Here is a 57,671-nt window from a genome sequence, read left to right as displayed (position 1 = left end):
TTCCTCGTCAACCGCTTGTAGCAATAGTCGTAACGGAGAGTTTTCACCGGCGACGATATTCAACACTTCCACCATTTGGGTCTGGCTGGAAAACGGTTTAAGCTGGATGTCGGCCAGTAAATCGTCCCATTGTTTTATATAATCATTCAGGTATTGTTTCAGGACGTTTTCGCGCAAGGCTTTTATTTCTGCATCGTTCAGCTTCACGGACTCTGTCGTTCCCAACACCCAGTTGTCGGCGACTTGTTGGTCTATCAATTGCGTATTATTTTTCAGGAAAACATCCTTGTAACCTAGGCAGGTAAAAAACCCTGGAACACCTCGGGTAAGGGGTTCACCGCTTTTATTCGCCAATACTAACGGGGCATCACGTCCGGCTTTTTCGCTGACAGCGAAATCTTTGATTCCGCTATTGGCCAGTTCTAATTTCATCCGCGCATAAACCCGCTTCGCAATTGGGGTATTTTCCAATATTTCTCGGGTTTGGCTGATCAATGTCTGGTTTAAAGGACGAGGCAAAGGTACTGGGCGTGTAGCCAGCAAGGTATTTAAGTGGCTGACTAGGGATTGGCGTTGTTCGTTGGGGACATCAAGGGGCAAATTGTGCGTCCAATCAAGGGTAAGCCATGAGGTGACCGCATCCTTGTTATAGTTCTTTTCATCGTTGAACATCAAATAAACTTTGAGTGTCTCCAAGAGGTAATCGCTGTTATTGCTGTTATTTTGGAGTTGTTGCTCCAGTCGTGAGAGCAAACGTGGCAGAAAGACGTCTTTAAGCAGCTTTTGATAAAGGCTTATAGAAGCGTTCCCCAGTTTATCGCCTTGATACAGGCCAAAGCTAAGTCCCCAAGGTGTGCCTTCTTGCTGGTCGGTATAGCCCCCTGGCAAATTCCTCACTTTATCCAACAATGGCAATAAAGGTAAGGGATCGGTTTCATCCGGATCAAGCCGATTGACATCTTGTTGCAGCCCCTTGACTTGCCCGGCCACTTCCTGGATATAGGCCTTATTGCCCGCATAACTGAATAACCATATTGACGCCATGATTGCGCTAAATACAGCGATAGAAACGAATGCACCACGTTGCAGCCAAGCCCGTTTCTTTTCCAATTTTAAGTTTGTGCCAGCCAAGCCATGTTCAGCAAAAATGACATGGGACAACAAGCGGTTGATGAAAAAGCTTTTGCCCTGATTGCCGGTATTTGGAAGATTTTGGCGGTCTAGTCCAAAGCTATTTGCCAGCGAACCCATAATCCGATCTATGGGTGAACCTTCCTGAGTCGCACTCGTGAAGTAAACCCCACGCAATAAAGTGGCGTGTTCATATCGAGTGGTTTGAAAAATTTCATTTAAAAATGATTGCGCCAGTTCGCCCAACGAGTTGAATTGTTGTGGAAAGGTATAGATAAGGTTACGCCGATTGCCGCCCTGTTCTCGCTGTAATTTATCGATCAATTGATTTTGTAATTGTTTTCCCAAAATATTGAATTCTTCGGTAAACTGTTCGACCGCATTGGCTTGGGTGTCTTCCTCTAGTTTGAAGGTGGTTCCCCAAATCTGTCCACGTTTATCATTATCTAAGTCATCGAAATATTCTATAAAGCCAGCCAGCAAATCGCATTTGGTAAATAACAGGTAGACGGGGAAACGAATATTAAACCGGTCATGTAATTCCTGGATCCGATTACGGATTGAAACAGCATGGGCATGTTGCTCTGCCTTGCTTTGCTCCAGTAATTCGGTAATGCTAATCGCTATAATGACCCCATTTATAGGTCGTCTCCTGCGATATTTTTTCAGCAGGTCAAGAAAACCTAACCAAGCGAGTTGGTCAGCCTTTTCATGGCTGTCCTGCGTTGTATAACGTCCCGCAGTATCCAAAAGCACGGCTTCGTCGGTAAACCACCAGTCACAATTCCGGGTGCCGCCTACCCCACGGATAGCATCCTTTCCGAAGCGGTCGGATAAGGGAAATTTCAGGTCGGAATTCTTCAATAAGGTCGATTTGCCTGAACCTGGCGGGCCAATAATAATGTACCAGGGCAGTTGATAGAGGAATTGCCGTCCAAAATGGCTGCCTAACTGGCTTTTCTTGAGAATATTAAGCGCATCTTCCATGCGTTCTTTGAGGGACTGCAATTCGTCGCGGGAAGTCAGTTCGTCCGCACTCAGTGCCGGTTCATTGCTGACTGACATGGCGCTCAACACTTGGTCATTTCGATTTTTTGCCTTGAGGTACGACCCTATATGTGCCACCAACCAATAAGCGATGACGAGCCCTATCAAGACCCAGCGGTTTGTTTCAGGGGCTAGCGGTTCGTAGTCTGCAAATGCTATGAAAGGCCCTAAAAACCAGATCAACAACGCAATAGCGATAACGCCAAATAACGAGATGAGCCAGCGTTGCTTGAAAAAATTAAGTAGCTTCATCAATGTATGTATCCTAGTTCAGTCGCTAAGAAATTGTTTGAGTGCATGTGCGATACCTGCCTTATTTTAACAAGGTGATTTCAACACGTCGGTTCTTCGCTCGACCTTCTTTGGTCGTATTAGAATCAACAGGTTCTAGGTCGGATTTGCCTTCTATCAGGACTCTTCCGGGGTTGCTAAGGATCTCCTTGAGTACGGCTGAGACAGAAGTTGCCCTAGCTTTTGACAAATGCCAGTTAGAAGGGTAACGGGCGCTACGAATGGGTTGGTTGTCGGAGTGTCCAGTGACCATTACTTGTCCTGGTAATTGGTTCAACGATTCGGCTATCCGTTGTAACAAAGGAAATACTGCGGAATTGACAGTGGTACTGCCGGAGTCAAACAAATTGTCACCCTGGATCGTGACTGTACTGCGTTGTGTTAATTCCATAACTTTCAATTGTTTATTCTCTATTTCAGTGGCTAGAAGCTTGGACAAGGTAAGTTGCGGCTTGGGAATGGGTACGATTTTTACCGGTTCGGGTTCTACAACATCGATAGTCGGAGGCGTGATCGTCAATATTTCCTTGAACACGGGGTCTGAATTATTATTTAGTTGGAATAACAAGACAGTGAAAATGGTTGTCAAAAGACCGGCTGCCACCGCTCCGAAAACCCAAACAGGTACCATCTGCATTAAAGGGTTGCGCCGATCGATTACACCTTGCCAATGCGGCGACAACACGGGGTCGGCAATTCCCCGTTCTTTTTGCAATATCTGATATAGCCAGTCTTTGATGCTGGCTAATTTATTTTTTCCGCCTTCAATGAGCCGGTATTCGCCTTCAAATCCCAGTGCTAAGCAGACGTATATAAGCTCCAGCAAGTTTCTGTTTTTTGCCGGGTTTTGGGATAATGATTTCAATAAATGGAAAGAACGTTCCCCGCCCTTTGTCTCTTTGTGGAAGATACTTAATAAGCTATGGTCTGACCAGCCGCTCTCGTTACCCCAAGGGGTGTTTAAAACCGCTTCGTCCAAGACAGTGCAAAGCACATAACGTGCACTTGAAATAGTTTGCGGGTCTATGCCTTGTGTTTGGGCAGTGATTTGAAACTGTTCGATTTCCTTGATGATCCGGTTTTTCAAGCCCATAGGATCAGATTGTGAATAAGAAGAATTCAGTTTCGTCAGTAAGGCAAGCAGTCCAGATGCGGCTTTCTCCAGGGGATTTAGGCTGCCGAGTTTAGGGGCTGCCCCTGAGGGAACGGACTGCTGGCTGTTAGGATAAACGGCGGAAGGGATATCAGGGCGCTTGCCCCCCGGGTTAGGACGGATTATTGTCCTGTCGTCGGCTTGTGGCGTGAAAAATGGGTCGTCTTTATCATTGTTCATTTGATTAATCCCTAATTGCCCAGAGTTCCAACTCTAAACCTGGGTATTCGCCCGAAAAATGCATACCCAAAGAACCGCTTTTTTCAAGTTCTTGCCAAAGTGTGTGATTTTTGTCTAGGCTAAAATAAGTCATGCCTTTGTGGAAAGGTATTTGTCTAGGCGAAGTGGCGAGCCCGACCAATTGAATGCCAGGTATTTGGGACATGACATAATCACGAAGTTTTTCTCGGGTAGTAATGGTGGCTTGGCGAGGAAATTGGCTACGGATTCGATCGGCTGGCAGTTGGGCGTTTACACCCAAAACAAATTCGGCAGATTGCAGCAACTGCCGGTCATGAATAATTGCCGAGCGGATTTGATTGGGATGTTCTTCCAGGGGTATGGATATGGCCCTGGATTCGGATACCCAGCTTAATGATTCCCTAAGGGCAATGATGATTGGGTCAAAACTACTGAATAAATCTTCATGAATATACTGTGGAAAAGTTTTTGGCCGATGACTCGCCTGCGTTATGGTTGCCAGTTCACCCGCCATCTCCAGCAAGACGCTAAACAGGCGTTCAGGATGAAATTGCTGCATTAAAGAAAAATGGGTGAAAAGCGGTTCATAGCGATTGATTATCTGCAACAGCAAAAAATCGGTAATCTCAGCGACACCGCTCGTCCCCGGCGATCCCAGGCGTTTTGCAAGGGCATCTCCCCGCTGATTTAAAATTCCCTGTATTTCGTCGACATAGCTGCGTAGTTGTGTTGAAGCGCCCACGTGTAAGCAGGATGGGATAAATTGGCTGTCCAACACGACTTGCTTATCAGCTTTACGTTCTATTATCCTTGCGATTGGGATGTTAATGTAAGCATCCTGGTTCTGATGGGATAAACGGAATCTCGTCCAAAGCTCGCCGCTTTGCATAGTCGAACTGTCCTGTTCATATTGCGAATGAATATCCTTTACCTCAATTTCTCTCATCCGGTAGCGGATGAATTCGTCAGTTTTATCGTCCCAAGCCAGTTCTTTACCGAAACTGCCACGGGCAGGTAAGGATAAGTATAAGGTTTCATTTTTTGATTCAGCCGGGATATCCAGTGAAATTGGGGCGGGGTGGTTGTCCGGCATACTGAATGGCGTACCGTCAGGAAAAACACCTTGGCAGGCTGTTATTGAGAACTTTCCTAATGCAAGGAGTTGCTGGTCAATTTCGAGTTTAGTTACCCCCCAACTGTAACAGTGTAATCCAGCACAGCGAGATTCTATCCACGATTGAAAGTAGCGGTCCAACTGTTGGAAATGGGAGGGCCGGAGAAACATACCTTCGGTCCAAATAACTTTATTGTTCGATGACATAGGTGTCCTTCAACGTTCGTTTAGTTTGTTTGCTTTTTCTTAATACTCACGTTCAAGCTCTCCAATACGACGACTAGTTCAGATGTCTTGTTCGCTTCGATGGCTATGGAGTCCCGCCAAACTGACTGGTTGAAATTCCGGAATGAAGCCGTTACCGCCATATATTTGGTGTCTGGAGAGACTGTATGATTCAAGGTTTTAGTATCGCCAGGTTTAAAATGAAATTTTTCGGATGCTACAAGATCAGAACCTAGGGCCCCTTCATGGTCTTCAAATAACTTATAAAAATCGGCTTCTTCAAATTTGCCTATATTTTTAAGTTCATATAACCGCAGCACTATCGGAGAGGGGCGGCCATTAATATCAGGGTTCACTAAACTAGAAACTGAAATGCTGACATTCACTTTAGTTTCCGGTGGTGGTTTAGGTTCTTCTTTCTCGGGGTCTGAGCTGCAGCCACTGAGGAATAAGTGCATCAATAAAATAGCCAGTGTGAATTTGTACATAACAATCGGTAACTTAATGTCCATAAATTAATTTGAATGGTCTTTCTTCAGGTTATTTATGACTTGGTTATAGGTGTCTGCGAAAGCTTGACCAAATAAATGATAAAAATTATCTTTGGTCTCTTGTTCAAGTGTTTCGTAAAGATCTTCAAACTGTTTCCATAATTTTGCCTGCTTATGAATGGGGATGTTGGCGGATATGGGGCTTTGTTTTTGCAGGCGTTCTTCTAGTATTTTTGGGTCAAAGCGTTTCAATATGGCAAACAACGCTGATTTCATACCGGCAATGACCGAGTATTGATGGGTCCGAATATCATCAAACGCTTCATTCATCGCTTTTTCGGGAGTCAAATAAGCCTTGTCTTCGGGTGCTAATAGTTTAGCCAAGGCTTCGTCGGTACTAACAGAAAACTTGATCGGATTGTTCTCTTTAGGCCTAATCAAGGTCACATCCAAATGCATTTCATTTTTAATCCGCGCCCTTCCGTCCAGGACATCCCGAGTTCCTTGAACGGATGCCCTAAGCATAGCGCCAATAGTGTAAAAAGTCTGTGGCGTAATAGCATCAGCAAATTTACTGTGGTCGAGTTTTGCGCCGTTAAGGAAGTTTTGGATTAATTCGTTATGATAATCCGTTGAGGGAGAAATGATTGGCGGTTCTGGAATGGTTACAGGAGGCGGTTGGATGGGTTCATCGATGGGTGGAAATTCCTTGTTAATGACAACGCTTTCATGATTGTCTTTTTTTTCGGTAAACCAGTCTTCTGGAAAAATGTCAGTTGGATTTGAGATGGGCGGTGACCCAACGGGGAACTCGGCTGTTTTTTTTAGGGGGGGCTGAAACGCCTCTTTATAAACAGGGAGGTGATCAAACGCGGTGTTGTCATGTTGGTTTTCCGTGCTTAAATTCGATGGTTCAATATTAAGGCCAGGAATCCCAAACGGGTCTTCGGGCAAGTCTATTTTTCCTTTCCAGGTAGACGGAATCAGTTCATTGCTATTGATCATATCTTGGATGGGATCAGAATCGAACTCGGCAAAGGGATCGACAAAACTTTCAACCTGTTGGGTTGGCAGGGGGTCACTGGGAAAATGTGTGGGGTAACTGTCCTCCGCCAACAACTTCACGTAAAGGCTGTAGTCACCAATAGTGAATTGATCCCCATCTTTAAGCTTTAGCTTATTACCCCTGCCTAACGACCTTGGTGACTGATTGACAAAGACGCCGTTGGCGCTAATATCGGTAATAAAGTAATCGGGTGGCTTATATTCAATTAGGGCATGATGGTTGGATATAAATTTTTTGGGGTCAAACAAAACTAAGGTATTGTCTTCGTGTCGCCCTATCGACGCGCTCTCTTGATTGAGCGTAATTCGAGAGGAACGTTCCAGATTTGCGTTCGACGATATGACGCTTAACAAAAGTTTCATATAAACAAGCATCCACCTTTTTGATTATGGCAATTAGTGACCCTGGAAATAAATCCTTTACAACTCCCTCGTTACCCTATTGATGTTTCAATTTTTTAGTAGCCTTATTTATTCACAAAAAAAAGGGTTTATCTGTGAATTTTTTAACAGCCATTGATGCAATTATTTTGCAAAATCGCTAAAAATTATTTTTTTGAATTCCTTCAAATTCACTATAGCTTATATCCGAAGTCTAAATCAAGCGACGAATGTCAGCCCTTTTTTAGGGCTATAAGACTTAGCCTCCAGTAAAACTTAGGCCGCTCAGGAAAAAAGAACACGTGTGTGAAAAATTCACTTTTAGGGGAGATAGTTTAGTGTTAGCATCATTCTGCGTTCTAGACTGAAAATGAAAAATAACCTAAGAGTTTTGTTTTTATTGATTTCAGGATAAGCCTTAAAAAAATAAGCAAAACCATTGGATGATTAGTGCTTAATATTTATTAGCGGAATATAAGGTGAGAAATGGGTAATTTTAAATTAGATCATTTACTTATTGAGATTAGCCCTGATTCTCCTTGTGGAGAAAATCTGGAGGAGGATTTTGTTTTTGCCCAGTTGGAAAATGAGGCAAAAACTATACCCGAGCGTCAAATGGGCGATGTCATTATTCCAGAAAAGTCACCTAACTGGAGAAAAGTCTGTGAGACAGCCTTAACATTATTGGAACGTAGCCGGGATATACAAGTTGCCATGTATTTGACTTGCGGGCTTATACAAACGGAAGGTTTTACTGGCTTGGACAATGGCTTAACGCTTATAAATGGACTGCTAAATGCCTATTGGGATGATGTGTACCCACAAACGGATTCCGATGATGATTATCCCGTGTTGCGGATGAATACGTTGGCCACTCTGAATGATGACAAAAAAATTATCGAACCCCTCCTAAATCTCCCGCTCACAAAATCGAAACTCGGTGAATTTTCCTGGAATCAAATTGAATCCGCAAAGAGTAAGTTTGAAGCGTTAAGCCATATGTCGCAAGAAAGCTACGCGGAATCTTTGAAAAAGAGCAATGACAAAGATGCCCCCAGGACATTGGAAGAAGCAAAAATAAAGGCGACTACCTATTTGGACACTGTTGAGGCGGCATTTAATGAAACAGGCCTTAATGACCTGAAAGACCGGAGCGCCACAATTAAACATGCGTTCGAACAGGCAAATGCAATTCTGACCATTTCATCCGATAAGGCTGGTGCGAGTAACGCGCCAGATATTTCCCGTTTGATAAATTTATTTAAGGGCATTCAAAAACTATTGGATGAAAAAATTAAACTTAAAGAAGCAATGGCGCTTGATCAGGGTGTTTCCGATTCAGAAAATTTAGATGAACTGGCGTCGTCCGGCGGTTCAACTAAAACGGGAGTTAAGGCGGTTAAAGGTAATGGAATACAGTCACGCGAAGAAGTTATTTTCGCAATTGATGGTATTTGTATATATTTCGAAAAATACGAACCATCCAGCCCTGTTCCTTTTCTTTTGCAACGGGCAAAAAAGCTTCTTTCCATGAATTTTATGGAGATATTAAAGGATCTTACGCCTGACGCTGTCAGTCAGGCGGAGAATATTTGTGGCGTAAAAAAAACTGAATAAATCAAGGTAAAAAATTCTAAAAAATTTTAACGAGTTATTTCCGTAACCTAATTGAGCAGAGGTAAAAAAATGGCACAAGCGAGCAGTCAAAAATTTATAGCCCGTAACCGCGCCCCCAGAGTGCAAATTGAGTATGACGTTGAACTTTATGGGGCCGAGAAAAAAATTCAGTTACCCTTTGTGATGGGGGTGATGGCGGATTTATCGGGAAAGCCGGCAGATCCATTGGCACCGGTTGCCGACCGAGACTTCTTGGAAATTGATGTTGACAATTTCAATGACCGGTTAAAAGCCATGAAACCCAGGGTGGCTTTCCAGGTACCCAATGTCCTCACTGGAGAAGGCAATTTAAGCATTGATATCACATTTGAAAGTATGGATGATTTTTCTCCCGGTGCAGTTGCAAGTAAGGTTGATGGCCTTAATCAATTACTGAAGTCCCGTACCCAATTATCGAACTTACTGACTTATATGGATGGCAAGGGTGGTGCAGAAGAACTGATTGCGAAGGCTTTAAAAGATTCTGCATTATTGCAGTCGTTGGCGGCGGCCCCTAAACCCGTGGTCGAATCCGTTGAACCCGCCACCGCCGCAGACAAAACCGATGAAACCGGAGAGCCCGGTAAAACAGAGGAGGACAAATAATGGCCGATACCGCAACTCAGGCAGCCAGTTCAGAAGCTGCTACACAAGCAATGGAAGCCGGCGATTCATTCGCTGCCTTACTACAAAAAGAATTTAAACCGAAATCTGAACGAGCCAAGGAAGCCGTAGAAGATGCCGTTAAAACCCTGGCCGAACAGGCGTTAGCGAAAACCAACCTGATTTCTGAAGATGCCGTCAAGTCGATTGAAGCCATCATCGCAGAAATTGACAAACGCTTAAGCGACCAAGTGAACAAGATTATGCACCATCTTGACTTCCAGAAACTGGAAGGTAGTTGGCGCGGCATGCACCACCTTATAAACAATACCGAAACGGACGAAATGCTGAAAATCAAAGTATTCAATGTTTCCAAAAACGATATGTATAAAACGTTGACGAAATTCAAGGGAACTGCGTGGGATCAAAGTCCTATTTTTAAAAAGATTTATGAACATGAATACGGGCAATTTGGCGGTGAACCTTTCGGTTGTTTGGTGGGTGATTACGAGTTCGACCATAGTCCGACCGATGTCGGTTTTCTGGAAGAAATGAAACAGATTTGTGCGGCCGCCCATGTCCCGTTTATTGCAGCCGCAGCGCCATCCCTTTTGAATATGGGCTCCTGGCAGGAGCTGGCTAATCCCCGTGACCTGACCAAGATTTTTCAAACTCCCGATTACGCCTCCTGGCGTTCATTGCGCGAATCGGAAGATTCGCGTTACATCGGGTTGACGATGCCGCGTGTTTTATCTCGGTTGCCTTATGGGTCAAAAACTATTCCGATTGAAGAATTTGCCTTCGAAGAAGATGTCGAACATGCCGACCATCACAAATATACATGGTCTAATTCGGCCTATGCAATGGGGGTAAATATTAATCGGGCATTCAAATTGTATGGCTGGTGTTCACGTATCCGAGGCATAGAATCCGGCGGGTCGGTGGAAGGTTTGCCAACGCACACATTCCCAACCGATGATGGTGGCGTGGATATGAAATGCCCAACCGAAATTGCGATTAGCGACCGGCGCGAGGCAGAACTTGCTAAAAATGGCTTTATGCCGTTGTTGCATAAAAAGAACTCGGATTTTGCCGCTTTTATTGGAGCGCAATCCCTTCAAAAACCTTTCGAATACGACGACCCTGATGCGACAGCCAATGCCAATCTTTCCGCACGACTGCCTTATCTATTTGCCGTTTGCCGTTTTGCGCATTATTTGAAATGTATCGTTCGAGACAAAATCGGCTCTTTCAAAGAACGCGATGATATGGAGAAATGGCTAAACAAATGGATTAGTAACTATGTCGAGTCAAATCCGGCTACTGCTTCCGAAGAGGACAAGGCGAGAAAACCATTGGCAGCGGCAGAAGTCGTGGTTGAAGAAGTTAAAGGGAACCCTGGGTATTACACATCGAAATTCTTTTTACGGCCGCATTATCAGCTTGAAGGATTGACCGTGTCATTACGCTTGGTTTCAAAGCTACCTTCACAAAAGGGAGCGTGAGGGTATTGCTAATTGGAGGCTTCAAAAGTGCGTTAAAGATTGTGTGGAAGTTAACTTCAGGTATTTCAGTAGGTTAGTTCAATTGATCGACAGGGTTTTGATTGGTGGAAACTTAACTATACTTCCGTCCTTTGTTATATCTTTTCTGGAGATTCGGAGTATTAGGGATACCTAAGATGAGCTTACCCACGAAGCAGTTAGGCTGTGTTTATGTTTTAATTCAACAATATAGGGGTAATTAGTAATGGCCACAAATACGTATTTGCAAATAGAGCCCGTCAAAGGTGAATCCACCGATAAAGGGCACGAAGATTGGATCGAAGTTCAAAGTTACAGTCATGGTTTATCGCAACCTTCATCGGGTCCGAGCGGAACTGGCGGCCGTGCATCGGCGCGTGCAGATTTTCAACCCCTAACGATAATGAAGCTAGTCGATAAAGCCAGCCCTGATTTGAATCTTTTTTGCGCAACAGGGAAACATATAGCAAAACTTAAGCTTGAAGCTTGGCAGGATACGGGCGAAAAATTCTGTTTTTGGAAATACGAGATGGAAAACGCCATGATTTCAAACATATCCATTTCGGGCGGTGGGTCAGATAGACCTATGGAATCGGTCAGTTTTGTCTATGATAAAATCAGCTGGACCTATACCCCGGCCAAAGATGACGGTAGTAAGGGTACTGACGTGGGGCCGAAAAGTTTTGATTTGAAAACCAATCAAGGAACCTAAAATAGAGCTTTAGGAAAGACAAGTCCGAGGCAGATTGAGGTGGTTATCTGCCTCATTGGTTAAGCGAATATGACCGGTATCCCAAATGACAGCAGAAGAGTTTGTTAAGCAAGGCGATTTAAATGCCGCCTTACTGCAGCTACAAAACCAAGTGAAGTCACAGCCTGCTAAGGCCGAATTGCGGGTTTTTCTGTTTCAACTTTTATCGGTTTTGGGTCAATGGGATCGCGCATTGACCCAATTGAATGTTGCTGGCGAATTGGATGCGGCTACGCTGGCGATGGTTGCCATGTATCGGCAAGTGATTGCTTGTGAGCGTTTCAGGGAAGAAGTTTTTCTTGGCAATAAGGAACCTGTGGTCTTTGGAAAGCCGGAAGAATGGATCGCCTTGTTACTGCAGGCACTAAAATTGACTGCCCAAGGGCAATTCCATAAATCACAAGAATTGCGTGACTGCGCCTTCGAACAGGCCCCCATCGTTTCCGGAAGCATTGACGGGATAAGGTTCGAGTGGTTTGCCGACAGCGATTCCCGCTTAGGCCCTATCGTAGAAGCCATGGTTGATGGCCGCTATTTATGGGTGCCGTTGCAACGTATTGCCAATATCAGCATTGAAAAACCCGTCGATCTTAGGGATGTCGTATGGTTGCCAGCACATTTCACCTGGGTTAATGGTGGGGAAAGTTACGGGATAATCCCTGCTCGCTATCCATCGTCCTATAACGCTGATGATCCTCTGCTTGCCTTATCCAGGAAAACCGTTTGGGAGGATTGTGGCGATAATCTTTTTTTAGGCCTGGGCCAAAAAATAGTGACCACAGAATCATCGGATTACCCTTTGTTGGATGTGCGTACAATTTGTTTTGACAATATAGCGGAAACAACAGGAACGGCATCGGGGCTGTTAAGTGGCTAAGGCGTTGCCGACAGGGCGATTTTTACCATCACTGCTGGATCGTCTAACGGATGACGACCCAATCAATACTTCTGTCCGTAACCAAAAAGAAAAAATTTCCGGCATCGAGCGGTCATTGGCCCAGTTACTGCGTGGAAAAGCGGAAGGCGAGACTGAAGAGGTCAAGAAGCGGCACTCAGAGTTGCAACAGCAACTGGATGAGTTGCGGGCGCAACTAAAAATTTTAACGGCTTCGGTAAGTTCGGTGCAGGAGATACGGGCATGTGTCAAACGGGATTTAGATTGGTTGCTCAACGCCAGCCAATATTCGCCGCAGGGCGACTTAGATGGTTTTCCAGATGTTGCGAGCTCTGTTTTAAATTTTGGAATACCTGACCTGACCGGAAAAACGGTGACGGGTTTTGATCCGGCTTATATAGAGCGCTTACTGAAACAAGTGATCATTAACTACGAACCGCGGATCATAAAGCGTACTTTGTCGGTGCATGTGATAGCGGACAAGACCATGTTTGACCATAATGCCTTGGCCTTTGATATTGAAGGCGAATTGTGGGCGGAACCGCAACCGCTGCACTTGCATCTACGAACAGAGTTTGAGTTGGAAGACGGTAGCGTCTCAGTCTTCGATTATCGGCCATAGGAAAATCGGGCATGAATCTCCAGATGATCGAGTACTATCAGAAGGAACTGCAATTCATTCGCGAAATGGGTATGGAGTTTTCCAAACAGCATCCAAAAATAGCCGCCGGACTCGACTTAGGCCGTACGGAATGCGCCGATCCCTACGTAGAGCGCCTATTAGAAGGGTTTGCTTTTTTGACCGCACGTATCCAATTAAAAATGGATGCAGAATTCCCCCGGTTTACGCAACATTTGTTAGAAATGGTTTACCCTCACTACTTGGCGCCATTGCCTTCGATGACGATAGTGCGATTCACGCCTGATTTGAAAGGTGGCGTTACTGAAACCGGATTTGTCTTGCCTAAAGATACCCGCTTGCTGAGCGCCACTGAAATTAAAGGCCGTACAAAATGTGAGTTTCGGACAGCACATGAACTCAATTTGTGGCCCTTGCAATTGACCGATGCCGCTTATTTGCCCTTAGGCCCGGCTCTTCGGTATTGCGATTCCAAGACAACGGGCGTTAAGTCGGCGATCAGGCTAAAGCTGGAAACCGTTCTCGATATGCCGATTAACCAGTTGCTGATCGAAAAGCTGCCCATCTACTTGTATGGCATTGGTGCTTTACCTTCACAACTGTATGAATTAATCATTGGGCACTGTGTTTCAGTTGTGGTCCAGCCTGCCGTTCAAGAACCTCCATGGCGTGAGAAAATTAATAACCCCTTACAATCTTTAGGATTCGCGCAGGAAGAGGCTTTGCTTCCTTATTTAGCGCCGTCTTTCAATGGTTACCGATTATTGCAGGAATATTTTGCCTTACCAGAACGATTCTTGTTTTTCGAGTTGTTAAATTTACAACCTGCCCTAAAACGTTGTAACGGGACGGCGGTAGAAATTGTTATTTTGTTGGATATTGGGAAACCGGAACTGGAAGACCTGGTTAACAAAAGTAATTTTGTGCTTTATTGTACCCCAGCGATCAACCTTTTCCCGAAACGGGCAGACCGCGTTCATTTGAATAATCGCAGTACAGAACATCAGGTGATTGTAGACAGGGCCGCACAAAGTGATTTCGAAATCCATACAGTCACTGAAGTGGCCGGTTATGGTTCCGGCGCAACGATGGAACAAGTGTTTCTTCCTTTCTATACCAATCGGCAAGAAACTAATCCAGCCGAAAAAGTTGCGTATTACACCGCCCGTCGAGAACCCAGCCTTACTGGAATTAGTATTGCAGGAAAACTAAAAGCCCCTTACCAAGGCAGTGAAGTTTTGATTTCATTGGTGGACAGCAGTGCAACGCCTTTTCGCAGCGACCTGAAACAACTGGGTGTCAATACATTATGCACCAATCGCGATTTGCCAATGTTGTTGTTACTGGGTAATGGCGAGAGTGATTTTACCTTGGAAATCAGTGCGCCAGTCGATTCGGTGCGTTGTCTTATGAAACCGACCAACCCTGTCCCTTCTCATGCAGAAGGCCAGCATGCGTGGCGTTTACTGAGCCACTTGTCACTGAATTATCTTAGTTTGATTGATCATGATGAAAGCCAGGGTGCAGACGGGATACGCGATTTGTTGAGGCTCTACGCCGACTACGCAGAACCTGTATTCACGAAGCAAGTAGACGGTTTGCTTAATGTTGAAAGTCGGCCAGTGGTCTTACGTGTGCCAGTTTCTGGGCCAATGTGTTTTGGTCGTGGTTTGGAAATAACGATGACCTTTGAAGAATCGGCGTATTCTGGTATTGGGTGCTTTCTTTTGGCTGCCGTCCTGGAAAGGTTTATCAGTAAATATGTTTCAATAAACAGTTATACCCAAGTTGTGGTTAAGACGAGGGAACGTGGAGAGATAATGCGATGGCCGGTACGCACGGGAACCAGGACGCTGATTTAGGCTTGACTGCTAGGTTATCAAAAGAGCCTTATTCATTTGGGTTCTTTGCCGCATTGCGTGAGTTGGAATGCCTTTACAAAACAAAACCCCGTATTGGTTATTCATCACGCCCCGCTGATGACCCGATTCGTTTTGGGCAGGCACCCAGTCTCCAGTTTGCGCCGTCAACGCTCTCATCCTTTAAAAATACGGCAGGCACACAACAATTAAAAGTGTTGTTTTTTGGTGTATTCGGCCCTAATGGGCCTTTGCCGCTACACCTAACCGAATATACCCTCAACCGGATGCGCGACTCGAAGGATTCGACATTGGCAGATTTCGCCGATATGTTCCACCATCGGTTGCTTTGCCTATTTTATCGGGCTTGGGCGGATAAGGAGCCGACAGTTCATTTCGACAGGCCAGAAAAGGATCGTTTTTCCGATTATGTCGGATCATTGCTGGGTATTGGGGTACCCTCTTTACAAAACCGGGACAACATACCCGATTATACAAAATTACATTTCGCTGCCCATTTGGGTTGTCATACTAAACACAGTGAAGGCTTGGTATCTATATTAAGGGATTATTTTAGGGTGCCGGTTAAAATTCAGGAATTTATCGGGGAATGGCTGGCAATACCTAAAAACAGTTACTGTTACCTCGACAAAGACCATACGACAGGCCAACTGGGTGTTTCGGCAGTCCTTGGTGTCAATTCCTGGCAATGCCAACATAAATTCCGCATTGAGATAGGGCCGTTGAATTTACACGATTACGAAGATTTTCTGCCCACGGGGAAAAGGTTAAAAAATGTCCTTTCTTTGGTCAATAACTACATGGGTTTCGAATTGAATTGGGATTTGAATCTTATGCTAAATAAAAAAGAAGTGCCCACGACTCAGCTCGGAAAATATGGCCAGCTTGGCTGGACAAGTTGGCTTCAAGCGAACGAAAGGGTATCCGATGCAAACGATTTGTATCTCGTTAGGGAGAAAATAGCATGACTGCAATCAGCCGGACGGCCCTATTCGGTAAGCTCAATAACCTGGCTTACAAAGGCATCGACAGCGCCACCGTTTTTTGTAAAATGCGAGGCAATCCCTATGTAGAGCTAATCCATTGGTTACATCAAATCTTACAGTTACAAGATTCCGATTTGCATCGAATCATCAAACGGTTCGAGATTAACCCTTCCCACCTTGCCCGAGATTTCATCGAATCCTTAGACCGGCTACCGGCAGGCTCGTCGTCTATTTCCGATCTGTCTTCCCATGTCCAAGAATCGGTAGAACAAGGCTGGTTGTATGCCAGCCTGATGTATAGCAGCAATCAAGTGCGTACGGGTCATTTAATCGTTGGGATTGTAAAAACTCCTGACTTACGCAACGCCTTAAACGCCATATCTGAGCAATTCAAAAGAATTAATGTCGATACTTTGTTAGATGAGTTTTCCGCTATCGTCACAGGCTCACCAGAAGAAGCCATGAAAGCGCAAGACGGTAGCAAGCTCGCAGGCGCAGCGTCCCCAGGCGAATATTCAGGGGCGATGCCATCCGCATCATTGGGTAAACAGGCCGCCTTAAAGCAGTTTTCGGTCGATTTGACTGAACTTGCCCGTAACGGCGAATTGGATCCCATTGTCGGTCGGGACGAAGAAATCAGGCAAGTCGTCGATATTCTGATGCGAAGACGGCAGAACAACCCGATCCTGGTTGGCGAAGCAGGCGTTGGCAAAACCGCCATAGCGGAAGGATTTGCCCTGAGAATTGCGGCAAAAGAAGTGCCGCCTCCGTTATTGGAAGTCAGTATCCGCACCTTGGACTTGGGGTTGTTGCAAGCGGGTGCCAGCATGAAAGGTGAGTTTGAAAATCGTTTAAAACAAGTGATTGAAGAAGTCCAGGCATCCGAAAAACCAATCATATTATTTATCGATGAAGCCCATACCCTGATAGGGGCAGGAGGAGCGGCAGGCACAGGCGATGCGGCCAACTTACTCAAACCCGCCCTGGCAAGAGGGACATTAAGGACCGTTGCCGCCACAACTTGGGCCGAATACAAAAAGCATTTCGAGAAAGATCCGGCGCTAACACGACGCTTTCAGATTGTTAAAGTTGATGAACCTACGGAAGAAAAAGCCTTGTTGATGATGCGTGGTGTCGCATCAGTAATGGAAAAGCATCACAAAATCCTTTTATTGGATGAAGCGTTGGAAGGGTCGGTAAAGCTTTCCCATCGTTATATTCCGGATCGGCAATTGCCGGATAAATCGGTCAGTGTATTGGATACTGCCTGTGCTCGAGTGGCTATCAGCCAAAACGCAGTCCCGGCAGAAGTCGATGATTGCCGCAGACGAATTGAAGCCCTTAATGTCGAATCAGGCATTATCGATAGGGAAACCGCCGTTGGTGTAGTAACAGCAGAGCGCAAAAAAATTGTCCTAGCAAAACTGGCAGAAGAGCAGCAACGTTTAACCGAACTGGAACGGCGTTGGCAGGACGAAAAAACTTTAGTAGGACAAATCCTAGAGTTAAGGGCAAAACTGCGCGGTGTCGTCAATAAAGTGGAAGGCACCCAAAGCGCACTGGAACAGGTTGCAGACAGCATCAGCGCAGATCAAGTGGTGCATAATGTTGAAACTATCGAAACCGAAAACCTGGACGAAAGCAAACGTGCTGAATTACTGGAACAACTTAAAGGGCTACAAAATCAGCTGACTCAGATTCAGGGTGAACGCCCGTTAATTTTTCCGACTGTCGATAGCCAAGCGATTGCTTCGGTGATTGCGGACTGGACAGGTATTCCGGTCGGACGTATGGTCAAAAATGAAATTGAAGCCATACTCAAATTGGGCGAAACCTTAAACCAAAGGGTAATAGGCCAACGCCATGCCCTGGATATGATTGCCCGGCGCGTCCAGACCTCACGGGCAAGTTTGGATAACCCAGGCAAACCCATAGGTGTTTTTATGTTGTGCGGGTCTTCCGGTGTCGGCAAAACCGAAACGGGCCTTGCCTTGGCTGAAGCGCTTTATGGCGGGGAAGAAAATATCATCACCATCAACATGAGCGAATATCAAGAAGCCCATGCCGTCTCCACCCTCAAAGGTTCGCCGCCGGGTTATGTCGGTTATGGTGAAGGCGGCATCCTGACTGAAGCGGTGCGTCGTAGGCCTTACAGTGTGATCCTACTGGATGAAGTGGAAAAAGCGCATCCCGATGTCCACGAAATATTCTTTCAGGTGTTTGATAAAGGATGGATGGAAGATGCGGAAGGGCGTTATATAGACTTCAAAAACACGATTATCCTCCTGACCTCCAACGCAGGCACAGATTTAATCATGAACCTGTGCAAAGACCCTGAATTGATGCCAGAACCTGAAGGTATCGCTAAAGCCTTACGTGAGCCATTGCTTAAAATTTTTCCTGCGGCATTACTAGGGCGACTAGTGACAATACCTTATTACCCGTTAAGCGATGAGATGTTAAAGGCCATCATCAAACTGCAATTAGGGCGTATCGAAAAAAGGATCAACGCCAATCATGGCATACCCTTCTCGTATGATGAGGGAGTGATTCAACTCATTGGCAATCGATGTTCCGAACTTGAAAGCGGCGCCAGAGTGGTGGATGCAATTTTAACCAATACCCTATTGCCCAAGATTAGCCAGGAATTTTTGACAAAAATGATGTCTGGAGAAACAATTTCAAAAATAAATGTTTCAGTGCAAGATGAAGAATTTATTTATCAATTTGAATAGTAAGGCCACAGGTGTTTTAATTCTAACTGCTGTTATATGATTGTGGAATGCACAGTCCTTAGTAATGACAAGATCAGGCTAACTTTATGGCGGTAACACAGAAAAATCGTGAAATAGCAATTAGTACTCCACTTGGGGAAGATGCGCTATTTGTTCGCGATATGACCATGTCCGAAGAATTGGGTCGTCTGTTTGTCATCGATTTAGAATTGCTGAGTACTGAAAATATCAAATTTGAAGAACTGTTAGGCCAGAAAGTGACTATTCGGCTCAATATGGCTGGAGAAAAAAAACGTTTCTTTAACGGTCATGTCAGTAGCATTGCCCAAGCCGTCGATGAAGGGCGTTACACGCGATACTTTGCGACCGTTCATCCCTGGTTATGGTTGTTGACACGCACTTCCGATTGCCGGATCTTTCAAAATAAAACCGTCCCTGAAATCATTAAAGAAGTGTTCAAAGATTTTGGTGATGCGGTATTTGAGGACAATACCAGTGCAACTTACCGAAAATGGGATTATTGCGTCCAATACCGCGAAACCGACTTTAATTTTATAAGCCGTTTGATGGAACAGGAAGGGATTTATTACTACTATAAGCACGAAGATGGAAAGCATACGCTGCTATTAGTTGATGACCCACATATCCATAAAAGCATACCTGATTATGAAGAGATCAATTATTACCCGCCGGATAAAACCGCGTTGCGGAACGAAGATTGTATAAACGGTTGGCACCTCAAAAAACAACTGCAACCCTGTGCGTATGCGCTGAATGAATACGACTTTATCAAACCAGGTGCCGACCTAAAGGCCGATTCGAAAGTTTCAAAAGAACATATAGAAGCGGAACATGAAATATACGATTACCCAGGCACATACGTAGAAGGCGGTGATGGTCGCACTTATGCCCGAACCCGTATCCAGGAATTACATGCCAAATACGAACAAGCACAGGGGCAAAGTATCGCCAGGGGTCTCATAACTGGAGGACTTTTCAAACTCGCAGGCTATCCACGGGACGATCAAAACCGTGAGTATTTGGTGGTTTCCGTCAACCATAGGATTCGTTGCGATAGCTTCGAAGCCAGTGGCGACAGTGGGACGACTTACTCAAATCATTTTACCGCCATCGAAAGCAAGACACAGTTTCGGACAGCACGTATTACACCTAAACCCATCGTCCAAGGCCCACAAACTGCTGTCGTCGTCGGCCCATCGGGTGAAGAAATCTATACGGATGAACATGGCAGGGTTAAGCTGCAATTTTTCTGGGATCGTTACGGCAAAAAGAATGAAAACTCATCTTGCTGGGTTCGGGTCTCCCAGCTTTGGGCGGGAAAAACCTGGGGCGGCATACACATCCCTCGTATGGGGCAAGAAGTCATCGTCGAGTTCCTTGAAGGCGACCCAGACCGACCTATTGTTACCGGAGCCGTTTACAACGGCGACCAAACCCCGCCTTATGCCTTACCCGCCAATAAAACCCAAAGCGGTATCAAAAGCCGCAGCACCCTAGGCGGCAGTGGGGCAAATTTCAACGAAATCCGGTTTGAGGACAAAAAAGGCTCAGAACAGGTTTACATCCATGCCGAAAAGAATCAGGACAATATTGTCGAAAATGACGAAACTACAGAAGTCGGTCATGACCGCACCGAACATGTCGGGCATGATGAAAAAATTACAATCGACAATAACCGTACCGAAAAAGTGGGGGTCAATGAAACTATAGGCATCGGCAACAATCGCACAGAGACGGTCGGTGTTAATGAAAGCATCACCATCGGATCAAATAGAACCAAATCGGTTGGTGCCAGTGAAACTTGCTCAGTCGCTTTACAACGCACTCACACGGTAGGCATCAATGAGACCATCGGTGTCGGTGCGGCACAGGAAATCGGCATTGGGGCATTCCAGGCTGTTGCTATTGGTGCCTATCAAACCGTCAATGTGGGTGCGTACCAAAGCATTAACGTGGGCGCAAACCAGAGTACGGATGTGGGTGCAAACCAGTCCACCAATGTCGGAGCCAATCAATCGTTGACAGTCGGTGGAAATCAAAGCGAAGCAGTTTCAGGCAATGCCTCCAAGACTGTCACTGGCAATGATTCATTGGGTGTGGACGGCAACCGTAGTGCGGATGTAAAAGGCGATGACACCCTTAAAGTGGGAAAAAACCTAGTGATTGATGCAGGGGATTCGGTGACGATCAAAACGGGAAGCGCCAGCATTACCATGAAGAAAGATGGCACAATACATATTAAAGGTAAGGATATTACAGTAGAAGGCTCAGGCAAAATACACGCGGAAGCTTCGAATAATATCTCGATGAAAGGGCAGAAAATTTTACAAAATTGATAACAAATACGTAGGGTGGGTTAGCCGCGCAGCATGCTGCCATTTTTATTGGCCATTCATGTAGCTGGGTGCGGCGTAACCTACCATTGAAGCTTGAATTGATGGAGAAAGGCAGATGACGACAAAACAACGACAAAAACCTGCGGAGGCCATTGAACAAAAAATCGACGGCGTGGTGATTGGCCTTTTTTTAAGCATCAATGATGACGGTGAACCGCTGGTTGCTTTTCCAGGGAACCCTCTTGAAACCGCCATCCCGGCACGGAGTACGACAAGCTTAACTAAAGGGGATGTCGGCAGGGAAATCGCCCTGTTATTTGAAGGCGGCAATCCGCTCCAGCCATTAATCATTGGCAAAATTCACCATGCGGATTCGGCAAAACTACCGCAAGACACCGAACAAAACTCAGCTGAACTCGACGGCGAACACATTGTGCTGTCGGCAAAACAAACCATCACTCTCAAGTGCGGTAAAGCCAGCATTACCTTAACCAAAGCCGGGAAAATCATCCTACGTGGTGCCTATTTACTTAGCCGTTCGTCGGGTGTAAACCGGATTAAGGGCGGTTCGGTACAGATTAACTAACAACGGGAATAACCAGCTTATGGATCTTATCAATTCCACTGGTATGTTAGCGGGTTACACCATGGGGATGAAACCTGATGGTCGTGAGCTGTTGGTGGTAGCCATCAAGGGAACATTCACCATCCCTAAACCCGACGAAAAACCGCAACTGGCAGAAGAACAAATCCCCTTGATAATGGCGGATACCTTTACCGGAGAACCCGGATTTTCAGCGCCACTCTATGAAGTCGATTACGCACCCATCAGACATCGTTGTGATGTGCTGTTAAACGGCAGCGCCTATGCTCCGCAAGGCCGCCCAACGCGAATGGTGCAGGTAGGAATAAAGTTGGGGACTTTTATCAAGACCTTTAACGTGGTTGGCGATCGTTACTGGAAAGCAGGGCTTACGATTGCACCAAGCCAACCGGAAGAATTTACCGTCATGCCGATCAGTTACGACAATGCCTTCGGCGGTCTGGATAATTTTCATGACGATAAAAATAAGCATAGCGCCTATATGCTTAATCCGGTTGGTAAAGGCTATCATCAATTACTGGACAGCTATCTGGTCGATGGTACGCCCATACCCAATACCGAAGAAATAAACCGACCTATCCAAATTCCGAACGATGATTGCAAACCCATGGCTTTTGGCCCCGTTGGCCGAGGCTGGTCGCAACGTCTGCCCTATGGCGGCACTTACGATCAGGACTGGATAGACAACACCTTCCCTTTTTTACCCGCAGATTTTAACGAAGCGTATTATCAGGCCGCGCCGGAAGACCAGCAAATCCCCTACCCCAAAGGCGGTGAAGAAGTCGTGCTGGTTAACCTGTCGCCCGAAGGCCGTATTGCCTTTAGCTTGCCGACTATTGATGTTCCTGTGGTATTTTTTCGAAAAAAAGGCGAACGTCATGAAACCCAGGCCGTACTTGACACCATTGTATTAGAACCGGATAAAGGGGTATTTTGCCTGACGTGGCGTGCCAGTATTCCGCTGAAGAAAAATATGTTTGAAATACCTCAAGTGCTGGCAGGCAAAATGTCCCGTGGTTGGTGGCGAGCGCGGGAGCTGGGCAAAACTTACTATCCGTCCCTGGCGCATCTGGCTAAGGCGAATAAGACAGAAACAGAAGAGGATGTTTAGTTAAGTGCTTAACCAATCATATCCAGATAAAAAAGCCCTCTCCAAAGGGAGAGGGTTGGGTGAGGGGAATTTAAAACAAAAAAATGCAATGCCATTAACCGACAAAGCCAGGACATTAAGAAAAAACCAAACAGATGTCGAACTATTACTATGGCAACAACTACGCAATCGGCAGTTATGTGGTTATAAATTTCGTAGACAGTTCCCCATTGCCCCATATATTGCTGACTTTGCTTGTCTTGAATTAAAACTGATTATCGAATTGGATGGAGGGCAACATGCCGATCAAATTAGCTATGACAATCAACGCAGATTGTTTCTTGAACAACGAGGATTTAAAGTCATCCGTTTTTGGAATAATGATGTCATTGAGAATACCGCAGGCGTACTAGAGGCCATTCGTTTGTTTATTTTGGATATTATGGAGAGAGCTAAGTGACTCTTAAATTTTCCCCTCACCCAACCCTCTCCCTTTGGAGAGGGCTATTTCTATGTTCAACTAAAACGAGTGAACACTCCTTCGTCCTGTGGAAAAGGTTAATACTGAACTCAGCTAAAATCAGAAATCACTCCTTCTCCCTCGAGGGAGAAGGTCGGGATGAGGGGGATATAAAAAAATCAGCAAAGCAACTCCAACTTCTACCAGATATAGCTAGATAACCTAATGAGTAGCTTCCACCTAGCAATCACCGGAACAGGCATGGTCACAGGAGTCGGCCTAAACGCCCCGGCCTCCTGTGCCGCCATCCGCTGCGCCCTGGATAATTTTCAGGAAACCCGCTTTATGGATAGCGGCGGTGAATGGATCATGGGCTGCGAAGTGCCGCTGGAACAACCCTGGCGCGGCAAGATCAAACTGATCAAAATGGCCGCCGCCGCCATTAACGAATGTCTGGCGAATAATCAGCAGATTGTTCCAAAGGACACACCCTTATTCCTGTGCTTGTCGGAACACGAACGCAAAGGCCGTGTGATTGATGACGACAACCAGTTCTTTCTTGATATGCAAACTGAACTGGGCGTGGAATTTCACGAAAAATCCCGGGTGATTGCCAGAGGCCATGTGGCGGTGGCGGTGGCATTAAAACATGCACGGGAACTGCTTCAGGAACGCAAGGTTAAACAGGTGCTGATAGCTGCCACCGATAGCCTGCTGGTGGCACCGACCTTAGCCCATTATGAAGAGAATGAGCGGCTGTTAACCAGCCAGAATTCCAATGGTTTTATTCCCGGCGAGGCGGGGGCGGCTTTAGTAGTTGAAGCAGTTCACGCCAGGCCGGAACCTCAGTTGATCTGTCGTGGCTTAGGCTTTGGGGTGGAAAAGGCGTATGTGGATTCGGAAGAGCCGTTACGGGCGGATGGCTTGACGGCGGCGATTAAGGAGTCGTTGGGGGATGCGGGGTGTGGGGAAAGCATCCTGCAATTTAAAATAACCGACATATCGGGAGAGCAATATCATTTTAAAGAATCGAGTTTGGCATTTAGCCGTTTAAACCGAAGTAATAACAGGCAAGAGTTTGATATATGGCATCCGGCTGATTGCATCGGCGAAGTGGGTGCTGTAATCGGCGCGGTAATGCTTGCTGTTTTAAAGTCCGCTTGTGAAAAAGACTATAGCAAGGGTGCCCATATACTAGCGCATTTTGGTAATGATGATGGTAAGCGTTCTTCCATGATTTTTGCTTGGCAAACGGTGGGAGGTTAGTAATGGCAAATGAAGTGTATGCCAACGGAATGGAAATCGCCTGTAAAGCAGGTGCCGGTAAAACAATCTGTGCGATGCCGGATGTTGTTTTTACGCCTCCAGAAAATCCTGCAACGCCGCCAGGTGTCCCAGTTCCCTATCCTAATACCGGCTTTGCTTCGGATACCACAGAGGGCAGCAAAACGGTGAAAATATCCGGCGAAGAAATCATGTTGAAAAACAAGTCTTGCTTCAAAAAATCAACGGGCGATGAAGCGGGCGCTGCGGCGAAAAAAGGGGTTATTTCAAGCAAGAATACAGGTAAGGTATATTTTATAAAATGGTCGATGGATGTTAAATTTGAAGGAGAAAATGTCGATAGGCATTTGGACATGACCACTAATAATCATGGTAGCCCGGCTAATGAAGCTGTGCCTTGGCCGTTTACGGACGCTATTGCTATGGCTAAAGATGACCACCCATGTAAAGAGATGGCTGAAGCTATAGTAGCGAATTGTACAGGCGATATGGACTGGAGCAAAAAATGTTGCAATGCCAGAAAATGCTTTTTAATGCCAAAATCGCCCAATAGGTGCTGCAATGGGTCTGATGGTAACCAGATGACTGGACATCACTTGCTGCCATCAAAGGAATTTGTAGCTCACGAGAGTCGTGGGTCAGCTGATCCTGCCACCAACTATGTTTCAAATAAAGCCCCAACTATCTGCCTCGAAGGGCATGACCATAACAAGAAAAAAGAGCACGGTAAGGTGGGCTGTAATTATACTGTAGAAAAAAATAAATGGGTCAAGAATCCACTTAATAAAAACAAAAAATATAGTCTCAAAAACGGATGTGGCGTTGCCGCTCAGTCTGCAATAGGGAAAGTCAAAGTTCCAGCAGGTTCAAAGGGATGTGACAAAGCTTGCTTGGCAAAGCAGTTAGAGGAGGGACATAGTAAAATGGGGTTAACGGTTAAGGCTCATGATTCGCTACCTCAACCAGTAGCACGATCAAAAGGGCGAGCAATTTAGTGAGGTTATTCAATGAATGCTATAACAAATATTTTTATGCCAGACGATTACATTCAAGAAGCAGTTAGTCCAATGTCGGGTGTCTTAATAATGACATGTACTGTTGGGGATAATTATGATGATCCTATTAATCGCATTTTGGAACTTAGAAACGGCTCATGGATGGAATTTGGTCTTGCCGGAGAAGTATTTCTATCCATTGATGCCAAGAAGGATGGAAAAGCATATGTATTGGGAGAGGGTGGTACGGTCTTTAGATTTAATTGGCTGGCGGAAACACAAGAGGAGCTCAAGGCCTCTAGAGTCCTTATTGAAAACAGCATTGTTGAGGAAATAGGACCACTCCGACAGATTCGCGTAGTTGGCGAAGATGTGATATGTGGTGGATCAGTTGGGCAAATGTATCGGCTTAACGGCGACCAATTTAAGGCTTTACCTCAACTTAATATCGGCGGTGTGGAGCCCACTATTGAGGGCATAAGCGGCAATAGCTCTAGTGACTTTATTGTTGTTACCTCGGATGGACTTGGAGCTTGGTTTAATGGTTCTAACTGGCATAATCTTGATCTTCCAACCAATGTAAACTTAACTAGCGTTTGTTTGCTTTATGATGGTCGATATGCGATTGCCGGATATGATGGAACTATTCTATTAGGTAATCGGGAGCACTGGTCAATCATAGAACCTATTAATGAAGAACGGAGCTATTGGGGTATTGCTACTCGTGATGGAGTCGTATATGTCTCTCATTCGGGCGGTATTGATATGCTTCGTGATAATAAACTCACTTCCTTAGATATTCCAAAATCAAACAAGCACGAATTTACTGGGTTGACAAGTGGGATCGATGGTATTTGGTCATGTTCTGGACAGACAATTGGAATTATCACAGCCGATGAATGGCGTACAATTATTTCAAATCCCTTACACGACCGTACGGCGGATGACCCGTAAACCCCGTAAGGTGGATTCGCGCTATGGCCGTACGGCGGGTAAATTGTATGGCCGTATGGCGGGTGAATTGTACGCCTGTACATCGGCTACCCGTACGGCCGTACGTCGGATGAACCCGTAAACCCGTAACGTCCGTACGGTGGATAAATTGTAACGGTCGTACGGCTGGTAAATTGTAGGGTGGATTCGCGTAAGCAATCCACCAACAAACGAAGTTACTGAGGTGGATTATTGCCTAACCGTTCGGGGTTGTTTGGCAGGGCGGTTTACTGGCGCGAAACCGCCCTACGCATGAATTAACATTTGCTTTTTTGGGGCGTTAACCATCGCCAAACTATCGGCGAAATTTTGTCGTGGGTGGATGCTATTTCTTCACCGTTAACTTACTGGAACGACAACGAACATTACTGACCGATCATATCGATTTGCTCCGCGATTCGGTTCGGCGGGTGCGGCGATTATACCCGTTCCACATTGATGCCTGGGTGGTGTTGCCAGATCATCTGCATTGCGTGTTGACATTGCCACCGGATACCGATGATTTTCCGGTACGGTGGCGTTTGATAAAACTGTTATTCTCAAAAGGATTACCCCGTACCGAACGACTGTCAGCGACACGCCGCAAACGTTCGGAGCGTGGTATTTGGCAGCGGCGTTACTGGGAACATACGATTACGACAGAGTTGGACTATTCCAAACATATCGACTACGTCCACTTTAATCCTGTGAAGCATGGCTATGTTAACCGAGTGCAAGATTGGCCTTATTCCACATTTCATCATTTTGTAAAGGACGGTATTTTACCGATTGAATGGACTAATAATTCAGAAGTTGAGGGAAAATATTTTGGCGAACTGAATGAGGGATAGCTATGCGATATAGAAAGCACAAAAATGTAAAAAAGCAGCAATTTATTTTTTTACCAAGACTTTTAATAATGTTGTTGATTACATCAGGTTGTAATGCTGGGGTTGTCGAAAAAGGGGTTGAGCCTTCATCATCTATAACTGTTGATAATGTCAATTTGACCGCCAGACAATTCTTTACCGCTTACACCAGCCCCAATGAACCTGAAAGGGACAGGGCAATGCTTTACTTGCTTGGGGTGTTGGATGCAACAGAAAAAAAATCCTGGTGCGATTACAGTACCCTAAAGACCATTACGATTAGGGAAAATATTTTTGAATATTTCAAGAAGTTGCCTTCGGACAGGTTAAAAAACCGCGCTTCTTCAGTTATTGAGGAGTCTCTACATAGTTTATTCCCTTGTGGAGGCAGGAAATGAAGCCGGGTTATTTGATGTTAAAGAGCAATCATTACTCCAGTGAATTCACTAATCCAAGTTATGTCTCATCAGAGAAGCTTTATAATGAAATCGGTTACGACATCAATGATTTGATTAAGCAGAACGCGGGTTATGCAAATACTTGTGCGACGAGAATGAGCCTTGCCTTGATTAAATCGGGAGTAAATTTTGATGGCCGCCTGAAAATAAAAGACGGTACCTATAAAAATAGGTTTGTAGAGCCCGGTGCAAAATTATTGGCAGATCAGCTTATCAAACCTACCGTGTTCGGTCGCCCATTGATGTTTAACAGGCCGAGTACCGTTCCAACTGAACTTAAAGACAAAAAAGGCGTTGTCTTTTTTTGGAAGATTGATGGTTATGATGGCGGCCATATTGATCTAATCGAATCATCAACCAGCACTTTTTTATGTAATTCGCACTGTTATTTTGCCTGCAAAGAAGTCTGGTTTTGGGCGTTATCTTGAATTAGCGCCATGCGGTGATTCTAGTCTAGTGTAAGTCGAGGATTTTTATGTCAGATAATTCCAATGCGCTGTGCGATCCCAGCTCGCCCAGTTATCCTAAATGGACGCCTTTTGATATATTGATTTGGAAAATTTGGCCAGATCGGTTGGGTGGCGGAAAAGAGTATTTGTTTGCTTACAAGGATAGCTGGGTGGCTTACAATCGGTTACGGATTATCTCAGCCGCCAACCAGGTTGGCATTCCTGCAGACTTGTTGGCCGGGACGGCTTGGGAAGAGGTAGGAGGCGACCCTGATTTTGTTGATATGCCAGCCTATCTAAACCGTGAGTTTGACTGGAGTGGTCCGGAATGGGTAGATCGACACCTCACAATAACTTCAAGACCCGAGTTGACTTCATTTGGGTCGATCAGTATGCAATTGCGCAATGCTGCACGTGAAATGAATATGGATACAGGGGCTATGGAATTCAAACGTCGCCTAAATCTAGCGCAATGCCTGGAAACTGATGCTTTCAATATTGAAGTTGTCGCCAAACATCTGCGGGGCTTAATTGCGCATGATTACCCCAATACCGATCCTTTGAAGTTGAGTGACGAGCAGTTTGCCGTTGTCGGCTCACGCTATAATCGCGGCACCCAGCGTGGCTTGGGTGATTATGAAGCATCATTTCGCGCTGCACCAGGAAGTGCAGGACGCGAATATAGCGAGTATGGCCGGGCCATGCTCAAGCGTAGGCCTCGAGTGCTTAAATTACTAAACTCTTCCACGCCATGAACAGTAAAGTCAGGGCTGTGTTGAATGTCGCATTATATCTTTATGCCGCCCTGTGCGGCCTGCTTATCTATAGCTGGCCGCTAAACAAATATGAATGGATGCTGGACGAACCCGATGCTGCATCCGAAGGCCTTACATTTTGTTCTTTACCGCTTGATAATAATGCCGAATCCGCGCCTGTTTTTTCCTTTATTGCAATATTTGTTTTTGCAGTAGCGGCAGTTGTGCTGGCCCTCAAACGTAAAAGTTTCCATCCAGCACTCATTATTGCCTTGTTGCTTTTGTTATTGTGGATAGCCAAGTTTTTCTTGTTTGTACCCCAATGCTAAGGGTATTTCATATATGATTGTTAAAGTTTTTTTGGTTACCTCTTAACTTAATTATTCTATAACTTAAAATGAATAACGATCCTAATTTAATTTCTGAGTGAATATGATGGGCCAGAAAGCTACCGTGATTCCTCATATCATCGACCAACACGCTGAAGAAGCGGCTTTTCTTTGGTTATTGAGACGTAACGCGATTTATGCCCCACATTACAATTTGAAAGATTTGGCAAAACTGGATAATCGGGTCGAGGCACATATTGATGGTTTACGGATTGCCGGGGATTATGGCTGGGAGGCCTGCTGTAATAACCTTGAATTTAAGGGGTCTGGCGAGGTCTTCGCCGCAGGGTTTCTGGCTTTAGAGGGTAATGATAGTGATCGGATCTACAAGGTCTATCAAGTTGTTGAGGAAACGCCCGAAACCTTGCCGGGGCTTGTCTCTGCTTTGGGTTGGGTAGAGCCACATCATTTGCAGGGAAAGGTCAGCGGTTTACTGGTTTCAGGTAATCCCTTTTGGCGACGGGCGGGTATTTCAGCCTGTGCTATACATCGCGTCGATCCAGGAAAATATCTCGATCAGGCCATCCTGGATAGTGATAGGCAGTTGCAAATCCGCGCCATGAGGGCCGCTGCCGAACTGGGGCGAGTTGACTTAAAACAAAGCTTATTGGACCAGGTCGGCAACCTGGATCCAACGGCAGGATTTTGGGCGGCATGGTCGGCTGTGCTGTTGGGTGCTCGCGGTAATGCCCTGTCTTTATTGCAAGCCAAAATTATTGAGGGCTCGGAATTATCTGTTAAAGCCATGTCTGTGGCGTTTCGTGTGCAGAATCGGACAGTTGTCAAAGAACTGTTGAAAGGCTTGGTGCAACAAGAGGATCGATTAAGGGATGCGATTATAGGGGCCGGTATTTCGGGTGATCCAAGTTACATCCCTTGGTTAATAAAACAAATGGAAGTCCCAAAATTGGCAAAAATTGCCGGCGAATCGTTCACCTATATTACGGGGGTTGATATAGCCTATGAAGATTTGGATGGCGAAATGCCGAAAGATTTTGCCCCCGGCCCAACTGAAAATCCAGAAGATGAAAATGTTGCCATGGACGCAGACGAAGATCTGCCATATCCAGACCCTTCGTTGATTGATCGGTGGTGGAAGCAACGGCAACAGAACTTTACGCCGGAATTTCGTTACTTGTTGGGCAACCCGATTAATGAACAACACTGTCAGTCGATCTTAAGGACTGGCAAGCAACGTCAACGTCAGGCGGCAGCTTTAGAATTATCTTTGATGCAGCCGACAAGACCGCTATTTGAAACACGGGCTATGGGAAAAAGGCAACAACGATGGCTTGGCAACTGAGTATAAGTTTTGAACATTAAGGCGAAGCGTTGATGAAGGAGGCAAAACTGTCATTATTCCAAAGGAAGTTCTCCAGTAGGAGCCAGAAACAGGACGTACGGTGTTGTTTCATTTGTACGTAATTAGTCCAGGACGCGGTTATGCTCAACGGCAGGGCCAGCTAGGGCAGCTTAACGCAAGGTTAGGGAAGCCGTAGGTGAATTGGTGAAACCCATTACGGATTCCGTCGATAAATGGGGCTTATTGAAACCCGGTTAAGTATGGGCATGTGATTAAGACTGTATATTTATTGCCAATTATTTTATCGATATGTGAGTGGGTAATATTACCGTGACTTGTGCGTTGATGTGAAAGATGATAGCCAATGTGTAAATGTAAGGCAGGATCGAATCACAAGGTTACGTTATTTAAGGTATCGCAGGTATTTTCTAGCTTCGAAGCCTTGACTATTTTAATGTTTAAATAGGAAGCGTTGGCTAGCCCTTTGCCAAGCTCAATATGTTCGGTAAGTGATAGCTTCCGTCCTTTGTGAGCCTGGAAGACCATACGGGGATCAACTTGTTCAACGACTCCTTAAAAGAAAGGGGTTATCTATGGCACGTAGCATTTTAAGGTCAGTTGGTGCAGGGGGAGTTAACCGCAAGGATGACTCAACCACGGTTCAGGAATTACTTAATAAAGTTCCGCAAAGTGAAGGTGGCCCGATTCCGGCGCTAAATGTGGATGGGCTGCCCTGGCAAAAGACCATTACCGCTATCAAAAATTTCCAGCGCAAACAATTAGGTTCCAGTTTCCCCGATGGACGCGTCGATCCAAATGGCCCGACCCTGGCTAAGCTCAATCAATTTGATGGTCCGCCTAAGCCGCCTGGGCAACAGGATTTTCCCGGTTGTTCAACGCAGCAAAGCGCCACTATTCGCAGCGATCTCGTAAGGGCCAAACAGATGCTGGATATAGCGCTAAACCGTTTGCGGACTACCACCATCAAGCCGGAAGGGGTAGAGCTCGACACCAAGCAAAAAGTCAAACGGATATTCCATATCGACGTGCTTTCACCGATTAACCCAAACTCGATTGCTGAAGCATTTAACTATACGGACCTGTTGACAAAGTTCGCCACCCTTCGCGCTAGCCTAGATAAGCAGTTCCCGATAAAGTGTGAACCGACAGGTCTATTCGGTGCCTTTGTGTCGACCAACACACGCGACGAAACTGTACACTTTACACCTCTGCACTTCCAACAAGGCGACCCGGACCAGCGAGCCGTGGAAATTATCCACGAACGAGCCCATACAGTACTCAATCTTCCCGGCAATCCGCATCCCGGCATGGATGCTATCATTATCGGCATGGCCCCCGATGACGATATAGGCTTATCCCAGGGTGATGCCATTCGAAACGCTTATTGCTACGAGTGGCTTACCCTTTCATTACAGCCTAATTATGATGCGAATAAATTCCGTAATCGGATTACTAGCAGGAACTGATATGTTAGGCCGTGTACCGGGTTTATCGATACCCAATTCACTCGGCATGGTTTTGCAGTACAGAAATATAACGTCCTAGCTTTGAACGTAATTGAAGGTGTAGGATGGAGCTTATATCCATATGGATATAAGCGTTATTAATATGGGCTACTAGGATCGTGGTGGTTGTGGTATTTTCACCAAAATTAATACCTTAAAGTAAATTCCAGGGCTTATAAACTCATGCAGGAAGATAAAACCGTCATCATTCCACAAGGAGCGCTCCAGCAGGAACCGGAAACTGAACGTACGGTGCTGGTTCGCCCTGGTTTGCAGGTTGTGCTGGTCGATGAGAACGGTCAAACTTTAAAAAACTATTTTTTTACATCGGGATTTACTGCGGGGCGCTCGGACGATAACGACATTGTCGTTCAACATGGTGATGTCAGTCGGCACCATCTTGAAGTTAAGCAGGAAAATTGGGATTGGTGGCTTTATGACTTGAATAGCACAAACGGTATTTATATAGAAAATGCCTTAGTACATCAAAAATCAAAATTGCGATTGCCCGTATCGGTTTATTTGGGCAATACCCATATTAGTTTGCAAATCTATATGGCGGGTCAAAAACCAGAAGCCGTAAAACAAGCCGTCATTGACCCGACCATCCTTATCCCCTCAAGTGTTCCGACTGAAGCAACAACCCATCAAAAGTTATCGAAAGAAGAAATTGAGGCGCGTTTGTTGGCAAAGAATGAAGTTGAGGGTTCAGGTGATTACACGCGCATGGTGCGTAAAATTATCCATGAAGACCGCAGTAGCCGAGGCAAAAAATACCAAAAAGTTATCTGGATATTAGGTGTGTTTTTTCTATTTGCCGTGGGCGCAGTGGGCTATCAATACGTTGCCTTATCAAACGCACGCGCTTTGGCTATCGATATGTTCTATGACATCAAGACGTTAGAGGTCAATTTAGCACAATCGGAATTGACGATTGACAAAAGCTCTGAGGTGCTAGATCAAATGATTAACGTGTTAGCCAAAGAAAAGCATTGGGCGGAGCAAGACTTAATTAGGGCCGAACAAGAAAAAATCAAAGCTGAGAGACAGCGTGTAGCGGAGGAAAAGCTAAACCTGAAAAGCATGAAAGATAAGTATCAGCACTATGTGAAGGAAGCCACTGCTTTTCGTTTCAGATTTCCTACCAATGCACGTTACGAGGAAGAATTAATCACAAAGGTTGCCAGGGATTTTGGGGAAAGTGAGTTGGAGTTACCGGACGGTTTTGTGGAGGAGGTCAGGAAATATATCCAGTATTGGCAATCATCCTCAAGGATGCCGGAAGCCATGGCGCGGCTAGAAATGAATAATTATGCACCAGATATTATCGCCGCCCTGGAAACAGAAGACCTTCCTCTTCAATTCATGTATTTACCGCTACAGGAGAGCAACTATAATACCATGGCGATTGGTCCTGAAACGCGTTATGGCGTGGCTAAAGGCGCTTGGCAGTTTTTGGCATCGACAGGCAAAGAGTATGGGTTGGCGGCTGGGCCTCTGGCAGATGTCAGGGAATATGATGTACAAGATGCCCGCTTTGATTTCAGAAAAGCCACTAAAGCCGGTGCAAAATACTTGAAAACCATATTTAGTACCGAGGCGCAAGCATCCGGCTTATTGGTCATGGCAGGCTACAACTATGGCCATAATCGAGTGAAGGGCATGATTAGGAAAATGCCGGATAATCCGCGGGACAAGAATTTCTGGAAGTTTATCCAGCAGTATCAAATTCCAAAGGAAACGTATGATTATGTTTTCTATATATTTGCAGCTGCGGTAATTGGGGAAGACCCGAAACATTTTGGTTTTAATTTCAAATCACCAACAGCCCAAGTGAAGCAACAGGAAAGTGCTTCATGAAGTTTTGAGGGGGAGTGATAGGACAGGCAATAACTGATTGTTCAACCTAAAGTATTTTAGGACAGGCGTAACTTAAATGATTATACTCAGTGTTAAAAATTCCCTTTTTTTTTACGAATTTTTCGATACGCTAACCATTGCTCAATAGGTATACAGGGAGTTGCTATATAGGTCATATGACCATAAATAAAAGGGCAAGGTTGTAGGTTGTGTTGAAATGTTAGCGATTGCCAAATAAGCCCAGGGGTATCAATAGATGCGTAAGATATATCAACACAAGGCGGGTGCTAACTCTTTGCTGCTAGGCTGCTTTCTCGGTTGGATAAGTCTTGCCGCTATAGCTGATGATAGCCAAGTGAGAAAAGGCTATAGCGAGCTTATGGATGATAAGCTTCCGGGGGCGGAAGCTACGTTCCAGGAAATGGCGAACAGCCCTAACGCTGATACGGCTATTAAAGGTGAAGAAGGATTGGCTGAAGTAGAGATTAAGCGCGGAAAAATTATCGAAGCAAGCTTAAGGATTGACAAGGTTGTCAAGAAGGCCCCCAAACGCACTAAGGCGCGGACAATCAAGGCCAAAGTGCTTTATAAGCAAGGCAAGAGAAATGAAGCGGAATCCGAGTTGACCCTCGCCGAAAACGGGAATAGTGATTTCCCTTGGCAAAGGGCCGAAGCACACACGTTAAAGGGTAATATATACCGTAATCGCAAAGAGCCTGATTTGGCGATAGCGTCATATAAAAAAGCCTTAGCCGAAGAACCCAATGATCGGGATGCACTCACCAACATGGGTGTGACGTTGCAGGAATTGGGGCAACCGGAAGAAGCGGTTAAAGCTTTCTCGCAATTAAAACTAACCCACCCCACTGACCATCTCGGCGATGCCTTGTTACGGCAAGCACAAGCGGCCATAGCGCAAAAGCAAGATTTGGAAAAGCAGCGCTATATTAACCAGTTGGTTAAGGACCTGGTTGAGCGCTATAAAAACCAAAGCCAAGACAAACCGGAAGACGATTGGACTACGCCAGCCATGGCATTGTCAATTATCGGTTTTGCCGACAGCAATGCCGATAACTTATCTGAAAGGGCAGGGCTTAATATTGTTTTGCAAAACGAATTGACCAATCAGTTGCAGGCAGCCCATTTGAGGGTAGTTGAGCGGGCCATTTTGGATAAAGTCGTTTCTGAGCTAAACCTTGGTTCGTCTAATTTATCTGATCCCGATACGGCCCTCAAACTGGGCAAAATTATCGCCGCTCGGCTGATAGCGACCGGTAGCGTATCGTCGATGGGGGGCGACAATAGGGTTAACCTACGCTTGGTAGATACGGAAACCACCGATATTGTCTTGCCTTTATCCGAGCGGCAAACGGGAAATCCAGATCCCGCTAGTATCGCCGCAAAATTTACCCAGGCAATCGCGGCAACAGTCAAAGATAAATATCCAATGAAAGGACGAATTGCCGAAACTGACGGCGATACGGTCATTATCAATCTGGGCAATAAGCACAACGTGACCCCTGGCATGGTTTTCAATGTTCTTGGCGAAGATGAAGAACCGATTGAATTGAACGGCAAAGTATTAGGGACGCGGCAAACGAAAATAGGGCAGCTTAAAGTGTCGAAAGTGGAAGATTTGATGTCTTATGCCCAGCCGTTCGCTGTGTCGGGCGCGTTAGAAAAGAACCAGAAAATTATCCAGGCGCAGTAGATGAAACCACAAATAACCGCAACGGTCCACAACCTGTTTTATCGCAAAATTACCCGTTATGGTTTTTGTTTGGTGCTGGGCTATTTGTTATCAGGCTGCGCAACGCAACCCGGCCCTGTTGCCACCGAAGGCGCGACGACTTCCCGTGCCTTAATCTTGGCGGTTTGGGATTTTGACAATAATTCCATGGCGGGTGGCGATGTTGACTATCTCAGTAAGGCGCTTTCGGAAATGTTGATAACCGACCTTTCGCAGGTCTCGGATATGCGTTTGGTGGAGCGGGTAAACTTACGGGCGGCATTGGAAGAGCAGCATCTTAGCACTAGCCAACTCGCATCCGATGAAACCCGGCTGAAATTAGGCAGGATAGCAGGCGCCAACCTGCTGGCATTCGGTAGTTATATGGCGATGGCTGGTCAAGTCAGGATTGACGTCAGGGTGGTTGATGCAGAAACCTCGCTAGTAAAGTTTAGTGAAGCTACGTCAGGTTCGCCGCAAGACGCAGCCAAACAGATGCAGACGATAGCCGTGCATCTTGCCAGTAAATTGGATGCCAGTGTTATTTCTGGAAAAGAAAACGCCACGGACATGATGCTTTGGAAGCGTTATGAAGAAGGGATTTCTTTGATGGACAAGCATCTTTACGAACCGGCAATTACAATATTTAAAGAGATACTGCAAGCTAACCCTAGCTTTGCTGCGGCAGAAAAGCAGATCAAATTGGCCTTAGAATTGCAAACAAGACAATAATTTTAATAAATGCTTTATTGCATGAAAATGTGAGGTGAATCAGTGGAAAGGCACAGATTAATAGCTTCAAGAGATTTGATTTTTTGTCTTATATTAATACTTTTAAAAAGTCATACTGTCTTTGCGGAACAATATGTCTTGCCAGGACAAGATCAAATAACCGTTACCGCCGTCCCTTTAACAACCCAACCAAAAGCGCAAGAGACTCTCAACGCCAAACTGCATGAGGCTATGGCCTTGTATTATAACGGGTCGTATCGTTTGGCATTGCCCATCCTCAAAGAAGTTGCCGCCCAAAACGATAGTCGAGAGGTATTGTATTGGTTAGGGCGGTCTGCGTATGAGACAGGGGAAACAGGCCTTGCTATCGAAAAATACCAACAAATCCTGGCGCGCGAGCCGAAACTTTCTAGAGTTCGTTTAGAACTGGCGGCAGCTTATAAACAGGCAGGCAATACTGATGCGGCACAAGCGGAACTGCAAAAAGTGCTGGCAGAAAATCCCGATGCAGAAGTTAAGGAGTTAATTGAGAAAGCCGTGGTGGATATAGAAGAACCACAGGTCGAGTCCAAGCGGTTTTTTGCGGCTCTCCGGGCTTCAATGGGGCCGGAATACGACAGCAATGTTAACGTCGGGCCCAGGGATGAGCGCATTTTATTGGCAAATAACCAAGCGCTGACATCTAAAAACCTTGACGGATGGCTGCTCAAATTTAACCTCAACGGCGACCTGCTCTACGATTTTGGCAAGCCAAATGGGTTTGTTTGGCATAACCACATTCAATTTCTCCATCATGAATACCCAGACAGCACCAATAGTAACTTTAATTACACCCAGACAGATGTCAATACGGGGCTTGATTATTATGACCGCAGGTTTAAGGCGAAACTTCCGTTTGGGTTTATTGACCGACGGTTTTCCAATAATGACCTATCCCATGCCTATTATTTCATGCCGAATATTGAAATTAACCTACGCGACGATACGGATTTTGCCTTATCGTACCGTTATGAAAATGAAGATTTTATTGAGCCTCAATTTGATGCCTTAAGTGGTATAACGCATACAGGCACGTTTGGGCCACGGTATAAATTTGAGGCCTTTAATGCAGAGCATTCACTGGCGTTATTCGGCACCTATAGTCGGCGTAATGCCCACACAGACCGTTTTTCCTATGACGAATGGTCAATGGGGCCGTCGTACTTCGCCCGGTTTAAAACGGGGACAGAGTTTTACCTGGATTTCAAATACTTAAATCGCGATTACGATGCCCCGGCGTTATTGTTTGTGGATAAGGGCAGGCGTTTGGACAATCGCTATACCTTAACCTTTTCTCTCAGCCAGACATTCTACAAAGTCTACTTCGTGTCCTTGGGTTATACCTATACCGACAATAGCTCGAATGCAAAATTGTTCGATTACGACAAAAATATGGTCGGGCTGAATGTTGGCACAAATTTGAATTTCTAACGGTGCATTGAGGAAATAAACGATGAAAAATAATTTCTTGATTTTCGCACATAAAGCCAACCTCTTGCTTTGCTTCAGTGCCTTGTTTTTTTGCCATACCGTTAAGGCTGAAAACATTCCAGGTGTCGCACAGATTGAACTTTGTACGGGTGAAATCCAGATTTCAAAACTGGACAAAAATTCTCAAGCTCAAGGAACCTTATTGCCTGGTGATGCGCTTCAGACGACTGACAACCCCAATAGCCGTTGTCGTGTCGCATTTCCAAACGGCAATTTTATCGACATCGGGTCGGCAACAACCGTCAAGTTTGATAAAGACCAACAAATTACGCTCATGCAAGGCCGCCTGATAGCCTATGCCATGCCCACATTAGGGCAGGCGGGACAAGCCATGGAAATACATATCGGCAATGGTGGGCTGGCATTGGCGATGGGGAAAGTCCTTGTGACCATGAAAGATAAGCCCGAAATTGCGGTATTTAATGACTTGGTTTCTGCGGTATGGCATGGTCGTCAGGGCGAGAAAACCCTGTACCCTGGAAATTTAGTCAAGGTGACATCCAGTTCGGCTGTAGAAATCACACAAGCATCACAGGCTATGGAAGGGCAGGTTTCTGAACAAATAAGCCCGGAAATCCCTGCTGTAAATCAGGCGACTCAAGCCTTTAAGGCCAGGGACCTGCAGACAGCGACGAGGCTGTTTACGCAAATCCAACAAGCATTCCCGTACAATGCCGCCGCAGCCTATCATCTTGGCCTGTTTGAACTTAATGCCGGTCATACATCAAAAGCTGTCCAGCAATGGCAAAAGTACGCAACGATTGATCCCGAGGGCGCGAAAAAAAGTGGTGTTACCAAACAATTAACGCTGATGAACTCAAAATCTATCCAGGATGAAGTCACACAAGCTATCGCCAATGAGAAAATGCTTTCTGGGCTGGCGCCCGAACCTAACAGTATTGCCGTAAATCCGTTAATCAACAAAGGCGCAGAACAATACGGGCCGATAGGTAAGGGCTTGACCGCTTTCGTCATTACCGACCTTGCCAAAGTGCCCGGCCTAAAAGTGCTTGAGCGAGAGAAACTCCAAAAACTCATTGACGAGATCAAGCTATCCCAAACAGGAGAGCTTGTTGAAACATCTTCCCGTGTACGCGCAGGCCGAATCATGCGGGCAGAAAAATTGATGATTGGTGATTACTTGATTGGAAACAGTAAGGAGGGGCAATGAACTCTTACCCATTTAAGATAGGATTGATATTGCTGGTCTTAGTGGCTTCCAGCCTGTGTATCGCCCAAGCTCAGGATGAAGAGTTAACGGTAAACGCCACCACCACTGATGTGGAAGACCCTTCCAAAAAAGGGGACATTAAAGAAGCCAATAAGTTGTCTGATATTTTTCTGTTGCAAAAACAGCTGGTTTATAAGCTACTCCAGAATATAGGCATCACTCAAGATAAACTTTCCCCAGCGCTTAGAACGGCAATCGACAGGCCTCAAACCACCAATATTAAGGCGTTTAAGGCCTTTTGCAATTGCTTGGACTTGAAAGACAAACGCCAGTTTGCCAAAGCCCGTGAACAATGCGAAGAAGCCGTTAAAAACGACCCGAATTTCGCATTGGCACGACAGCTTCTTGAAACCATGCCCGATCAAGACCAAACCATGCAAGAAATTGTGTCGGATCACATGAATCGCGCTATCGCGGATTTCCAAGGCGGTAAAAACTACGGAATGAATACCATCCCTCCTGACGAACCGCCAGTCACGATACCCAGTGATACGGGAGGCGAAACTTGCCAAGCTTCAGGCGGGAGCACGGGTTGCCAAGTGGGGAAAGATAGGTCATCGCCGCCTTGTGACAACAATGGGCATTGCGGATTTTATTCCACGTTTTTGGCGCGTCAAAGCCGTAACGGAGACGTCAGCCTTGCAACATCGCCCTTCATGAACCGTCGCGGAGTCGGCATCCCGCCTTCAAATGCAAGCGGCGCTATTTCTATCAATCAAATTGGGCGGGAAGGCAATGGGTTCTTGAACTTGCAACTAGACCCAGGCAATCAGGTAGGACAGGTAACGGCATTTCGGGAAGGGCAGTTTAATCAGGGCAGTAGAAATATATCTGATGGGCAATTGGATCGTATCGTTACGAACCAATTTACTACGAATCAAAATGTTACGGGACTCGAACTCGGGTCTTATTTGAGTGGATTCGATTTTAATGGCCGTCTAGGGAATATCGGAGGCAACAATTATGACCTATTCCATGGGGCGGTTTACTTTGCTGAAGGAAAAGTCACGCCAATCGACACAGTTAAAAATTTGGGGAGAGTTCAATACGATGGCGTAGTGAACGGTGATTTTTCGGTCAATGGCCAATTGGTGCCGTGCCAAGGTTGCGGTAGTTTTACCAGTACCCTTAATTACGCCGCCGCAAAACTTGTAAACTACAATTTGGTGGCCAATGCGCAACAAGTCGACGGCAACCTTACTGCGGCCGCCCGCATAACTGCACATAATGTCAGCATAAAGCCAACTGGCGAGTTTCAGTTTGATCAAAAAACGGCTGGAGCGGGTGGCGGTTTTCAGGTTGGCACAAGCCAACAAAATCTGACTACAGCCAGTGGTGTTGTTGCGGGTCGGCCATTTGGAAGCCGTGCCGATTGGGTCGGTGGTGTGTTCGCTATCCACGGGGGGACAATACAAGGGGCTGGGAATTTCGGCGGTAGGCGAAGGTAACGGTTTTTTAAGACATATTGGCAATTAGCATCATTGAGTGAGGACAAAATGAACAAGCGTAAATCTAAAGGTTTAATGGGCATCGTGGTGTTTGCCGCAAGCGTTTTGTTTTCAGGCAGCGAAGCCTTGGCTGCCAAAAAATTAGACAATAGGATAGCAGCCTGCTATTCGAAACAACGTGGATTGATCAGCATTATTAAAAACGGTTTGTTGCCCAATCAAAACCTAAGTAATGCTTCGCTCATTAACAGGTGTACTTCGCTCAACGGACAGTTAGTTATTTGGGCTAAAAACAAAGGTTCAGGTTGCTCGCAACCGATTGCCGGAGATAATTTGGTCGGGTGCAATCTCGCACTACCTGATGTCAAATTTCCTGCCTCACTTGATTTGCGTGGCATTAACGCAACGGGGGCCACCTTGAGCAATCTTAACCTAGCCGGGTTTAATGTGACTGGCGCTGCCTTTATTGCCGCATCACTGAACGGCACAATCAATACGGCATCAGAATATAAATTTGCTGATTTGAGAGGTGCAAATCTAACTAATGCAGATTTCCAAAGTGCGGATTTAAAGTTTGCAAATTTTACCGGTGCAACCTTGGATAACGTCAATTTTTCTGCTGCGAATCTCTGTGGTGCGAAATTTTCGCTTGCGTCTGTGGCTGGTACGACCGCTATCATAGGAAACCCGGTTATTTTTTGGAATACCAATACGGTTTGTCCAGATAATCATTTTGCGTTTCCGAATGGTTGCATTGACACTATGTTGCTTAATACAGGGGATTGTAATGCCCCACCATCCGTTGTTCCACCAGGATGACCTTAGGTCGACAAACAAGCCTATGACAGTGGAAATTTAATAAGGGAGGCCTCCCTTTGGAAACGGAGGTGGGTTTAGGGCAATTTTTAGGGATAGAACTGCCTGCTAAGTATTTTCAACCCGTCAGCCGGAATTATACGCTGGGCATTATTTCCATGTACGAGGTGGGATACTTCGCCAGATTTCCTAGTTTACGACAAAATGACAAATTTATCCGTCTTCAAAAATAGGGAGGGTACAATGAAAAAGTATCAATTTGCAGCGCCAATGGGTGTCGTGTTAATACTCGCTAGTGCCATATGTCCGCATAGGAAAGTATTGGCGGACAATAGGATCGCCGCCTGTTATTCAAAGCCGCACGGGCTCACCACTATAATTAGCAATGGCTTGGCACCAACACAAAATGAAAACAGCTCAGACCTAATAAATCGCTGTAATGCAATCAACGGAAAATTGGTCATTTGGTCTCAAGACCATAGTTCAACCTGTTTCCAACCGAATGCCGGCGATAGCTTGGTCGGCTGTAATTTTACCTTGACCGGTGTCAATTTCCCGCAATCTCTAGATTTGAGGGGTATCAAAGCAACGGATGCCATATTGAATAACCTGACGTTCTCTGGGTTTAATTTTACGGGTGCAGATTTTTCTAATGCATCTTTAATAGGCACCGTATTTTCTAGTGATACGCCAACTAACCTTAATTATGTGAATTTCACCCATGCAAGTTTGACGGGCACAAATTTCCAAGGGAGTGATTTAAAAGTTGCAAACTTTAGTTTGGCACCCCTAAGCAATGTAAATTTGACCGATTCAAATTTGACCGAAGCAAGTTTTATCAATGCCATTGTTAATAACACAACCTTGATAAACTCAAATTTAAGGTTCGCTGATTTTACCGGTTCAACCTTAAATAACGTAAATTTTTCCAATTCAAATCTATGTGGTGCACAATTGCCCCAGGACTGTAGTGATGGCTGTTTTATTGAAGGAAGTGGGATTATCATGACCCCAAGTACGGTTTGTCCAGACGGTTTCCCACTAGGTGCAACAGGCGGAATTTGTCAAGATAATAGTTTAATTCCAGCATCTGTTTGTCCATGATGCCAAGCCAAAAATCAACCTGCGCAAAGTATAGAGCTATGAAAATAAATTATGCAAGTTACTTGCTGATAACCTGTTTTATTTTTCTAGGATGTGTAAATGATCCTGCTGAATATCAGCGCAGGGCAGGAGAAATCGAACAAGTTAGAAATTTGAGTGACGCTGATAAGTTTTTTATTGTTGATTGTTTGCTGCCAGGACAAATTCGCAAGTTAGGTCGTGAAGCTATATATATGACAGCCCGCATACCCATCAAAACGTCCGCCCTTGATTGCGAAGAACAAGGTGGAGAATACGTCGCATACAATCAGGCCAATAAAGCTACGGCACTCCAATATTGGTTACCAGCCGCCCAAGAAGGTAATGCAGAAGCACAAGTATATGTAGGTGAAATCTTTGCTAAAGGCCAAGATACCCCGCCCGATTACAAATCTGCTGCTGAATGGTATCGTAAAGCTGCGGCACAGGGTAACAGTCGTGCCCGAATCAATTTAGGCTATTTATATGAAAAAGGTTTAGGGGTCGAAAAAAATTTAGCGGCGGCTACAGAGCTTTACAAAAAAGCTAGCGGTTTTGATAAAGAAAATTTAGATTACATCGCTACCCTCAGTACTACAAGTGACAGCACAGCCTCTCCTGCAGTTACTGGATCGCATAAACCAGTGATAGAAATCATTGATCCACCAGTATCGATGGTGCGTGGGGTGCCAATCGTGAAAATACGTTCAGCCGTTAAAGAACGGGACATTATAGGCAGAGTAACAGATCCATCTGGAATTACATCGTTGACGATAAATGATGCCCAAAACGCTTTAGACGCGCAAGGTAAATTTAAAAGCTCAATAAGCATTAAAGGCGATAAAACGCCCATTAGCATTGTCGCTATCAATAAGGAAGGCGGGCGGCAAAACTTAGAATTTATGTTGGCGATAGATGATTTCTTAAACAGCGAACCGGTTGAGGCCGCATTGCCATTAAATGTAATAAACCCATGGAAAGACCTTGAATTTGGGAATTATTACGCTTTGATCATTGGTAACAGTGATTATGAAAAGCTACCTGATCTGGACACGCCGGATGAAGATGCAAGGGCGGTTGACAGTATTTTAAAAAGTAAGTACGGCTTTACTACTCAATTACTGATAAACGCAAATCGTTACCAATTGTTATCGGCTTTGAATGAGTTGCGAACTAAATTGACAGAAAACGACAACTTGCTGATCTACTATGCAGGTCATGGCGAGTTAGACAAAACAAACGAGCGTGGCCAATGGTTACCTATTGATGCCGAAATAAACAATACCGCCAACTGGGTATCAAACATTGATGTAACTGATATATTGAATACAATGAATGCCAAGCATATCATTGTGGTTGCCGACTCCTGCTATTCTGGTGCAATGACGCGTACAGCAATACCCAGGATAGAAGCTGACCTGAGCCAGAAGCAAAAATTAGAAACAGTGAAAGTCATGATAAAAACGAAATCCAGAACATCTCTGACTTCGGGTGGCGAAGAGCAAGTCATGGACGGTGGTGGTGGTGGTCATTCGATTTTTGCCAAAGCGGTCATAGATGCATTGCAAAATAATCAAGGTTTATTGGAGGCACAACAATTATTTGATACCGTATCGGATATTGTGATTCCTGTTGCCCGCGCCAACAGCATCACCCAGACCCCAGAATATGCGCCAATAAAAAACGCAGGCCATGATGGTGGGGAGTTTTTATTTATTGCCATTTAATTTTTAAATTTTTATTTTGACTTTACAACCTTTTAAGAAATAGAGGCTATCGACTGCTTTTTGATAATTCGCTGTGTTAAGTTTCGCCAATCTGGTAAAGTTAATAATTCACAAAATTTGTGCGAACTGGTTAACATCAATACTTTTTAAAAAGCTTAAAGTAAGATTAAGGATGACTTATAAATTAAGTTATAAATAGATGAAAAAATTATACAAAACAATAAATATAAAGATATCAATTAATTTTTGGGGGTAAGCCATGATTCCTATATTGCACAAGGCAATGGCGTTTTCTAATGAAAATATTAGGTTTAGGCTGCTATCCATTATTTTCATGGGTATCTTGGGTTTGGCTTTTGCACGCCCCGCTGCATCTGCAGTTGTTGAAGTTTTAGAGGCCGAACAGGCCATAGTCAAAAATGCCTCAGTAAATCCCAAAGGGTACGTTGAATTAAATGCCAGCAATTCACGGAGAGGTAGTCTCGAGTGGGCTTTTAATGCGCCAAGTGCTGGCGATTATGAGATAAGGTTTCGTTACCATATTAACAAACATGAATTTTCCCCCTTGATGTCGATTAGTACCTCGACTTACGTCATTGCCAAAAAGCGTTTTTTTGATACCCTGGGTACTTGGCAAGAAGAGACTTGGCTTATCAAGGCGGGTGCTAATGAGCAAGTAATCATCCGTCTTGGGGTTGACAAGCCAAGTTTGGATAAAAACAGGGTTGAGCACATCGATATTGACAAATTAACGATAGGCCAGCCAAGTTTTCTTAACGCAAACGTAAAGGTAGTGGCTGACCAAGAACCTGAATTTGGCCAATCGGGTTATGGAAACACCTATTACGGTATAGTGGACCCACAAGGACGACGTAGTACATTAAAAAAATGGTTACGTGCAAACGGTTATACAAACAACAGGAACAAACAAAAAATCGTCCGCAGCCAGTATATTAACAGCTTCGATTTGGGCTTTGGTCGGTCCATGAGTTGTTTGGATGCCGATCACCTATCATGTTATGTCGATAACTATATTAACCTCGACAGGGACAAGCCCGTCACCAACACAACCAAGAAGCCCGCTTTTGCGGCGACGGTGACAATGGAAAGAATGCAGTTTCTTGATCCCGTCACCCAGCAATTTCGATTAATTACCGCATTTTATGTTTACGATAAGGAAGGCAGGCGGATTAACCGTGCGCCACTGGACAACGAAGGCGCAAAAGCCGTGCCGGAATCCTGCTATGCTTGCCACAAAGGCAATATCGACAGTAATGGCAACCCGGTGGGAGGGCAATTCTTACCGTGGGATCTGAATCTCCTGGATCAACAGCTTCGTGGCAGCCCAGCAATTGCCAAACAAATAGACGCCATACGCGAGCTTAACCACATGGTGTGGAAAGATGCCGCCGTCCAATATGATCCAAACGATCCGGCCAAAGTAAGAAAACAATCCCTAAAAAACCTGATTGAAGGTTGGTATGGCGGCGAACCGTTGCCTGGCACAACGTATAACCCAAATTTTATACCCAACTCCTGGTATACCGATCCCGCCTCAGCTAATGTGGAATGCAGCGGCGTTCCGACCACCAAACCGTGCAAGGAAAAGTTCAGTTACCAAAGCGTGTACGCCAATTATTGCCGCACCTGCCACGTGACCCACGGCGTAGGACAGGATGCAGGCACCCAGTTGGGCAAGTTATGGACTACGGCAGAACAGTTTCGGTTAGATGCATTCGTAGCAATCTGTGCAAGCCCGAATGCGGCTAAACTGATGCCTAATGCTGAGTTGACTTTCCACCGCTTTAGCAGCGACATTGTTCCCGGCACAGGGCGTACCGCCAAGGATATTTTGTGCAATGCTGTGAAGGATAACCACAAACCTACAGCGAACCCAGATGTAGGCTCGAATGTATCTATACCTGATACCAACGTCAATGTTAGTATAAATAGTGTTGTTAGCGTTATGCAAAACGACACAAAAGGAGATGGTCAAAATACGATCGCTTTGGCTTCCAGTACCCCACCTCATGGTACATTCGGTACGCTGACACTAAATCCAGATGGCTCTTACAATTACACCCTTGACAAGCCCGACGATAACCTAGCGGTCAAAAACATACGTGATGTCACAAAGCAAGACACCGCGACATACAGTTATGTCCTGACTGACGAAGACGGTGACACTTCCACGGCAACTTTGACTATCCCCATCTTTGCCGGTTCTCAGGCAGGGAATATTAGTCAGATTATCGCGTACAATGATACTGGGTTGCTAAATGGTAATGTCAAGGATGCATCTAGCTTTCCTAATGATGCTATAAAAGCAGGCAGCACCGCCGCCCTGTCGCCACCAGCACCCAATCCTGCAACTGGTACTTATGGTAGTACCCTTAGCTTGAGCCCAGACGGCACATATAGCTACGATCTCAATGAAGCCAATGGTACTGTGCAATCTTTAATTGCAAGTAATGAACTGACGGAAAACTTCAGCTACAAACTTACGGACACTAACAATGTTGAATCGACGGCAACTATAAACATTACCATCACGGGAAGAACGCCAACTAATGACGATATTAGGCCTATTATTGATGCCAATTGTGTTAGTTGTCATTCTGCCCCAATTCTCGATGGTGGCCTGGATTTTAGCGGGGGTGCATTCACAAGCTCTAAAACGAGAATTAAAGTCAGAGCAGGGGCTGAAAGCATTGAAGGCCCAATGCCACCATCTGGCCTCTTGTCCCAAGAATTAAGAAATATTATTAATGCTTGGTAATGCAGAGGTAAATTGGCAATGGGTAAAATTAATACAACTTATGGTGGGTAGTACCGATCAAGTACAGTCGTTAATCTCTCTTGATTGAATGCAAAAACCAGATTGCCTTTATTCTCATTGGCAATCTGGTCAATCAACAAAACAGGAAAGGAATCGTTGATGTAGCCCTTCTGAAAATTAAGGGCTTTGTGGTTTGTCGGCTTGTAGCTGTTGTTTAGCTTTTTGCTAGCTGAATTTAAAAGCATAGTTTGTGTAAAAAAAATATTAAACTAAAATATAAATAATTAAATGAAATATATTGAAACTATTGGAATAGTTCAGCTAAGTAATTAATAATAAATGCCATCTGATGTAAAAATCAGTCATAGTAAATTTTTGGCAAAACATATATTCCAAGGGGAGTACGATGCAATTTTCAAACATGAAAAACCTAATCCTAAACCCAAATGGATACAGGCGTACCTTATTTACGAGTTGGGCATTATTTCTTTCAATCACTGCAAATGCCGGCCAAAACCAATTCAACGTGGATTTCGCCATCAAGGATGCCTGCAATTCGGGTGGCGCCAGGGGCGAATTACTGGTACGTTGTACCAATTACATTTCCGCCTTCCCCGTCCCGCCAGATCCTGAGACTATAACCCGCAGGGGGGGGGAGCGCACGACCATCCTCTGGGCGACCACCTCCACCCAAAGCAGTGCGACCAATACGCAATCTTCTGAGGCGAACAATAACCAAATTGCCACCATCAATAACCGCATAGTCGGTCTACGTAACGGCACGCAAGGCGGTGAACTGCAAGTGACTGGTACCGTACTGGACAAAGATGGCAAGCCTGTCACCTTGGGCAACGGCGGCAAGGCCGGTACCACCAAAATTCCCGGTATTTTGGATGATCGGTTGGGCATTTATATTAATGGCAAAATTGGTTATGGCGACCGGATTTTGACCGACAACGAACTGGGATTTCAACAGGATACCCACGGGGCAACGGTGGGTATGGATTACCGTTTTACCGATCATTTTTTGATAGGTACAACATTTAGTTATAATTATGCCAATGCCCGTTTTTTCCATGAAATTCCGGGGCCTTTGGGTAATTTAAAAACCGAAACGTATAGCGGTGCAATTTATGCCTCTTATTTTAGCGACAACGGTTTTTTTGTGGACGGCATTTTTAGCGGCAGTAATGCCAATTACCAGACGAATCGCCGCATTAAGTACGACATCGCGAGCGAGCCAGATTTTGATACGACCGCCTTAAGCAGCAACCAAGGCACTGAATACAACCTGGCGATGACCAGTGGCTTTAATTTCAGAAAAGCTGGCTTTACCATTACCCCGCAAATACGCGTTGATTATAAGGACACTAACGTGGATGCCTTGAATGAGACGGGCGGTCAGGGTTATGCGTTGCATACCGATGGGTATTCATTTAAATCCTTGCAAACAGCGGCTGGATTGCAAATGTCTTACGCCTACAGTACGCCTTGGGCGGTGATTGTCCCGATGGTGAAAGCAGAATATATCCACGAATTTGAAAATGACAGCCGGGTTTTTAACTCTTATTTTCTGCAAGATGTCCGGCAAAAACGATTTAATATCATTACCGATAGGCCTGACCGTGACTTTATTATCGCCAGCGCGGGCGTATCAGCACAATTTTTCCATGGCATTTCGGCTTTTTTCAATTACGACACCATCCAAGGCCATCAGTTTCTGACTACCCATAGCTTTTCAGGCGGCATCAGGGGTGAGTTGAGATTTTAGGTGCTTGAGTTTTGGTCGTTAGACAAAACACATTTTATCTCTATGATTAAACTTAATTTTCGTAAAGTTTAAGTCATTTTACCCGCTATTTTTTATTACACGGTAGGTAATTTTTTCTACTATGGCATCATTTTGCTGAAGTGTTTCTGATAAGTTACCATTTTCGTCAATATATTTTTCCAAATCTGGTAATTGCGTATGACTAAAAACGGCGATGATTGTATCTATACCCGCTGGCCCTTGAATTTTAAGCATCTTTAGCTTTTCCTTGGGGGGGATTTGGTAGTTTTGGTCGGCCTTAATATGGCTGTTTTCTTGGTAACCGTTCGGAAAAATCTGAAGCTTTACACCCGTGCTACTTAAATAAACAACCCCTAAGTAACCATCTTGGGATGAGTGTATATTTACCTGTAAATACTCGCCAATATAATAGGTATCTTTGCTTGCATTTAACACCAGACGAGGTAGCGGTTTTGAAACCGCTATATTGATTGTGTCGGCTTGTGATGTTTGATTTTGAGAATCCACTACAGTAAGTTCCGCTTCGTATTGGCCAATTGTGTCTGGAGAAAAATGAGGAGTGGCTGTGTCTTGATCAAGCAAGACGACCTGACTACCTATTGGGTTTTTTGTTAATTTCCAATGATAGTATAAGTGCCCAGAATCAGTCGATTGCGAGGCTTTGCCATCTAGCCATATCGTCTCCCCTAGAAAAAGAGATTGATCTTTACCGGCATTAGCAATAGGGGGCTTTGTTTGCAAAATTTTTGGTTTTTGCGAAATGTCTGATCGGTTCTTTTCAACAAGGAAGTAAACACTAACACTAATTAACACGACAATTATTGTAACAATAGGAAATATAAAGTGGCGTGGGAGCCGCTTTTCATTAAATTCAAAGGCTGTAAGCCATTTCTGTAAGTTTTTTGGTCGCCTATCTTGTTCAATTGAAATTGCTTGGCTTAACAGTTGCCATTGTCTGGCCGTAAGTTCTTTAGGTGGTAATGGCTGAATAAAAGTGCCGCGTTTTTGTTCAAGAAAAACTTCTGAAGCTGATTTTTTGTTATACGGGTGCTTACCAGTTAAAAGTTCATATACTATTAAGCCGAAAGCATATATGTCGTCTCGTGGATCTGCGGCGGTTGATCCATTTAGCATTTCAAAACTGGCATATTGGATTGTAAGCCCGCCTAGCATTCGCGGATTAAAAATGGTTTCGTCTTTATTTCCCGTAATTTTTAATTCAGAGGCAATTCCAAAATCTAAGATTTTAACTTCATTGCTGCCAGCGAGTATAAATACATTAGCCGGTTTTAAATCGCTATGTATAATATTATTTTCGTGTGCATGCGCAAGCCCGCGTCCAATAGCACTAATTATTGGGAACGCGTTTTTTAAAGGAAAGGCGCCGTGTTGGCTAATAATATTATTTAGTGGTTTACCTTCCAAATACTCCATAACCATATAATGGCGGTTACCGTCACGACTAGCATCGAATACTTTGATAATATTAGGGTGAGTAAGTTTTTGTGATTTTTCAGCCTCCCTATGAAAACCGACAACTAAAACTCTATCATCTGACAATGCCGGTAATAAAATCTTTATTGCAACATATTGATTACGTGCATTGATTTCCTGCCGATGTAGGTCGAGTGCTTTAAATACACTGCCCATGCCGCCTTGACCAAGTTCTTGTTCTAGGCGATAGCGGTTATTTAACAGATCTCCTATTTTTGGGTCGTTAGACTGATCGGCTGAAGATTTAATCTGACTGGATAAGTCAACATCTTGGCTTGACCTGTCGATTTCGTTGATAAATTTCTCGCCCTCACTTTCAACTGTAATGCTTGGTAAAGGTTTGGGGGGGGATAGCCTAGTTTCTTTCTCAGAATCTGATTTATTGTTCACTTTAGTTTGAAGATTTGTGGGGTTGTTATTTTTTGTATCCTCCGGATTGTTAGCCATGATATGCTCGATGCGTCAATTTTTAGAATAGTTTTCACCAGGCAAAACATATTGTTAAGATTTCTTATAATTATCTAAGTTTTTGTGGTTTTAGGGATTAACTTCTAGTTAGTAGAGAATTAACATCCTAATTTTATTATTTTTACGCGGCGATTTTTTTCGCTAGCTGGATTGGCAGGGTCAGCCAATTCGGATTTCCCTTTGCCAATGACGTTTATCGATTTGCCTTTAAAGGCAAAATTATTAATCAAATACTCTTTGACCGAATTTGCCCGACGTTTGGATAAAATATTATTGTATTCCGTGCTACCAATAGCGTCTGTATGGCCTTCTAACAAAAAAGACATTCCGCGTAATTGGTCAGATGCAAGTGCTTCACCGAGTGGTTTTAGCTCTTCCATAGCCGAGTTTGTTAATGTATAAGACTTGTAATCAAACCAAACTTGCATTGATACACTTTTTTGTTTGCAAACAGGCTGGCGATTGGTATTGGAAAATGGTTTTTCAGCATGTTTTTTATAACCTGATTTACTTGATTGAATAGTATTAGGACTAGCGTTTACATTCTTGGCGGGCGTATCGCAATTAACCGATAAACCCCTACATAATAAACCTCTCATTTTGATGTTCTGCGCGCCATTTAAATTATCACCTGTTTCTGGTCCAGCCTTAAATTCGTTAATTATCTCCGAAGCTGTTGGTTTACTGTTGCCAACGTTTAAATCTGCGTAGGTATTTGAACAAAAAGTTAAGCATAATGTAAATATAAAAGAATAATGTTGTAACTGTTTCATAAATCACCTCTTTTTTTATTGAAAGAATAGCTTATCTTCAAAGCACTTTACTCTTTTCTCCAACTAACTGTACAAGAAATATTGTTACGTTGTCTCGTGTGGCACGATTTAAACATAATTCCATCAAAAAATCCGGGGGCTTCTGAAATGGGTTTAGATTTCAAGAGTAATCCAATTTCTCTATCAGTTATGTCTTTGTTTAGACCATCCTAACAGTAAAAATATATCATTAATGCCTGGCGTTCAACGAAGTAATTTTTGAACAATTGTGAAGTAAAAATTGAGCTTGTTGAATTTAGCGAAGGAATATTAGTTGTCGGTAAAATGCCATCGTTGTCCCGTAGAATTGACGGCAAGTGACACAGGCCGTCAAATCCAAACTCTGGGCTGATTGCCTGGAGGGTCGTCTTACAAGCAGAAGTCAGGGGTTGGATTATTGGGAATGGCAACAGCACTTTTCGGATTAAAATGCTGTCTTCAAGCCCTTATCAAGCTGAAGGTGGCCGGATGGTCTTATTTGTGGGCGCTGTGGACAACAGAAAGGCTGGCTACTGCAAGCCCGAACTGGCAAGATCGTTTCTATAACTACTGCCAACCTCCGCCAAGCGATTTATAAAGGTCCACCATAGCTATAATTTGCTTTTGTTTCGTCTCAATTAGATCTTTTTTGGCTTCCAAGGCATCCCTTTGAGTTAATAACACGTCCAAATAATCTGCACGGGCGGATTTAAATAATTGGGTTGAAACATCAATGGATTGGATGAGAAAATCAACCTGCTTTCCCTTAAGCTGATAGTTTTTACCCAGATTGTCTATATTTGAAAGTTGATTGGATACTTCAGTATAAGCGTTGATAATACGTTGCTCGTACTCATAAGCCGCCTGAATCTGCTTAGCATTTGAGTTTTTATATTCGGCCATGATGGCATTCCTGTTTACTAGCGGAGCGACCATCTCTCCTGCGATAGAAGCCGCCAATGACTCAGGCGTATTGATCAGGAATTTAAGGGCGAAAGCCTCAAATCCGACTCCGGCTTTTATGCCGAAGGATGGATAGAAATTAGCTTTAGCCACCTTGATATTTAAATCGGCTGCCGACAGTTCAAGCTCCACTTTCCGAATATCGGGCCTGTTTTGTAGTAATTGCGATGGAATACCCGCGTTAAGCATTTTTGGCTTGATATCCATAAAACCAGTTGACGTTCGTCGAATAGGTTGAGGTGTTCTACCTAACAGAAAGTTGATCCGGTTTTCGGCCACAGTAATCTGCTGCTTGATTTCATACCTTCTGCTTTGGTTTTTGCTCACTTCCGCTTCATAACGTTTGACCGCGGGCGCATTCGATTTAAAGCTGTCAGGAAGATGAGAATCGGCCTTTTTGCTCGTCATCGCCGGTATGCTGCAAGCTTGCAACATCAGCCCTACAGCGCTCACTACCACAAAATGAAAAATTTTAATCATAATCTTTTTCATCACCCGAACCATAGTGATAAGTCTCTGTTAAAGGATCAAGGTCTTCGTTTCTAATTAAGGATTTTCCTTCTATCATTTTGGCAAAAATATAATAGAGTCCTGGAATCAGGATGACGCCAAACACCGTGCCGAAAATCATCCCACCCAAGGAAGAGGTACCTATCGTCCGGTTACCGACAGCCCCCGCACCCGTTGCCACAGCCAAGGGTATCAACCCTGCTATAAACGCAAAGGAAGTCATTAAAATCGGCCGGAAACGCGCTTGTGCGCCCGCAATCGTGTCATGCCTTGGGCTTGCTTCTGCACCGCGAATTCCACAATCAATACCGCATTTTTGCCGAGCAAACCAATCAGCATCACCATCCCCAACTGGGAATAGACATCGTTGGCAAGACCCATTTCTTTCAGCAGAAAGAATGCGCCGAAAATACCGGGCGGCAGTGAACACAACATGACTAACGGCAACATAAAGCTTTCGTACTGCGCTGCCAGCACCAGATAGACAAACACGAGAACCACCACGAAGATCTCTATCGCTTCCGTACCGCGGCGGGCTTCGTCAAAAGTCAAGCCTTCCCAGGCGACATCAAACCCTTTGGGCAACACTTCAGCGGCGACTTCCTGGATCGCCTTGATGGCCGCGCCGGTGGTATAGCCGGTCGCCGGTTCTGCGCGGATTGCCGCCGAGTTGTAAAGGTTATAGCGGGTGATCTCATCGAGGCCTTGCTGTTTTTTCAGGGTCATGAAGGCGGAGTATGGCACCATCTCGCCTTTATCGTTTTTCACGTAATACTTCAACACATCCTCAGGGAAGCGCCGGAATTCCGGCAGGGCTTGGGCGTAGACCTTAAAAAAGTTATTGAAGCGGATAAAGCCCTGCTCGTAAGTGCTGCCGATCATGATGTCCAGGTTATTCATCGCTTTGTCGATGGAAACTCCTTTTTGCATGGCCAATTTATTGTCGATGACCAGTTCATATTGCGGATAATTGGCCGCATAAAAGGTAAACAATCCCGTTAACTCCTTGCGCTTGCGTAGCGCCGCCATGAACGTCTGGTTAAGTTTGTCAAACTCGTGGTAGTCCGTGCCTAAGGTCTTGTCCAACAAGCGCAATGCCAAGCCGGATGCCGCGCCATAACCGGGGACTGCCGGAGGTTCAAAAAACTCGATCATGGCACCGAAGTCATGGGTTTTTTCCTCCAGTTCGCGGATAACATCCTGGACGGAATGTTTGCGCTCCGACCAATCTTTCAGGTTGATAATAACCGTGCCAGCGTTGGAACCGCGTCCTTCGGTGAGCACTTCATAGCCGGCCAAAGAAGAAATCGATTGCACGCCATCGATTTTACTGGCTATACTTTCTATTTCCCGTGCCACTTTGTTGGTCACTTCCAGCGTTGAGCCGGGCGGTGTTTGGATAATCGCATAAATCATGCCTTGGTCTTCACCGGGAATAAAGCCAGAAGGCAACTTTAGGTTGACCGAATAAATACCAAAGCAAAACCCACCCAAAATCAAAAATGTTAGGAGTCGCCTCATGACGACGACATTGAGAAACTTAACGTATCGGCCCGTTACCTTTTCGAAAACGACGTTGAATGCACCGATGAAAAGACTTATCGGCGTTTTCCGTTTCGGTTGGCCGTGGGTGTTTTTAAGGATCATCGCGCACAGGACAGGGGCAAGCGACAAAGCGACGATTGCCGAAATCAATATCGACGAGGCCATAGCGATGGAAAATTGCCGATAGAACACGCCAACCGGCCCGGTCATGAAGGCAAGGGGGACGAACACAGACACCATGACCAGCGTGATCGCAACAATGGCGCCGCCGATTTCCCCCAATACTTTTTTCGACGCGACATAGGGGCTTACATTTTCAGCCTCCATTTTCGCATGCACCGCTTCGACCACCACAATGGCATCATCGACCACGATGCCGATGGCCAACACCAGGGCAAACAGGGTAATCAGGTTGATGGAAAGCCCGAACGCCGACATGACGGCGAATGCCCCGATCAGCGAAACCGGTACTGCCAGGACCGGAATCAAGGTAGAACGCCAGTCGCCCAGGAAAATAAAGACCACCAAGGATACCAGCACGAACGCTTCTCCTAAGGTGTGCAGGACTTTTTCGATGGAAGCATCAACGAACCGGGACACATCGTAGTTGATTTCGTAATCCATGCCCTCCGGGAAGGACTTTTTCAACTCTTTCAATTTTTCCTTCACGTCCTCGATGACCTTGCTGGCATTGCTGCCGTAGTTTTGCTTAAGCACGATGGACGCAGAAGGAAAAGAGTCCTTATCCGAGTAAATATCATAAAACTCGCTGCTTAAATCGACTTTGGCAATGTCTTTAAGGTGCAGTATCTCGCCTTCCGAGTTGGCCCGGATGATAATGTCTTCGTATTGTTCCGGCTTGTTGTATCGCCCTTGATAGACCAGCACATACTCTTTGGACTGGGCGGCAATGCCCGTGCTTTGGCCTATCCGTCCTGGCCGGCCGATAATGCTTTGGTTTGCAATCGCATCCATCACCTCGTCTATCGAGACGTTATAGGCCCGCATCCGGTCCGGATTCAGCCAAATCCGCATCGCATATTGGCGGCTGCCTAATATTTTTGCTTGGGCAATGCCATAGATCCGTTGGATTTCCGGGATAACATAGGCCAATGCATAGTTGTATAATAATTTCTGATCCGCATTTTTGTCTTTGCTGTATAGGTTGATGTACATGAGCATGCTGGGCTGCACCCGTTCGACGATCACCCCTTCCAGTTGAACCAGCTTGGGTAGCCTGTTCATGACCTGGTCCAGGCGCGTCTTTACGTTAACCATCGCTATGTTAGGGTCAACGCTCAGGTCGAACAGCACTTGAATGACGGCTTCACCGGCGCTGGTCGCATCTGAGACGATGTATTTCATGCCGGGAACGCCATTAATAGCGCGTTCGATCATAATCAGGGACGATTGCACCAGGACATCGGCGCTGGCGCCGGGATACGCCAATGAAACCATGACACGGGGCGGGGCAATATCCGGGAACTGGGAAATGGGTAAGGATCGGATCGCCAGCAAGCCCATAAACAGAAACACGAGCGATAACACGATCGCCATGACAGGCCTTTTGATAAAAATATTGAACATAATTAATCTCTGGCTTAAAGGTTACTCTGTATATAATTCCAACTCCGAGCGAACCTTTTCGGGCGGCCTCAAATCGATTTTCACCTCTTCTCCGGAATGCACTTTGCGCAAGCCTTCGAGCAATACCTTGTCGTCGTCCTTCAACCCTTCTTTTACGATAAACAGATGCGGTAAATCGACTTCGATCTTGATCAGCCGTTGCTCCAGCTTGCCTTCTTTGTTGACGATGTAGACATAGGATTTATCCATGACTTCGAATACCGCTTTTTGAGGGATAAGCAACGCGTTTTTGTAGGGCTTTGCCATCAGGATCGTGCCCGTCTCGCCATGCCTGAGCAGCTTGTCCGGATTAGGGAAGGTGGCACGGAATTCAATATTGCCGGCGGTATTATCAAAATCGGCTTCAATCGTTTCAATGACACCCGTTTGCTTGAAAATCTTGCCATTTGCCATCTTTAGCTTCACCTTCCTGGTTCGATCATCCCCAGAATTGTGCATCTTGTAATCGAGATATTCGGCTTCCGGGACGTTGAAATAGACCCATAATTTGCTGATGTCAGACAGTGTGGTTAACAAAGCGCCTTCGTCGAGAAGGCTGCCATTCCTAACCGCCAAATGGTCCATAATCCCATCAAAAGGCGCGTTGATATCGGTAAAGCCCAAGTGGGTTTCCGCCATTTTCACTTCCGCCTTTGCCTTATCTAACTTTGCTTTTGCCAACGCCAATTCATTGACTGATACGATTTTTTGATCAGCCAACCCTTTGGTATTGAGGTATTCGATATTCATGGTATTCGCTTCGGCTTTTGCTTTTAAAAGCTCTGCCTGATAGATGTTGGGCATGATTTTGAACATGGGCTGATCCTGATGCACCAATTGCCCTTCATCCACAAAGATATTCTGCAAATACCCCCTTTCCAATGCCCGGACTTCAATATGCCTAATAGCATGAATCTGACAAACATATTCTTTCGTGACAGAAGTATCTTCACGGAGTGGAGTGGTTGCCTCCAGTTTAGGGAGATCTTCCTGTTTCTCGGTTTCTGCTGGATGGCAACCACTCATAAGGACAGCGATTAGGCTTAGGACTACAGAGGCTTTAGTGATCATTTTTTATGGCGCTAAGGGTTGGGGCTGCACAAAAAATTGGATTAGCCAACATCATTACTGTCCGAAGATTTCATCAAACAAATTCAATTGGTTAGGCATTTGCAGTTCCTCTGCATTGAACTCTATATTTGTAACCAATTGATTGAGTGGTATTTTTT

At 45.1% G+C, this 57,671-nt stretch carries 43 protein-coding genes and 2 pseudogenes (1 of these 45 running past the window's edge); 35 read left to right on the top strand and 10 right to left on the bottom strand.

Translation table 11 applies throughout. The features are described 5' to 3' along the window. The 5 genes from tssM to tagH all read right to left on the bottom strand — a co-directional run. Positions 1-2,430: the 5' portion of a type VI secretion system membrane subunit TssM gene (gene tssM / locus MGMO_RS14535; RefSeq protein WP_023495817.1), read on the bottom strand. 1,128 nt of this gene lie to the left of the window's left edge; the window shows 2,430 of its 3,558 coding nt (coding positions 1-2,430); the start codon lies at positions 2,428-2,430; its stop codon lies off the left edge, out of view. Between the two features lie 61 nt (positions 2,431-2,491). Next, complete coding sequence (gene tssL / locus MGMO_RS14530; protein ID WP_023495816.1) at positions 2,492-3,802, bottom strand: type VI secretion system protein TssL, long form; 1,311 nt, start codon at positions 3,800-3,802, stop codon at positions 2,492-2,494. A 4-nt stretch (positions 3,803-3,806) separates the two neighbouring features. After that, a complete protein-coding gene (gene tssK / locus MGMO_RS14525; protein ID WP_023495815.1) occupies positions 3,807-5,144 on the bottom strand; it encodes a type VI secretion system baseplate subunit TssK in 1,338 nt (445 codons plus the stop codon). 20 nt (positions 5,145-5,164) lie between these two features. Then, the gene (gene tssJ, locus MGMO_RS14520) at positions 5,165-5,674 is read right to left on the bottom strand and encodes a type VI secretion system lipoprotein TssJ (protein ID WP_023495814.1); all 510 of its coding nucleotides are present in this window, start codon (positions 5,672-5,674) and stop codon (positions 5,165-5,167) included. A 3-nt stretch (positions 5,675-5,677) separates the two neighbouring features. Further along, entirely contained in the window at positions 5,678-7,081 is a 1,404-nt protein-coding gene (tagH, locus tag MGMO_RS14515) for a type VI secretion system-associated FHA domain protein TagH (protein WP_023495813.1), read from the bottom strand. 504 nt (positions 7,082-7,585) lie between these two features. On the opposite strand from tagH, the gene tssA reads away from it, so the two are divergent. From tssA to MGMO_RS14345, 35 genes and pseudogenes are all read left to right on the top strand, one after another. Beyond that, a complete protein-coding gene (gene tssA, locus MGMO_RS14510) occupies positions 7,586-8,716 on the top strand; it encodes a type VI secretion system protein TssA (RefSeq protein WP_023495812.1) in 1,131 nt (376 codons plus the stop codon). Between the two features lie 69 nt (positions 8,717-8,785). After that, on the top strand, positions 8,786-9,361 hold the full coding sequence (tssB, locus tag MGMO_RS14505; protein WP_023495811.1) for a type VI secretion system contractile sheath small subunit: 576 nt from the start codon (positions 8,786-8,788) through the stop codon (positions 9,359-9,361). Beyond that, complete coding sequence (gene tssC / locus MGMO_RS14500) at positions 9,361-10,863, top strand: type VI secretion system contractile sheath large subunit (RefSeq protein ID WP_023495810.1); 1,503 nt, start codon at positions 9,361-9,363, stop codon at positions 10,861-10,863. Before tssB ends, tssC begins: the two co-directional genes overlap by 1 nt. 244 nt (positions 10,864-11,107) lie before the next feature. Further along, complete coding sequence (locus MGMO_RS14495; protein ID WP_023495809.1) at positions 11,108-11,593, top strand: Hcp family type VI secretion system effector; 486 nt, start codon at positions 11,108-11,110, stop codon at positions 11,591-11,593. An 85-nt stretch (positions 11,594-11,678) separates the two neighbouring features. Next, the gene (locus tag MGMO_RS14490; RefSeq protein WP_023495808.1) at positions 11,679-12,509 is read left to right on the top strand and encodes a type VI secretion system accessory protein TagJ; all 831 of its coding nucleotides are present in this window, start codon (positions 11,679-11,681) and stop codon (positions 12,507-12,509) included. Beyond that, on the top strand, positions 12,502-13,149 hold the full coding sequence (tssE, locus tag MGMO_RS14485) for a type VI secretion system baseplate subunit TssE (RefSeq protein ID WP_023495807.1): 648 nt from the start codon (positions 12,502-12,504) through the stop codon (positions 13,147-13,149). The genes MGMO_RS14490 and tssE overlap by 8 nt, the downstream gene beginning before the upstream one ends. A gap of 11 nt (positions 13,150-13,160) precedes the next feature. Continuing rightward, entirely contained in the window at positions 13,161-15,029 is a 1,869-nt protein-coding gene (tssF, locus tag MGMO_RS14480; RefSeq protein WP_023495806.1) for a type VI secretion system baseplate subunit TssF, read from the top strand. Next, positions 14,993-16,015, top strand: a complete 1,023-nt coding sequence (gene tssG, locus MGMO_RS14475) for a type VI secretion system baseplate subunit TssG (protein WP_023495805.1) — start codon at positions 14,993-14,995, stop codon at positions 16,013-16,015. Before tssF ends, tssG begins: the two co-directional genes overlap by 37 nt. Continuing rightward, on the top strand, positions 16,012-18,768 hold the full coding sequence (gene tssH, locus MGMO_RS14470; RefSeq protein WP_023495804.1) for a type VI secretion system ATPase TssH: 2,757 nt from the start codon (positions 16,012-16,014) through the stop codon (positions 18,766-18,768). The genes tssG and tssH overlap by 4 nt, the downstream gene beginning before the upstream one ends. 86 nt (positions 18,769-18,854) lie before the next feature. Then, positions 18,855-21,125, top strand: coding sequence for a type VI secretion system Vgr family protein (locus MGMO_RS14465; RefSeq protein ID WP_023495803.1), 2,271 nt, complete (start codon positions 18,855-18,857; stop codon positions 21,123-21,125). 115 nt (positions 21,126-21,240) lie between these two features. After that, positions 21,241-21,711, top strand: coding sequence for a DUF6484 domain-containing protein (locus MGMO_RS14460; RefSeq protein WP_023495802.1), 471 nt, complete (start codon positions 21,241-21,243; stop codon positions 21,709-21,711). A gap of 19 nt (positions 21,712-21,730) precedes the next feature. Continuing rightward, complete coding sequence (locus MGMO_RS14455) at positions 21,731-22,840, top strand: DUF2169 family type VI secretion system accessory protein (RefSeq protein ID WP_023495801.1); 1,110 nt, start codon at positions 21,731-21,733, stop codon at positions 22,838-22,840. A gap of 4 nt (positions 22,841-22,844) precedes the next feature. Continuing rightward, positions 22,845-23,279, top strand: coding sequence for an endonuclease domain-containing protein (locus tag MGMO_RS14450; protein ID WP_023495800.1), 435 nt, complete (start codon positions 22,845-22,847; stop codon positions 23,277-23,279). A 225-nt stretch (positions 23,280-23,504) separates the two neighbouring features. Continuing rightward, positions 23,505-24,545 carry a 3-oxoacyl-ACP synthase gene (locus tag MGMO_RS14445; RefSeq protein ID WP_036308246.1) on the top strand — a complete coding sequence of 347 codons (1,041 nt, stop codon included), beginning with the start codon at positions 23,505-23,507 and terminating at the stop codon, positions 24,543-24,545. Between the two features lie 2 nt (positions 24,546-24,547). Next, complete coding sequence (locus MGMO_RS14440) at positions 24,548-25,558, top strand: PAAR-like domain-containing protein (protein ID WP_023495798.1); 1,011 nt, start codon at positions 24,548-24,550, stop codon at positions 25,556-25,558. 12 nt (positions 25,559-25,570) lie between these two features. After that, positions 25,571-26,512 (top strand): hypothetical protein, encoded by a 942-nt coding sequence (locus MGMO_RS14435; protein ID WP_023495797.1) that lies wholly within the window; start codon positions 25,571-25,573, stop codon positions 26,510-26,512. Next, positions 26,502-26,633 (top strand): hypothetical protein, encoded by a 132-nt coding sequence (locus MGMO_RS20900; protein ID WP_268768313.1) that lies wholly within the window; start codon positions 26,502-26,504, stop codon positions 26,631-26,633. The genes MGMO_RS14435 and MGMO_RS20900 overlap by 11 nt, the downstream gene beginning before the upstream one ends. Before the next feature lie 211 nt (positions 26,634-26,844). Next, positions 26,845-27,381: pseudogene (locus MGMO_RS14430) on the top strand (REP-associated tyrosine transposase); the annotation flags it as partial. 68 nt (positions 27,382-27,449) lie between these two features. Continuing rightward, entirely contained in the window at positions 27,450-27,797 is a 348-nt protein-coding gene (locus MGMO_RS14425; RefSeq protein WP_152976375.1) for a Rap1a/Tai family immunity protein, read from the top strand. Next, a complete protein-coding gene (locus MGMO_RS14420) occupies positions 27,794-28,285 on the top strand; it encodes a T6SS effector amidase Tae4 family protein (RefSeq protein ID WP_023495794.1) in 492 nt (163 codons plus the stop codon). The genes MGMO_RS14425 and MGMO_RS14420 overlap by 4 nt, the downstream gene beginning before the upstream one ends. Positions 28,286-28,332: 47 nt before the next feature. Next, a complete protein-coding gene (locus MGMO_RS14415; protein ID WP_023495793.1) occupies positions 28,333-29,061 on the top strand; it encodes a hypothetical protein in 729 nt (242 codons plus the stop codon). Beyond that, positions 29,058-29,390: a DUF2645 family protein gene (locus tag MGMO_RS14410; RefSeq protein WP_023495792.1), complete on the top strand. Its 333-nt coding sequence runs from the start codon at positions 29,058-29,060 to the stop codon at positions 29,388-29,390. The genes MGMO_RS14415 and MGMO_RS14410 overlap by 4 nt, the downstream gene beginning before the upstream one ends. 103 nt (positions 29,391-29,493) lie before the next feature. Continuing rightward, positions 29,494-30,753 (top strand): TIGR02270 family protein, encoded by a 1,260-nt coding sequence (locus tag MGMO_RS14405; RefSeq protein WP_023495791.1) that lies wholly within the window; start codon positions 29,494-29,496, stop codon positions 30,751-30,753. 593 nt (positions 30,754-31,346) lie between these two features. Then, positions 31,347-32,240 carry a peptidoglycan-binding domain-containing protein gene (locus MGMO_RS14400; RefSeq protein ID WP_023495790.1) on the top strand — a complete coding sequence of 298 codons (894 nt, stop codon included), beginning with the start codon at positions 31,347-31,349 and terminating at the stop codon, positions 32,238-32,240. 222 nt (positions 32,241-32,462) lie between these two features. Continuing rightward, complete coding sequence (locus tag MGMO_RS14395; RefSeq protein ID WP_023495789.1) at positions 32,463-34,139, top strand: FHA domain-containing protein; 1,677 nt, start codon at positions 32,463-32,465, stop codon at positions 34,137-34,139. A gap of 256 nt (positions 34,140-34,395) precedes the next feature. Further along, positions 34,396-35,850, top strand: coding sequence for a FlgO family outer membrane protein (locus tag MGMO_RS14390; RefSeq protein ID WP_023495788.1), 1,455 nt, complete (start codon positions 34,396-34,398; stop codon positions 35,848-35,850). Further along, positions 35,851-36,600, top strand: coding sequence for a CsgG/HfaB family protein (locus MGMO_RS14385; protein WP_023495787.1), 750 nt, complete (start codon positions 35,851-35,853; stop codon positions 36,598-36,600). Positions 36,601-36,738: 138 nt separating this feature from the next. Then, positions 36,739-38,070: a porin family protein gene (locus MGMO_RS14380; protein ID WP_152976374.1), complete on the top strand. Its 1,332-nt coding sequence runs from the start codon at positions 36,739-36,741 to the stop codon at positions 38,068-38,070. Positions 38,071-38,092: 22 nt separating this feature from the next. Then, a complete protein-coding gene (locus MGMO_RS14375) occupies positions 38,093-39,301 on the top strand; it encodes a CsgG/HfaB family protein (protein ID WP_023495785.1) in 1,209 nt (402 codons plus the stop codon). Further along, a complete protein-coding gene (locus MGMO_RS14370; RefSeq protein WP_023495784.1) occupies positions 39,298-40,809 on the top strand; it encodes a hypothetical protein in 1,512 nt (503 codons plus the stop codon). Before MGMO_RS14375 ends, MGMO_RS14370 begins: the two co-directional genes overlap by 4 nt. A 48-nt stretch (positions 40,810-40,857) precedes the next feature. Next, a complete protein-coding gene (locus tag MGMO_RS14365; protein ID WP_023495783.1) occupies positions 40,858-41,628 on the top strand; it encodes a pentapeptide repeat-containing protein in 771 nt (256 codons plus the stop codon). Positions 41,629-41,868: 240 nt separating this feature from the next. Then, positions 41,869-42,729: a pentapeptide repeat-containing protein gene (locus tag MGMO_RS14360; protein WP_023495782.1), complete on the top strand. Its 861-nt coding sequence runs from the start codon at positions 41,869-41,871 to the stop codon at positions 42,727-42,729. A gap of 38 nt (positions 42,730-42,767) precedes the next feature. Continuing rightward, positions 42,768-44,474 carry a caspase family protein gene (locus MGMO_RS14355; protein ID WP_051384059.1) on the top strand — a complete coding sequence of 569 codons (1,707 nt, stop codon included), beginning with the start codon at positions 42,768-42,770 and terminating at the stop codon, positions 44,472-44,474. 259 nt (positions 44,475-44,733) lie between these two features. Further along, on the top strand, positions 44,734-47,253 hold the full coding sequence (locus MGMO_RS14350; protein WP_023495780.1) for a VCBS domain-containing protein: 2,520 nt from the start codon (positions 44,734-44,736) through the stop codon (positions 47,251-47,253). A gap of 406 nt (positions 47,254-47,659) precedes the next feature. Beyond that, positions 47,660-49,024 (top strand): autotransporter outer membrane beta-barrel domain-containing protein, encoded by a 1,365-nt coding sequence (locus MGMO_RS14345; RefSeq protein ID WP_023495778.1) that lies wholly within the window; start codon positions 47,660-47,662, stop codon positions 49,022-49,024. A 78-nt stretch (positions 49,025-49,102) separates the two neighbouring features. Here MGMO_RS14345 and MGMO_RS14340 read toward each other — a convergent pair whose 3' ends face one another. The 5 genes and pseudogenes from MGMO_RS14340 to MGMO_RS14320 all read right to left on the bottom strand — a co-directional run bounded on the left by MGMO_RS14340 (position 49,103) and on the right by MGMO_RS14320 (position 57,513). Beyond that, positions 49,103-50,986 carry a serine/threonine-protein kinase gene (locus tag MGMO_RS14340; protein WP_023495777.1) on the bottom strand — a complete coding sequence of 628 codons (1,884 nt, stop codon included), beginning with the start codon at positions 50,984-50,986 and terminating at the stop codon, positions 49,103-49,105. 119 nt (positions 50,987-51,105) lie between these two features. Continuing rightward, on the bottom strand, positions 51,106-51,780 hold the full coding sequence (locus MGMO_RS14335; protein WP_023495776.1) for an OmpA family protein: 675 nt from the start codon (positions 51,778-51,780) through the stop codon (positions 51,106-51,108). A gap of 585 nt (positions 51,781-52,365) precedes the next feature. After that, positions 52,366-53,253 (bottom strand): TolC family protein, encoded by an 888-nt coding sequence (locus MGMO_RS14330; RefSeq protein ID WP_235557299.1) that lies wholly within the window; start codon positions 53,251-53,253, stop codon positions 52,366-52,368. Beyond that, positions 53,234-56,373, bottom strand: a pseudogene (locus MGMO_RS14325) (efflux RND transporter permease subunit). The gene MGMO_RS14330 and the pseudogene MGMO_RS14325 overlap by 20 nt, the downstream one beginning before the upstream one ends. Positions 56,374-56,424: 51 nt before the next feature. After that, complete coding sequence (locus tag MGMO_RS14320; protein WP_023495772.1) at positions 56,425-57,513, bottom strand: efflux RND transporter periplasmic adaptor subunit; 1,089 nt, start codon at positions 57,511-57,513, stop codon at positions 56,425-56,427. Positions 57,514-57,671 lie beyond the last annotated feature (158 nt).

Origin of the sequence: Methyloglobulus morosus KoM1, from assembly GCF_000496735.2 — a bacterium.
GTDB classification, from domain to species: domain Bacteria; phylum Pseudomonadota; class Gammaproteobacteria; order Methylococcales; family Methylomonadaceae; genus Methyloglobulus; species Methyloglobulus morosus.
Note: the sequence above shows the minus strand (reverse complement) of the source record. Positions and strands in the feature narration are given on the sequence as shown.

Excerpts from the sequence above, each read along its gene's own strand:
- tagH (WP_023495813.1), bottom strand. The coding sequence starts at position 7,081 with ATGAAACTTTTGTTAAGCGTCATATCGTCGAACGCAAATCTGGAACGT.
- MGMO_RS14370 (WP_023495784.1), top strand. The coding sequence starts at position 39,298 with ATGAACTCTTACCCATTTAAGATAGGATTGATATTGCTGGTCTTAGTG.
- tssB (WP_023495811.1), top strand. The coding sequence starts at position 8,786 with ATGGCACAAGCGAGCAGTCAAAAATTTATAGCCCGTAACCGCGCCCCC.
- MGMO_RS14425 (WP_152976375.1), top strand. The coding sequence starts at position 27,450 with ATGTTGTTGATTACATCAGGTTGTAATGCTGGGGTTGTCGAAAAAGGG.
- MGMO_RS14495 (WP_023495809.1), top strand. The coding sequence starts at position 11,108 with ATGGCCACAAATACGTATTTGCAAATAGAGCCCGTCAAAGGTGAATCC.
- tssG (WP_023495805.1), top strand. The coding sequence starts at position 14,993 with ATGGCCGGTACGCACGGGAACCAGGACGCTGATTTAGGCTTGACTGCT.
- MGMO_RS14445 (WP_036308246.1), top strand. The coding sequence starts at position 23,505 with ATGAGTAGCTTCCACCTAGCAATCACCGGAACAGGCATGGTCACAGGA.
- MGMO_RS14415 (WP_023495793.1), top strand. The coding sequence starts at position 28,333 with ATGTCAGATAATTCCAATGCGCTGTGCGATCCCAGCTCGCCCAGTTAT.
- MGMO_RS14340 (WP_023495777.1), bottom strand. The coding sequence starts at position 50,986 with ATGGCTAACAATCCGGAGGATACAAAAAATAACAACCCCACAAATCTT.
- MGMO_RS14390 (WP_023495788.1), top strand. The coding sequence starts at position 34,396 with ATGCGTAAGATATATCAACACAAGGCGGGTGCTAACTCTTTGCTGCTA.
- MGMO_RS14345 (WP_023495778.1), top strand. The coding sequence starts at position 47,660 with ATGCAATTTTCAAACATGAAAAACCTAATCCTAAACCCAAATGGATAC.
- tssH (WP_023495804.1), top strand. The coding sequence starts at position 16,012 with ATGACTGCAATCAGCCGGACGGCCCTATTCGGTAAGCTCAATAACCTG.
- MGMO_RS14375 (WP_023495785.1), top strand. The coding sequence starts at position 38,093 with ATGAAAAATAATTTCTTGATTTTCGCACATAAAGCCAACCTCTTGCTT.
- MGMO_RS14405 (WP_023495791.1), top strand. The coding sequence starts at position 29,494 with ATGATGGGCCAGAAAGCTACCGTGATTCCTCATATCATCGACCAACAC.
- MGMO_RS14320 (WP_023495772.1), bottom strand. The coding sequence starts at position 57,513 with ATGATCACTAAAGCCTCTGTAGTCCTAAGCCTAATCGCTGTCCTTATG.
- MGMO_RS14360 (WP_023495782.1), top strand. The coding sequence starts at position 41,869 with ATGAAAAAGTATCAATTTGCAGCGCCAATGGGTGTCGTGTTAATACTC.
- MGMO_RS14335 (WP_023495776.1), bottom strand. The coding sequence starts at position 51,780 with ATGAAACAGTTACAACATTATTCTTTTATATTTACATTATGCTTAACT.
- MGMO_RS14395 (WP_023495789.1), top strand. The coding sequence starts at position 32,463 with ATGCAGGAAGATAAAACCGTCATCATTCCACAAGGAGCGCTCCAGCAG.
- tssL (WP_023495816.1), bottom strand. The coding sequence starts at position 3,802 with ATGAACAATGATAAAGACGACCCATTTTTCACGCCACAAGCCGACGAC.
- MGMO_RS14435 (WP_023495797.1), top strand. The coding sequence starts at position 25,571 with ATGAATGCTATAACAAATATTTTTATGCCAGACGATTACATTCAAGAA.
- tssK (WP_023495815.1), bottom strand. The coding sequence starts at position 5,144 with ATGTCATCGAACAATAAAGTTATTTGGACCGAAGGTATGTTTCTCCGG.
- MGMO_RS14460 (WP_023495802.1), top strand. The coding sequence starts at position 21,241 with ATGACGACAAAACAACGACAAAAACCTGCGGAGGCCATTGAACAAAAA.
- tssF (WP_023495806.1), top strand. The coding sequence starts at position 13,161 with ATGAATCTCCAGATGATCGAGTACTATCAGAAGGAACTGCAATTCATT.
- tssC (WP_023495810.1), top strand. The coding sequence starts at position 9,361 with ATGGCCGATACCGCAACTCAGGCAGCCAGTTCAGAAGCTGCTACACAA.
- tssA (WP_023495812.1), top strand. The coding sequence starts at position 7,586 with ATGGGTAATTTTAAATTAGATCATTTACTTATTGAGATTAGCCCTGAT.
- MGMO_RS14330 (WP_235557299.1), bottom strand. The coding sequence starts at position 53,253 with ATGAAAAAGATTATGATTAAAATTTTTCATTTTGTGGTAGTGAGCGCT.
- tssJ (WP_023495814.1), bottom strand. The coding sequence starts at position 5,674 with ATGGACATTAAGTTACCGATTGTTATGTACAAATTCACACTGGCTATT.
- MGMO_RS14350 (WP_023495780.1), top strand. The coding sequence starts at position 44,734 with ATGATTCCTATATTGCACAAGGCAATGGCGTTTTCTAATGAAAATATT.
- MGMO_RS14465 (WP_023495803.1), top strand. The coding sequence starts at position 18,855 with ATGGCGGTAACACAGAAAAATCGTGAAATAGCAATTAGTACTCCACTT.
- MGMO_RS14355 (WP_051384059.1), top strand. The coding sequence starts at position 42,768 with ATGAAAATAAATTATGCAAGTTACTTGCTGATAACCTGTTTTATTTTT.
- MGMO_RS14385 (WP_023495787.1), top strand. The coding sequence starts at position 35,851 with ATGAAACCACAAATAACCGCAACGGTCCACAACCTGTTTTATCGCAAA.
- MGMO_RS14400 (WP_023495790.1), top strand. The coding sequence starts at position 31,347 with ATGGCACGTAGCATTTTAAGGTCAGTTGGTGCAGGGGGAGTTAACCGC.
- MGMO_RS14490 (WP_023495808.1), top strand. The coding sequence starts at position 11,679 with ATGACAGCAGAAGAGTTTGTTAAGCAAGGCGATTTAAATGCCGCCTTA.
- MGMO_RS14420 (WP_023495794.1), top strand. The coding sequence starts at position 27,794 with ATGAAGCCGGGTTATTTGATGTTAAAGAGCAATCATTACTCCAGTGAA.
- MGMO_RS14410 (WP_023495792.1), top strand. The coding sequence starts at position 29,058 with ATGAACAGTAAAGTCAGGGCTGTGTTGAATGTCGCATTATATCTTTAT.
- MGMO_RS14440 (WP_023495798.1), top strand. The coding sequence starts at position 24,548 with ATGGCAAATGAAGTGTATGCCAACGGAATGGAAATCGCCTGTAAAGCA.
- MGMO_RS20900 (WP_268768313.1), top strand. The coding sequence starts at position 26,502 with ATGACCCGTAAACCCCGTAAGGTGGATTCGCGCTATGGCCGTACGGCG.
- MGMO_RS14455 (WP_023495801.1), top strand. The coding sequence starts at position 21,731 with ATGGATCTTATCAATTCCACTGGTATGTTAGCGGGTTACACCATGGGG.
- MGMO_RS14365 (WP_023495783.1), top strand. The coding sequence starts at position 40,858 with ATGAACAAGCGTAAATCTAAAGGTTTAATGGGCATCGTGGTGTTTGCC.